The 55,855-nt window shown below is 71.3% G+C and carries 55 protein-coding genes (1 of these 55 running past the window's edge); 12 read left to right on the plus strand and 43 right to left on the minus strand.

Annotated features, from left to right (window positions below):
• Positions 1–152: 152 nt before the first annotated feature.
• From ACIA77_RS18600 to rlmN, 10 genes are all read right to left on the minus strand, one after another.
• Positions 153–743: a class F sortase gene (locus ACIA77_RS18600; RefSeq protein WP_395887122.1), complete on the minus strand. Its 591-nt coding sequence runs from the start codon at positions 741–743 to the stop codon at positions 153–155.
• Positions 740–1,552 (minus strand): choice-of-anchor P family protein, encoded by an 813-nt coding sequence (locus ACIA77_RS18605; RefSeq protein WP_395887123.1) that lies wholly within the window; start codon positions 1,550–1,552, stop codon positions 740–742. Before ACIA77_RS18605 ends, ACIA77_RS18600 begins: the two co-directional genes overlap by 4 nt.
• A 441-nt stretch (positions 1,553–1,993) precedes the next feature.
• Entirely contained in the window at positions 1,994–2,431 is a 438-nt protein-coding gene (locus tag ACIA77_RS18610; protein ID WP_395887124.1) for a hypothetical protein, read from the minus strand.
• Between the two features lie 164 nt (positions 2,432–2,595).
• On the minus strand, positions 2,596–3,327 hold the full coding sequence (locus ACIA77_RS18615) for a dienelactone hydrolase family protein (protein ID WP_395887125.1): 732 nt from the start codon (positions 3,325–3,327) through the stop codon (positions 2,596–2,598).
• A gap of 189 nt (positions 3,328–3,516) precedes the next feature.
• On the minus strand, positions 3,517–6,216 hold the full coding sequence (locus tag ACIA77_RS18620; protein WP_395887126.1) for a cation-translocating P-type ATPase: 2,700 nt from the start codon (positions 6,214–6,216) through the stop codon (positions 3,517–3,519).
• A gap of 9 nt (positions 6,217–6,225) precedes the next feature.
• Entirely contained in the window at positions 6,226–7,203 is a 978-nt protein-coding gene (locus ACIA77_RS18625; protein WP_395887127.1) for a polyphosphate kinase 2 family protein, read from the minus strand.
• 264 nt (positions 7,204–7,467) lie between these two features.
• Positions 7,468–9,585 carry a bifunctional polysaccharide deacetylase/glycosyltransferase family 2 protein gene (locus ACIA77_RS18630; protein ID WP_395887128.1) on the minus strand — a complete coding sequence of 706 codons (2,118 nt, stop codon included), beginning with the start codon at positions 9,583–9,585 and terminating at the stop codon, positions 7,468–7,470.
• Complete coding sequence (locus ACIA77_RS18635) at positions 9,585–10,061, minus strand: hypothetical protein (protein WP_395887129.1); 477 nt, start codon at positions 10,059–10,061, stop codon at positions 9,585–9,587. Before ACIA77_RS18635 ends, ACIA77_RS18630 begins: the two co-directional genes overlap by 1 nt.
• A 214-nt stretch (positions 10,062–10,275) precedes the next feature.
• Positions 10,276–10,548: a hypothetical protein gene (locus tag ACIA77_RS18640; RefSeq protein ID WP_395887130.1), complete on the minus strand. Its 273-nt coding sequence runs from the start codon at positions 10,546–10,548 to the stop codon at positions 10,276–10,278.
• A gap of 29 nt (positions 10,549–10,577) precedes the next feature.
• Positions 10,578–11,684 (minus strand): 23S rRNA (adenine(2503)-C(2))-methyltransferase RlmN, encoded by a 1,107-nt coding sequence (gene rlmN / locus ACIA77_RS18645; protein WP_395887131.1) that lies wholly within the window; start codon positions 11,682–11,684, stop codon positions 10,578–10,580.
• 529 nt (positions 11,685–12,213) lie between these two features.
• On the opposite strand from rlmN, the gene ACIA77_RS18650 reads away from it, so the two are divergent.
• Genes ACIA77_RS18650 through ACIA77_RS18665 form a run of 4 tightly spaced genes read left to right on the plus strand, consistent with a single transcriptional unit; the run spans position 12,214 to position 16,189 of the window.
• Positions 12,214–13,206: a 2-keto-3-deoxygluconate permease gene (locus ACIA77_RS18650; protein ID WP_395887132.1), complete on the plus strand. Its 993-nt coding sequence runs from the start codon at positions 12,214–12,216 to the stop codon at positions 13,204–13,206.
• Positions 13,203–14,384 (plus strand): four-carbon acid sugar kinase family protein, encoded by a 1,182-nt coding sequence (locus tag ACIA77_RS18655; protein WP_395887133.1) that lies wholly within the window; start codon positions 13,203–13,205, stop codon positions 14,382–14,384. Before ACIA77_RS18650 ends, ACIA77_RS18655 begins: the two co-directional genes overlap by 4 nt.
• Positions 14,385–14,420: 36 nt before the next feature.
• Positions 14,421–15,431 carry a 4-hydroxythreonine-4-phosphate dehydrogenase PdxA gene (gene pdxA, locus ACIA77_RS18660; RefSeq protein WP_395887134.1) on the plus strand — a complete coding sequence of 337 codons (1,011 nt, stop codon included), beginning with the start codon at positions 14,421–14,423 and terminating at the stop codon, positions 15,429–15,431.
• On the plus strand, positions 15,428–16,189 hold the full coding sequence (locus tag ACIA77_RS18665; protein ID WP_395887135.1) for a DeoR/GlpR family DNA-binding transcription regulator: 762 nt from the start codon (positions 15,428–15,430) through the stop codon (positions 16,187–16,189). The genes pdxA and ACIA77_RS18665 overlap by 4 nt, the downstream gene beginning before the upstream one ends.
• Before the next feature lie 12 nt (positions 16,190–16,201).
• Here ACIA77_RS18665 and ACIA77_RS18670 read toward each other — a convergent pair whose 3' ends face one another.
• Complete coding sequence (locus ACIA77_RS18670) at positions 16,202–17,854, minus strand: glutamate--tRNA ligase (RefSeq protein ID WP_395887136.1); 1,653 nt, start codon at positions 17,852–17,854, stop codon at positions 16,202–16,204.
• A 168-nt stretch (positions 17,855–18,022) separates the two neighbouring features.
• Between ACIA77_RS18670 and ACIA77_RS18675 the strand changes: the two genes are divergently transcribed.
• Positions 18,023–18,676, plus strand: coding sequence for a PadR family transcriptional regulator (locus ACIA77_RS18675; RefSeq protein ID WP_395887137.1), 654 nt, complete (start codon positions 18,023–18,025; stop codon positions 18,674–18,676).
• Here the strand turns inward: ACIA77_RS18675 and ACIA77_RS18680 are convergent.
• Positions 18,610–19,446: a class I SAM-dependent methyltransferase gene (locus tag ACIA77_RS18680; protein WP_395887138.1), complete on the minus strand. Its 837-nt coding sequence runs from the start codon at positions 19,444–19,446 to the stop codon at positions 18,610–18,612. The genes ACIA77_RS18675 and ACIA77_RS18680 overlap by 67 nt on opposite strands.
• Before the next feature lie 108 nt (positions 19,447–19,554).
• Here ACIA77_RS18680 and ACIA77_RS18685 point away from each other — a divergent pair, with 108 nt between their 5' ends.
• Positions 19,555–20,397, plus strand: coding sequence for a VOC family protein (locus ACIA77_RS18685; RefSeq protein ID WP_395887139.1), 843 nt, complete (start codon positions 19,555–19,557; stop codon positions 20,395–20,397).
• Here the strand turns inward: ACIA77_RS18685 and ACIA77_RS18690 are convergent.
• From ACIA77_RS18690 to rpsB, 6 genes are all read right to left on the minus strand, one after another.
• The gene (locus ACIA77_RS18690) at positions 20,385–21,731 is read right to left on the minus strand and encodes an MFS transporter (protein WP_395887140.1); all 1,347 of its coding nucleotides are present in this window, start codon (positions 21,729–21,731) and stop codon (positions 20,385–20,387) included. The two genes, ACIA77_RS18685 and ACIA77_RS18690, sit on opposite strands and share 13 nt — an antisense overlap.
• 82 nt (positions 21,732–21,813) lie before the next feature.
• Entirely contained in the window at positions 21,814–22,713 is a 900-nt protein-coding gene (locus ACIA77_RS18695; RefSeq protein ID WP_395887141.1) for a phosphatidate cytidylyltransferase, read from the minus strand.
• Positions 22,713–23,270, minus strand: coding sequence for a ribosome recycling factor (frr, locus tag ACIA77_RS18700; protein ID WP_204090658.1), 558 nt, complete (start codon positions 23,268–23,270; stop codon positions 22,713–22,715). Before frr ends, ACIA77_RS18695 begins: the two co-directional genes overlap by 1 nt.
• Positions 23,271–23,319: 49 nt before the next feature.
• Entirely contained in the window at positions 23,320–24,063 is a 744-nt protein-coding gene (gene pyrH, locus ACIA77_RS18705) for a UMP kinase (RefSeq protein WP_395887142.1), read from the minus strand.
• A gap of 132 nt (positions 24,064–24,195) precedes the next feature.
• Positions 24,196–25,011: a translation elongation factor Ts gene (gene tsf, locus ACIA77_RS18710; protein WP_395887143.1), complete on the minus strand. Its 816-nt coding sequence runs from the start codon at positions 25,009–25,011 to the stop codon at positions 24,196–24,198.
• A gap of 79 nt (positions 25,012–25,090) precedes the next feature.
• Positions 25,091–25,963 carry a 30S ribosomal protein S2 gene (gene rpsB, locus ACIA77_RS18715; RefSeq protein ID WP_395887144.1) on the minus strand — a complete coding sequence of 291 codons (873 nt, stop codon included), beginning with the start codon at positions 25,961–25,963 and terminating at the stop codon, positions 25,091–25,093.
• Between the two features lie 464 nt (positions 25,964–26,427).
• Here rpsB and ACIA77_RS18720 point away from each other — a divergent pair, with 464 nt between their 5' ends.
• Positions 26,428–27,138 (plus strand): M23 family metallopeptidase, encoded by a 711-nt coding sequence (locus ACIA77_RS18720; protein WP_395887145.1) that lies wholly within the window; start codon positions 26,428–26,430, stop codon positions 27,136–27,138.
• A gap of 9 nt (positions 27,139–27,147) precedes the next feature.
• Here ACIA77_RS18720 and ACIA77_RS18725 read toward each other — a convergent pair whose 3' ends face one another.
• The 16 genes from ACIA77_RS18725 to ffh form a co-directional block, all read right to left on the minus strand.
• Entirely contained in the window at positions 27,148–27,996 is an 849-nt protein-coding gene (locus ACIA77_RS18725) for a FliA/WhiG family RNA polymerase sigma factor (RefSeq protein ID WP_395887146.1), read from the minus strand.
• Positions 27,997–28,105: 109 nt separating this feature from the next.
• Entirely contained in the window at positions 28,106–29,125 is a 1,020-nt protein-coding gene (locus ACIA77_RS18730; RefSeq protein ID WP_395887147.1) for a tyrosine recombinase XerC, read from the minus strand.
• Between the two features lie 51 nt (positions 29,126–29,176).
• The gene (gene dprA / locus ACIA77_RS18735) at positions 29,177–30,358 is read right to left on the minus strand and encodes a DNA-processing protein DprA (protein WP_395887148.1); all 1,182 of its coding nucleotides are present in this window, start codon (positions 30,356–30,358) and stop codon (positions 29,177–29,179) included.
• Positions 30,359–31,187: 829 nt separating this feature from the next.
• Entirely contained in the window at positions 31,188–32,699 is a 1,512-nt protein-coding gene (locus ACIA77_RS18740) for a YifB family Mg chelatase-like AAA ATPase (RefSeq protein ID WP_395887149.1), read from the minus strand.
• An 82-nt stretch (positions 32,700–32,781) separates the two neighbouring features.
• Positions 32,782–33,162, minus strand: coding sequence for a YraN family protein (locus tag ACIA77_RS18745; RefSeq protein ID WP_395887150.1), 381 nt, complete (start codon positions 33,160–33,162; stop codon positions 32,782–32,784).
• Positions 33,163–33,428: 266 nt separating this feature from the next.
• Positions 33,429–33,752 (minus strand): DUF2469 domain-containing protein, encoded by a 324-nt coding sequence (locus ACIA77_RS18750; RefSeq protein WP_003096226.1) that lies wholly within the window; start codon positions 33,750–33,752, stop codon positions 33,429–33,431.
• A complete protein-coding gene (locus ACIA77_RS18755; RefSeq protein ID WP_395887151.1) occupies positions 33,749–34,636 on the minus strand; it encodes a ribonuclease HII in 888 nt (295 codons plus the stop codon). The genes ACIA77_RS18750 and ACIA77_RS18755 overlap by 4 nt, the downstream gene beginning before the upstream one ends.
• Positions 34,637–34,696: 60 nt before the next feature.
• On the minus strand, positions 34,697–35,617 hold the full coding sequence (gene lepB / locus ACIA77_RS18760; protein WP_395887152.1) for a signal peptidase I: 921 nt from the start codon (positions 35,615–35,617) through the stop codon (positions 34,697–34,699).
• 31 nt (positions 35,618–35,648) lie between these two features.
• Positions 35,649–36,017 (minus strand): 50S ribosomal protein L19, encoded by a 369-nt coding sequence (gene rplS, locus ACIA77_RS18765; RefSeq protein WP_204090669.1) that lies wholly within the window; start codon positions 36,015–36,017, stop codon positions 35,649–35,651.
• A 178-nt stretch (positions 36,018–36,195) separates the two neighbouring features.
• Positions 36,196–36,942 (minus strand): tRNA (guanosine(37)-N1)-methyltransferase TrmD, encoded by a 747-nt coding sequence (gene trmD / locus ACIA77_RS18770; RefSeq protein ID WP_395887153.1) that lies wholly within the window; start codon positions 36,940–36,942, stop codon positions 36,196–36,198.
• Positions 36,943–37,455, minus strand: a complete 513-nt coding sequence (gene rimM / locus ACIA77_RS18775; protein ID WP_395887154.1) for a ribosome maturation factor RimM — start codon at positions 37,453–37,455, stop codon at positions 36,943–36,945.
• 27 nt (positions 37,456–37,482) lie between these two features.
• A complete protein-coding gene (locus tag ACIA77_RS18780; protein ID WP_003103110.1) occupies positions 37,483–37,722 on the minus strand; it encodes an RNA-binding protein in 240 nt (79 codons plus the stop codon).
• Positions 37,719–38,162 carry a 30S ribosomal protein S16 gene (gene rpsP / locus ACIA77_RS18785; RefSeq protein WP_395887155.1) on the minus strand — a complete coding sequence of 148 codons (444 nt, stop codon included), beginning with the start codon at positions 38,160–38,162 and terminating at the stop codon, positions 37,719–37,721. The genes ACIA77_RS18780 and rpsP overlap by 4 nt, the downstream gene beginning before the upstream one ends.
• A gap of 170 nt (positions 38,163–38,332) precedes the next feature.
• Positions 38,333–39,130, minus strand: coding sequence for a lysostaphin resistance A-like protein (locus ACIA77_RS18790; protein ID WP_395887156.1), 798 nt, complete (start codon positions 39,128–39,130; stop codon positions 38,333–38,335).
• A 191-nt stretch (positions 39,131–39,321) separates the two neighbouring features.
• On the minus strand, positions 39,322–40,395 hold the full coding sequence (locus ACIA77_RS18795; protein WP_395887157.1) for an amidohydrolase family protein: 1,074 nt from the start codon (positions 40,393–40,395) through the stop codon (positions 39,322–39,324).
• The gene (gene ffh / locus ACIA77_RS18800; protein WP_395887158.1) at positions 40,392–41,939 is read right to left on the minus strand and encodes a signal recognition particle protein; all 1,548 of its coding nucleotides are present in this window, start codon (positions 41,937–41,939) and stop codon (positions 40,392–40,394) included. The genes ACIA77_RS18795 and ffh overlap by 4 nt, the downstream gene beginning before the upstream one ends.
• A gap of 218 nt (positions 41,940–42,157) precedes the next feature.
• Between ffh and ACIA77_RS18805 the strand changes: the two genes are divergently transcribed.
• Together ACIA77_RS18805 and ACIA77_RS18810 are read left to right on the plus strand one after the other, a co-directional pair.
• Positions 42,158–43,951, plus strand: coding sequence for an ABC transporter ATP-binding protein (locus ACIA77_RS18805; RefSeq protein WP_395887159.1), 1,794 nt, complete (start codon positions 42,158–42,160; stop codon positions 43,949–43,951).
• A 9-nt stretch (positions 43,952–43,960) separates the two neighbouring features.
• Positions 43,961–44,413, plus strand: coding sequence for a MarR family winged helix-turn-helix transcriptional regulator (locus ACIA77_RS18810; protein ID WP_395887160.1), 453 nt, complete (start codon positions 43,961–43,963; stop codon positions 44,411–44,413).
• A gap of 331 nt (positions 44,414–44,744) precedes the next feature.
• Here ACIA77_RS18810 and ACIA77_RS18815 read toward each other — a convergent pair whose 3' ends face one another.
• The 5 genes from ACIA77_RS18815 to ACIA77_RS18835 form a co-directional block, all read right to left on the minus strand.
• Positions 44,745–45,125: a hypothetical protein gene (locus ACIA77_RS18815; RefSeq protein WP_395887161.1), complete on the minus strand. Its 381-nt coding sequence runs from the start codon at positions 45,123–45,125 to the stop codon at positions 44,745–44,747.
• Positions 45,126–45,303: 178 nt separating this feature from the next.
• A complete protein-coding gene (locus ACIA77_RS18820) occupies positions 45,304–45,624 on the minus strand; it encodes a hypothetical protein (RefSeq protein WP_395887162.1) in 321 nt (106 codons plus the stop codon).
• A gap of 190 nt (positions 45,625–45,814) precedes the next feature.
• A complete protein-coding gene (locus ACIA77_RS18825) occupies positions 45,815–48,109 on the minus strand; it encodes a [protein-PII] uridylyltransferase (protein WP_395887163.1) in 2,295 nt (764 codons plus the stop codon).
• A 3-nt stretch (positions 48,110–48,112) separates the two neighbouring features.
• Positions 48,113–48,451: a P-II family nitrogen regulator gene (locus tag ACIA77_RS18830; RefSeq protein WP_395887164.1), complete on the minus strand. Its 339-nt coding sequence runs from the start codon at positions 48,449–48,451 to the stop codon at positions 48,113–48,115.
• Entirely contained in the window at positions 48,448–49,836 is a 1,389-nt protein-coding gene (locus tag ACIA77_RS18835) for an ammonium transporter (protein WP_395887165.1), read from the minus strand. Before ACIA77_RS18835 ends, ACIA77_RS18830 begins: the two co-directional genes overlap by 4 nt.
• A 174-nt stretch (positions 49,837–50,010) precedes the next feature.
• Here ACIA77_RS18835 and ACIA77_RS18840 point away from each other — a divergent pair, with 174 nt between their 5' ends.
• The gene (locus ACIA77_RS18840; RefSeq protein ID WP_395887166.1) at positions 50,011–50,862 is read left to right on the plus strand and encodes a putative RNA methyltransferase; all 852 of its coding nucleotides are present in this window, start codon (positions 50,011–50,013) and stop codon (positions 50,860–50,862) included.
• Positions 50,863–50,877: 15 nt separating this feature from the next.
• On the opposite strand, the gene ACIA77_RS18845 is transcribed toward ACIA77_RS18840, so the two are convergent.
• The gene (locus ACIA77_RS18845; protein ID WP_395887167.1) at positions 50,878–51,807 is read right to left on the minus strand and encodes a carboxylesterase family protein; all 930 of its coding nucleotides are present in this window, start codon (positions 51,805–51,807) and stop codon (positions 50,878–50,880) included.
• Between the two features lie 127 nt (positions 51,808–51,934).
• Between ACIA77_RS18845 and ACIA77_RS18850 the strand changes: the two genes are divergently transcribed.
• Together ACIA77_RS18850 and ACIA77_RS18855 are read left to right on the plus strand one after the other, a co-directional pair.
• The gene (locus ACIA77_RS18850; RefSeq protein WP_395887168.1) at positions 51,935–53,224 is read left to right on the plus strand and encodes an O-acetylhomoserine aminocarboxypropyltransferase/cysteine synthase family protein; all 1,290 of its coding nucleotides are present in this window, start codon (positions 51,935–51,937) and stop codon (positions 53,222–53,224) included.
• 11 nt (positions 53,225–53,235) lie between these two features.
• On the plus strand, positions 53,236–53,712 hold the full coding sequence (locus ACIA77_RS18855; protein ID WP_395887333.1) for a CoA-binding protein: 477 nt from the start codon (positions 53,236–53,238) through the stop codon (positions 53,710–53,712).
• Here the strand turns inward: ACIA77_RS18855 and ACIA77_RS18860 are convergent.
• The 3 genes in view from ACIA77_RS18860 to ACIA77_RS18870 are tightly spaced (each overlapping or abutting the next) and all read right to left on the minus strand, a layout consistent with a single transcriptional unit that may run on beyond the window.
• Positions 53,709–54,803, minus strand: a complete 1,095-nt coding sequence (locus ACIA77_RS18860) for a DUF1648 domain-containing protein (protein ID WP_395887169.1) — start codon at positions 54,801–54,803, stop codon at positions 53,709–53,711. The genes ACIA77_RS18855 and ACIA77_RS18860 overlap by 4 nt on opposite strands.
• Positions 54,800–55,177, minus strand: a complete 378-nt coding sequence (locus ACIA77_RS18865; RefSeq protein WP_395887170.1) for a GntR family transcriptional regulator — start codon at positions 55,175–55,177, stop codon at positions 54,800–54,802. The genes ACIA77_RS18860 and ACIA77_RS18865 overlap by 4 nt, the downstream gene beginning before the upstream one ends.
• On the minus strand, positions 55,174–55,855 hold the 3' portion of the coding sequence (locus tag ACIA77_RS18870) for an alpha/beta hydrolase family protein (protein WP_395887171.1). The gene runs 275 nt beyond the window's last position; 682 of the gene's 957 nt are visible here — the last part of the coding sequence; the start codon falls outside the window, past its right edge; the stop codon is at positions 55,174–55,176. Before ACIA77_RS18870 ends, ACIA77_RS18865 begins: the two co-directional genes overlap by 4 nt.

The following is a 55,855-nucleotide window of genomic DNA, read 5'->3' on the forward strand; positions in this document are numbered from 1 at the left end:
CGGCGGGGGGGCGCCACGCGGGGCCTGCTGGGCCGGGGGTTGGGCCCGGGGGGGGGCGGGCCCCTCCACACCCCGGGGCCCCCCCCCCCCCCGCGGCGGCCCCCCCCCCCCCCCCCCCCCGCCCCCCCCCCGAGGCCCTGGTCGCGGGACGCTCAGGTGTTGAGCGTGCCGTAGACGATGATGTTGTCGAGGTAGCTGTGCGCGGCGGCGTCGAACGCCCCGCCGCACGTGATGAGGCGGATCTGCGGGTCGGTCGTGTTGCCGTACACCGCTTCCGTGGGGAACGACTTCTTGGCGATCTGGTCGACCTTCGTGACGGTGAAGGTGGCCTTCGAACCGTCCTGCCTGCCGATCACGACCTGGTCGCCCTTCTTCACCTCGTGCAGCCGCCAGAAGATGCCCTTCTGGTGGTTGCCGTCGATGTGACCGAGCACCACCGCCGGGCCGACCTGGCCGGGCGTCGGGCTGTAGGAGTACCAGCCCGCCTGCAGCGGCTCGGTCACCGGCGGCACCTGCACGGTCTTGTCGGGGTTGACGCCCAGGGGAACCAGCGACGAGTGGGCGCCGATGCTCGGCACGTCGAGCGAAACCGGCACCGACCGCACCAGCCCGACGGCGGGCGCGGCCGACGTCGCGGGCGCGGCCGGCTGCTGCGCCGGCGTCGGCGAACCGCAGCCGATCAGCGCGAAGTTCGCGACGAGGGCCAGCAGCAGCCCGAAGAGCCCGAACCGGCGACGGGTCACTGAACGGTCACCGCGGCGAGCGAGCCGTCACCGGTCTCCGGCGCGCCGGCCGGGACGACCGACACCTGGCCGGGGCCTTCGGCGGGCGGCTTCGCGGGCGCGGTGGGCTGGCTCGGGCTGCTCGGCGTCGTCGTGGCGGCCACCTTCGCGCAGGTCGAGGAGGCGAGCACGATGTCGCCGCTGCCCAGCGCACCGGTGGCCTTGCCGCCGAGGAGCTTGATGTGCAGCGCGTTGACGGTGACGCTGCCGTCCTCGTGCTTGATCTGCTCGTTGACGATCACCTGCACCACCCCGGGCACGCCGATCTTCTGGTCGGGCGCGGTCCCCACGGGCAGCTTGCCGATGCGGCCGAGGTCGAGGCCGGCGAGCTCGGACGACGCCTTGATGCCGTCGGGCGTGGACGTGCACTCGGAGCTGATCACGCGCGCCTTCGGCGTCGCGCCCGCGAGCGGGGCGAGCACGGGCAGCGTGGCGTCGACGACGGCGGCCTTCGCCGTGACGTCCGGGTCGCCCTGCTTGGCCGAGCTGGTGATCGCCTTCGCGGTGACCAGGCCCTTGAGCGGCGCGTCGACCACCGACGCGGAAGTGGGTCCGTCCGTGTTCGACGGCGCGATCTTGCCCGTCTCCACCGAGATCCCCTTGTCCCCCAGCACTCCCGCCAGCAGCGAGACCGACGCGGAGGCGCCGTAGGCCGACCCCGCGGGCGCGTCGGCGGCGACCGCGGCCGGGGCGGCGGTGGCCGTGGCGAGGAGGGCGAGAGCCGGAGCGGCGACCACGAGGGTCCGTCCGCGCAGCAGGGCAGAACGCATGAATTGTCCTTTCGAACACCAAGAAATGGACCCGCCGACGGACCCCCGAATCCGCGCGTGAGGCGACGCAACTGTCGATCACCGGCGAGACCGTGACGCTATCAAGGGGGCTCGGAATGGCAAAACAAGATCCACTGCGCAACGCGTCGACCAAGCCGGGTCAGTGACCACGTTTTTCGCACTTTCACCACTAACGTGTGATGTAACGCGGTGCTGCTGCGCCGTTTTCCCTACTCAGCGCTCCAGGTTCCGACGCCCACCGGGCGGATTCCCACGCCTGCCACTCTTCAGGGTGATCCTGAAGGCGAGTGACACGCGGGTACCGACCGTGATGTGACCGCTACGAGATTCTGTTGGTTTCCCATCAGTTTTTGCAACGGGAAGCAACTTTTCCGCGATGGGCGAAATTGTCCACTATGGAGCGGGGAACGGCATTCACGATCACCGCCGCGCCACCCGCGCGGAAGCCGAGACGAGCATCGGCCGCCCGTCGGTCCGCAGCACGCACGTGGCCACCACGACGCCCCGGCGCACCGCCTCGTCGCTCACCGTGCCGTCGAGCCCCACCCGGACGGATTCGATCGCCACCACCGGCCCCCGGAACCCACCGCGCAACAGCTGGTTCGTCCACGCCGAGCCGACGAGCGCGCGGTCCGCCGAGGCCGTGGACGAGCAGGCGGCCGCGGCGTCGTCGACCCGGACACCGGCCTTGTTCCAGACCGAGAGTGTGCCCTTGACCAGAGCGCCCGGCGAGTACGCGTCCCGGTCCAGCTTCAACGACGCGCCGAGCGGCACCGCCGGGTCTTCGGCGAGCGGCGCGGCGAACGCGGCCACGAGGGCCACGGCCGCAGGCAGCCCGAACCACAGGGACTTCCGCATGACACCCCCCGAGAGTCAACCGGCCCAGGGTATCCGTTGACCGGACCACAAGGACGGCAGTCGCAGCGGTTGTGCCGCCGCCGGCCGCCGCCATCGAGGAAGACCCGATCCTGTCCTCGATGGCGGCGTCCGAGCCGGCCGCGCCTACCGCCTGCTGCCCGGCCTCACTTCAGGTGCCGCGCGAAGAACAGGTTCGCGGCGTCCCCCTCGAACTCCGGGACGCCGGTGTGCCCGCCCGTGTTGGCGTGCAACGTCTTCTCCTGGGAGCCGAACGCGTCGAACACGTTCAGGGCCAGCTGCCGGTCGTTGCCTTCGTCGTCCCACTGCAGCAGGACCAGCAGTGGAATGGTGACCCGCCGGGCCTCCTCGAACGTCGCGCGGGGCACGAAACTCCCGGCGAACAGCAGGGCGGCCGAGATGCGCGGCTCGACCACCGCGAGCCGGATGCCGATGGCGATGATCCCTCCCGAATACCCGACCGGGCCGCCGATCTCGGGGAGCGTCAGGAGGGCGTCCAGCGCGGCCCGCCATTCCGGGGCCGCCTGGTCGACCAGCGGGAGGACGAGCCGGTCGACGATCCCCTCGCCGACCGGCTCGCCGGCCTCCAGCGCCCGGTGCAGATCGGCGCGGGCCTCCTCGGCGGCGGCGGACCTCGGCCGGTCACCGCTCCCGGGGAGTTCGATGGTGGCCGCGGCGAAGCCCTGCGCCGCGCAGTGCCGGGCCCGGGCCGCCAGCCGGGGGTACATCCGGTGCAGCCCACCGGGGTGGCCGAGCAGCATCAGCGGGGCCGGTGCGGACGCGGATCCGGGCGTCCACAGGATGCCGGAGATCTCGCCGAGGGTGAACGCGCGTTCGAGGACGCCGTCTTCGAGGCGCTGTTCGGAGGTGAATCGCATGGTCGTGCCTTTCGGGAGTGCGCTTGAGCGGCGCTCCCGGACGACCTATCGCCCGGCCGTGACCCCGGAGGGGAGCACCCATGTCGCTTGGTTCACGGGTACCACCTCCTCGTTCTCTCGCACGGCCTCCGGAAAGGTAGCAGCGGTCGCCGTGGTCCGCCTACGGGTTTTCGCGGCGGCCCGGGTGCGTCACCTCGTGGTCCGGGCGATGAGTTTGCCCGCCTCCCACAACAGGAACAGCGCCACCGCCGGCACCAGCGCCCAGAAGAACTGGAACAAGTTCAGGTCCGTGGTGCCCAGCAGCTTGTTGAACACGTCCATCTTGATGACCAGCACCGCCAGCACGAACTCGCCCAGCATCGCCCAGTTCATCTGCTTGCTGTCGAACGTGGCGGTGGTGAACGCGGTGCCCGTCTCGCTGCGGCACTCGACCGCGGCGACGATCAGGCACAGCGCGAAGGCCGTGAAGGCGATCGTGGTGGCGATCTCGGCGCTGCCGTAGTGCGTCCGGCCGAACGACAGCAGCAGGAGCAGCCCGACGGTGATGGCGAGCCCGGCGAGCCCGACCGTGATGAACACCGGCAGGGTGAGCACGGACTCGCCGCGCGGCCGCGGTCTGAGGTTCATCAGGCCCGGCGTCTCGCGGTCGAAGCCGAGCGCGAAGCCGAAGGGCGCGTTGACGATGAAGTGGATCCACAGCACCTGCGCGGGCGAGAACGGTTCGCCGGCGGCGATGTTGAACAGGCTGGCGCCCAGGAACGTCAGGACGAACACGACCAGCAGCACCAGGACGAAGCGGATGTACTTGGTGAGGTTGTCGTAGATCTTGCGGCCCTGTTCGACGGCGAACACGATCGTCGCGAAGTTGTCGTCGGAGAGGATCATCCGGCCGGCGTTCTTCGCGACGTCGGTGCCGCTGCCCATCGCGATCCCGAGGTCGGCCGCCTTGATGGCGGGCGCGTCGTTGACGCCGTCGCCGGTCATGGCGACGACGTCGCCCTTCTTCTTGAGCGTGTCGGCGAGGATCACCTTGTGCTCGGGCGACACGCGGCCGACCACACCGATGTCGTCGATGCGGGCCAGCCGCTGCTCTTCGGACAGGTCGGCGAACTCCGAGCCGAGGATCGCGTCGCCCGGGATGCCGAGCTGGCGCGCGATCGCCGCGCCCGTGGTGACGTCGTCGCCGGTCACCATGCGCACGCGGATGTGCGCGGCCTGCGCGTCGGCGACGGCGCTCTTGGACTGCTCGCGCGGCGGGTCGACCATCGCCACGAGGCTCGTCATCTGCAGGCCGGTGACGCAGGCGAGCAGGTCTCCGTTCGGGTCGAACGCGGCGGCGTCGAGGTCGCGCTGGGCCGCGGCCATCACGCGCCGGCCCTGCCCTTCCATGCTCTTCATGCGCTCGTGGGCCTTACGCCGCAGCTCGTCGTTCCACGGCACCGTCTTCGCGCCCGACAAGGCGGTGGCCGCGCGGTCCATCACGGCCGGCGCCGCGCCTTTGACGAAGCAGCGCACCACGTCCCGGCCCGACGCGTCGACGGTTTTGTGGAACGTGGCCATCAGCTTGTACGACGGGTCGAAGGGCAGCGTGGCCACGCGCGGCAGGTTGTCGCGGGTCTCGTCGACGTCCAGGCCCGCCTTGTGGGCGAGCACGAGCAGCGCGCCCTCGGTCGGGTCGCCGACGACCTTCCCGTCGACGATCTTGGCGTCGCTCGCGAGCAGGTAGGGCAGGATCGCGCTCTCGAGGCTGTCGGTCGAGCCGGCGGCGTGGTGGACGCGGCCCTCCAGGCTGTAGCCGGAGCCGCTGATCGTGTAGCGGTCGGTGAGGTCCACCACCTCCACGGCCGTCATCTGGTTCATGGTGAGCGTGCCGGTCTTGTCGGAGTTGATCGCCGACGTGAAGCCGAGCGTCTCGACCGAGGGCAGGTCCTTGACGATCGCGTTGCGCTTGGCCAGGTCGACGCTGCCGAGAGACAGGATCACCTGGCTCACCGTCGGCAGCGCCTCCGGGATGGCCGCGATGGCCAGCGAAACCGCGCTGATGAACAGGGCGTCCCACGCGACGTCGCGCCCGCGGCCGAGCACGAACATCACGACCATCGTGATGCCGGCCGCCGCGGCGATCCACAGCGTGAGCGTGTTGAGCTGCTTGGTCAGCGGCGACTGCTCGCGCACGGTGGCCGACAGCATGCCGGAGATCTTGCCCAGCTCCGTGTCGGCGCCCGTGCCGGTGACGATGACGGTGGCGCTGCCGTGCGTCACCGGGCAGTCCATGAACGCCATGTTCGACTGGTCGCCCGGACCGAGCTTGCCGGCGGTCAGCGCCTCGGCTCCCTTGGCCGCGGGCGTGCTCTCGCCCGTGAGCGCCGATTCGTCGATCTGCAGCGCGCTGGCCGCGACGATGCGGCAGTCGGCGGGCACCTGGTCGCCGGCCGCGATGAGCACGACGTCGCCGACCACGAGCCGCTCGGCCGGGAGTTCCCCTTCGACGCCGTCGCGGCGCACGCGCGCGGTCGCCTTCATCATCGACTTCAGCGCGTTCATCGCGCTCTCGGCCTTGCCCTCCTGGCGCAGGCCGACGACCGCGTTGCCCACGGTCAGCACGATCAGCAGCACGGCGGTGCCCCACTGCTGGATCACCAGCGACACCACCGCGGCGGCGATGAGGATGAGCTGCATGTAGCTGCGGTACTGGTCGAGGAACCGCAACAGGGCCGGTTTCGGCTTCTCCTCGGGCAGCGCGTTGGGACCGTTGACACTCAGCCGCTCGGCGGCCGTCGCCGAGGACAGCCCGAACTCGAGGTCGACGCCGAAGGCCGAGGCCACGTCCTGCGGAGTTCGCGAGTACCAGTTGTGCTCCTTCACCGGCGCCTGGTCCTGTGCGGCCATGGCCCGCCCTCACTTCTTCCGGCGCTTCTTCTTGCGACGCTTCTTCTCGGCGGCAGCGGCCGCGTACGGGTCGGCGGGTGCGCCCTCGGGCGCCTCGGCCTCCAGCTCCGAGCGCGCGACGAGCAGGTCGCTGCGCCGTTCTTCGCTCACCGTCGGGTACTGCGGGTCGATTTCGATGAGGGTGTGCGCGAGCACCGCGGCGGCCGCGATGCGCGCGAACCACTTGCGATCGGCCGGGATCACGTACCAGGGCGCCCACTCGGTGCTCGTCGCGGAGAGCATCTTCGAGAACGCGCGCTGGTAGTCGTCCCAGTAGCGCCGCTCCCGCGCGTCGGCGGCGGAGAACTTCCAGTTGCGGTCGGGCCGGTCGATGCGCCGCAGGAACCGCGTGCGCTGCTCTTCCTTCGAGAGGTTCAGGAACAGCTTGACGACCTTGAAGCCGTTGTCCGACAGGTAGCGTTCCCAGTCGTTGATCTCCCGGAAACGGCGCGCCCACACGTGGCCCTGGCGCGCCGAATCGGGCAGCTGCTGACGCTGCAGGTGCTCCGGGTGCACGCGCACCACGAGCACCTCTTCGTAGTGCGAACGGTTGAAGATCCCGATGTCCCCCCGCGACGGCAGGCGGCAGGCGTAGCGCCACAGGTAGTCGTGGTCCAGCTCCTCGGCCGAGGGCACCTTGAACCCGCTGACCTTCACGCCCTGGGGGTTCACGCCGCTCATCACGTGGCGGATCGTGCCGTCCTTGCCGCCGGCGTCCAGTGCCTGCAGGCAGACGAGCACGCCGTACGTATTCTGCGCCGCCAGCCGCCGCTGGTAGTCCGCGAGCAGCTCGACGCCCGCCGCCAGCAGCTCCCGGCCGTCCTTCTTGTTCAGGAAGTCGGCCTTGTAACCGGGATCGAAGTCCCGCGCCAGCCGCACCCTCGACCCCGGCTGCACCCGCAACGGCTCGATGAACTCCGCGATCCGCTCCACCCGCAAGTCGGCCATCGTCTGAACCTGGCAAACGGGACGGGTGGTGCGCTCACCTCCTGGAGGTGAGATACACGTGGCCGCGGGTTACCGGTGGCGCGCCAGTCACCCGCGGCCGGCCGACGGGCGTGGATTTCCGCTGGTGGGAGGGGTGGGTGGGCTCACCCGTTTCAGGTGGTGCGTGGGTCAGTCCGGCCTGCGGTGACCGGCTGCGGCCGAGCCTTGTGGTCCAGCCCAACCGCAAGGAATTCCGCAGCCGCGGAACCAAGGTCGGTGAGCCCGCTACGACCGGTTCGCGGCATCCGCGGCGAGGCCCGTGCGCTGGAGCTTCTGCCAGGGCAGCTGCGCCCCCGCGATCGCGGTCACCACGGACTGCACGACGACGAGGTACATCAGCTGCCGGTACACGAACTGCTGCAACGGGAGCAGCAGCAGCGAACGCAGCCGCTCACCGTCGAGCCGGAACGCGATCACCGCGGGAATCGCTTGCAGCACCAGGAAAACCAGCCAGTACGCGCTCACGGTGAGCGCATCACTGGTGAGGATCCCGAAGAGCGCGGCGGCGTCGACGAGCGGTGCCAGCACGGGGAGCAGCACTTGGAACAGCAGCAGGTACGGCAGGCCACGCCGGCCCAGGTGGCCGGCAGCGCCGCGTTCGAACACGGCGTGGCGGTGCTTCCAGACCGCCTGCAGAGTGCCGTAGCACCACCGGTACCGCTGCTTCCACAGCTGGCCGAGCGTGGCCGGCGCCTCGGTCCAGGCGCGGGCCTCCTGCTCGTAGACGACCCGCCAGCCGGCGCGTTCCATGGCCATGGTCAGATCCGTGTCCTCGGCCAGCGTGTCGACCGGAATACCGCCGAGCCGCAGCACCGCGGACCGGCGGAACGCACCGATCGCGCCCGGCACGGTCGGCATGCACCGCAGGACGTCGTAGAACCGGCGGTCGAGGTTGAACCCGATCACGTATTCGATGTGCTGCCACTGCCCGAGCAGGCCACGGCGGTTGCCGACCTTCGCGTTGCCGGACACCGCCCCGATCTCGCGGTCGGCGAAGTGCTGGACCAAGGTGTGCACCGTGCCGGGTTCCAGCACCGTGTCACCGTCGACGAGCACCACGAGCTCGGTGGGCGCAGCGGCGATGCCGGTGTTGAGCGCCGCGGCCTTGCCCGCGTTCGCCTGCCGGATCAACCGGACGCGCCGGCCCACGTACTTCTCGACGAGTTCGGCGGTGCCGTCGGTCGACCCGTCATCGACGACGATCACCAAGACGCGGTGGTTGGACGCGAGGACCGAACGGATCGTGGCTTCGATCCCGGCGCGCTCGTTGTAGGCGGGGACGATGACCGTCACCGGCGCGTTGACGGCGCGGAGCCTCGTCGACCGTCGCCGCCGCACGTGCACCGCGGTGGTGATCAGCGTGACCAAGGTGCGCAACGCGGCGAGCACACTGGCGACGATCAGGAGCACGGTCAGCGAGCTCGCGACCACGCCGCTGGCCTGCACGGCTCCGATCAGCAGCCAGCCGGCCGCCCGTTGACCGATTCCGGCGGGGGCGCCGGCCGAGCCGAGCCCGACCGCGGCGCTCACCGGACCCAGCCGCCACCCCTTGGCCTGCAACTCGGGGATCAGCCGGTCCAGCGCCGCCACGGTCTGTGAACGATCACCGCCCGCGTCGTGCATGAGCAGGACGGCTCCCCGATCGTCCCTGGGGGTGGAGTTCGCGACGATCGTGGCGATCCCGGGCCGTTGCCAGTCTTCGGAGTCCGTGTCGGAGAGCACGGCGATCTTGCCGTCGGCGCCGATCCGCTGGATCGACGTCCAGGCCGGGTCGTCGATCGACGCGGGCGTGGCCGAGTACGGCGGCCGGACCAGCGCCGGCGACACCCCGGCCGCACCGGACACGGCGAGATCGGTGAAGCGCAGTTCGAGCTGTGTGCGCAGTTCGCCGGCCGACCGGAGATCGACGTGGGTGGCGGTGTGGTTGCCGATGTCGTGGCCGTGGGCCGCGATTTCCCGCACCAGGCCCGGGTACTCGGCCGCGTGCGCGCCCGTGACGAAGAACGTGGCCTTGACGTGGTACCGGTCGAGCACGGCGAGGACCGCCGGGGTCCAGGTCGGGTCGGGTCCGTCGTCGAAGGTCAGGGCGAGCGTCTTGTCCGGCGGGCGCCGCACGTCCGGCGAGCTGTTCCGCGCGTCGATCAGGGAGCCGCCGTTCCGCACCTCCGTGGGCACGCCGGAGGCGCTCGTCTGTGGCGCGGTCTCGTCGCTGGAGAACTCGCCCAGCACCACGGAGTGCAGCGCGAGCAGGCCGACGACGGCCGCCAGCACCACGATCAGCAGGAACCAGTGCGCACGCGGGGCCGGAGCGTCTCTCCGGGGCCGGTGGCGGCCGTTCGCCATCAGGGCCGCGGCTTCTTGCTGGTGTCGGCCTTGCCCGGGGGCGTGTCCGGGGCGTGGGTGCTGCGGTGGTCGACGCCCGGAGCCGTCTGGGAAGTCGTGGTGACCGGCTCCGCGGCCGTCGTGGTCACGGACCGCGCGGGGTCGTTCGCGTTGACGGGCGTCGGGTCAGCGCTGGATTCGGGCGCCGGCGGAGCCTCGGTCGTCGTGCTCTGATCGGCCGGATCCGCGGGCGTGGTCGCGACGTCGGTGTGCGCGGGGCCGAGCTGCGTGATCGGCACGAGCAGCGGCGACGGCACCGGCGCCCCGAGCAGCGCGGCGACCAGAACCACGACGTAGCCGACGGTCAGGACCCCGCCACCGATCGCCACGCGCCGGAAGATCTTCCGCCGCCGCCCCGTCGCGTCCACGAACACCGGCGGCTCCGCCGGCGCGCCTGCGGCGTCATCGGCTTCCACGAGATCAACGGGATCGGGCATGTCTCACTCCATCGGCGGGGAGGCCAACCCAACCACACCACGATCCGTGAGCGAACCCCGATCCGCTCAGTGGCAGGCAATCTCACACACCGATCAAGGCGAAACCTTGGTACAGAGCCACTTCAGCGGCGGGCACCGGCCTGCGCCGGACTCCGACGTCACTGCGTGCCGCGCCGTCCGGGCAGTTGTGGTGGCTCAGATAGTCCGCTGGGGTTCAGCGGGTGGCGAGCCAGGGTGCCAGCAGCGCTTCCAGATCCGCGTCCGAAAGCGGCCGCGGGCCTTCGCCGAACCCCTGCCAGCGCGAAGCGTCACGGGCGGCGTGGAAGTCGACGGAGTACGCGCGCATCAGCACGTACATGAACGACACCGGGTCGAACCGCTCGCCCAGCAGCGTGCGGGCCGTGCGGGCCACGTCGGTGGCCGTGCGGCCGCCGGTCAGTTTGAGTTCCTCGGCAGCCGGATCGAGCAGGCTGGGGGTCGACATCAACGCAACTTCTCCATCACTGAAACGAAAACTCAGCCCTCGGCGGCCAGCTGGCCACACGCGGCGGCGATGTCCTGACCGCGGGTGTCGCGCACGGTGCACGCGACGCCGCCCGCGTTGACCAGGCGCACGAACTCGCGCTCGACGGGCTTCGGGGAGGCGTCCCACTTCGAACCCGGCGTGGGGTTCAGCGGGATCACGTTCACGTGCACCAGCTGGCCCAGGTGCTTCCTCAAGCGCCGAGCCAGCAGCTCCGCGCGCCACGGCTGGTCGTTGATGTCCCGGATCAACGCGTACTCGATCGACACCCGCCGACCGCTCGTGTCCGCGTAGTACCGCGCCGCCGACAGCACCTCGTCCACCGACCACCGGTTGTTCACCGGCACCAGCGTGTCCCGCAGCTCGTCGTCCGGCGTGTGCAGCGACACCGCCAAGCGCACCTGCATCTTCTCGTCCGCCAGCTTGCGGATCGCCGGCGCCAGACCCACCGTCGACACCGTCACCGAACGCTGCGAAATCCCCAGACCCGACGGAGCCGGCTCCGTGATCCGCCGCACCGCCGCCACCACGCGCTTGTAGTTCGCCAGCGGTTCGCCCATGCCCATGAACACGATGTTCGACAGGCGACCGGGGCCGCCGGGCATCGCGCCGTCGCGCATGACCGCCGCGGCCGAGCGGACCTGGTCCACGATCTCGGCCGTCGACAGGTTGCGGTCGAGACCACCCTGGCCGGTGGCGCAGAACGGGCACGCCATACCGCAACCGGCCTGGCTCGAAATGCACAGCGTCGAACGGTCCGGGTAGCGCATGAGCACGCTCTCGAGCAGCGTGCCGTCGTGGGCGCGCCACAGCGTCTTGCGCGTGGCCCCGGCGTCAGCCGACAGCGCGCGGACCTCGGTGAGCAGCGGCGGCATCAGCTCGGCGACGAGCCGCTCGCGCGACGCGGCCGGGATGTCGGTCATCGCCGCCGGGTCGACGGTCAGCCGCGAGAAGTAGTGGTTCGACAACTGCTTGGCGCGGAACGCCTTCTCCCCCAGTCCGACCACCGCCTCGGCCCGCTCGGCGGACGAGAGGTCGGCGAGGTGGCGCGGCGGCAGGCCGCGCTTGGGCGCGTCGAAAACAAGGGGGAGCGCAGTCATGACCGATCCAGTATTCCACGTCCACCGGACACGCCGAGCAGCACTCCCCCGGCCGTGTGCGGCCCGTCACTCGCCCTGGCGCTCGGACGCGTCGGGGCGACGTGCGAACGGTACCGGCCGACGGCGCGGCTGGGCCGCGAGCACCGCGAAGGCCGGTTCACGAAGGAACGCTGGGCGCCGCCGCGGCGATCGGCAGCCGCTTGCGGCAGTTCGCGGCCGCAGCCCGCGCGGCCCCCCGAAACCCCGCCGAACGTGGGCGCGGCGGAACGGCGACGGCTCGGCAGTGCGCACAACGCGCGCCGGGCGGCATCACCAGCCCTCTCGTCCGCCGGCGACCTGCCGCCCAGGCCCGACCCGTGCGCCACCAGCGGTTCCCGGGGCATCGCCGAACCAGCAGCCCTCATCCGGTCACATCCACCTGCGCACAACACGCACCACACTTGCGCGTTGTGCGCAGCAAGGCCTACCGTGCGCACATAACGCAGCCCGGTCGCCCAGAACCGGGCTCCGCACGTTCAAGGAGGAGCGCGTGGCGATTCCGATCAAACGCCGGCTCGAAGCCATTCCCGGCGGGATGATGATCGTCCCGCTGCTGGTCGGCTCGGTGCTCTACACCGTGGCACCCGGCACCGGGAAGTTCTTCGGGTCCTTCACCGGGGCTCTGTTCTCCGGGTCGCTCACCATCCTCGCGGTGTTCTACGTCTGCATGGGCGCGGGCATCGAGGTGCGGGCCACTCCCTACATCCTGAAAAAGGGCGGGGTGCTGTTCGGGGCGAAGGTCCTCACCTCGGTGGTGGTGGGCGTCATCCTCGGGCGGTTGCTCGGCGAGACGCCGATCAGTTCCGGTGCCTTCGCCGGGCTGTCCACGCTGGCCGTCGTGGCCGCGATGAACGACACCAACGGCGGGCTCTACATGGCCCTGATGGGCCAGTTCGGCAAGAACAAGGACGTCGCGGCCTATTCGGTGATGACCATCGAGTCCGGGCCGTTCCTGACCATGCTCACCCTCGGCGCGGCCGGGTTGTCGGCCTTCCCGTGGCAGACGCTGGTCGGCGCGATCCTCCCGCTGCTGGTGGGAATGCTGCTGGGCAACCTCGATCCGCAGATGCGGGACTGGCTCGGCCGTGCGGTACCCGTGCTGATCCCGTTCTTCGCCTTCGCGCTCGGCTCGAGCATCGACCTCACCTCGGTGTGGCGAGCCGGCTTGCTGGGCATCGGCCTGGGGCTGTTCGTGTTCCTGCTGACCGGCGCGGTGCTGCTGCTGGCCGACAAGCTCACCGGCGGCACCGGCGTCGCGGGCATCGCCGCGGCATCCACCGCGGGCAACGCGGCAGCAGTCCCCGCGATCGTGGCCTCGGCGAACCCGGCGTACCACGACGCGGCCGCGCAGGCGACGATCCTGGTGGCCGCCTCGGTGGTGGTGACGTCGCTGCTGGTGCCCTTCGCCACCGCGTGGTTCGCCGCCCGCGCCCGCAACCGGGAGCGCGCCAAGCAGCAACCGGTGGAGGAGACCTCATCGTGAGCCGAGTGGTCATCGTCGCCGACGACCTCACCGGTGCGGCCGACTCGGCCGCCGCGTACGGCCCGTTCACCGAGGTGGCCGTCGTCCTCGACGCCTCGGCCGGGCTCCCCGCCGCCGAGGTCGTCGCGATCGACACCGACAGCAGGCACCGCAGCCCTGAATTCGCCGCGCAGGCGGTGCGTTCCGCGGTCCGCGCAGCTGCCCGCGGCGGGCGCACCCTGTACAAGAAGATCGACTCCACCCTCCGCGGTCACGTCGCCACCGAGGTCATCGCGGCGCTGGACGAACTGGGTCCCTCGGCCGGCGCGCTGCTCGCGCCATCATTTCCGGCCACCGGGCGCACCGTGACCGGCGGCGTGCTGCACGTCGGGAGCGAACCGCACCGCAACGGCGAACTGAGGGCGCTGTTCACCGGTTCCGGGGTGGGCACCGCGTTGGTCCCGTTGGAGGTGGTCCGCTCCGGCCCGAAAGCGGTGGTGCACGCCTACGACACGCACCGGGCGGCCGGCGTCCGGGTCGTGTGTGCCGACGCCGAGACCGACGAGGACCTGCGGGTGCTCGACGCCGCGCTGGCACAGCTCGGCCCGCACGTCCTGCCGGTCGGATCCGCCGGGCTGACCCGTGCCGCTGTCGGAGTGGGGTCCACACCACGCCGCGACGACGAGCAACCGCCGGACGGGCAAGTGCTGACCGTGCTGGGCAGCTACTCCGCACTCGGCCGGGAGCAGCGCGCGGTGCTCGCAGCCTCGCCGGAGGTGACCGCCGTCGAGATCGCCGCGCCGTTCGGGCTCGCGCAGCAGCGGAACGCGGCCGCCGCGTTGTCCGCCGCCGGAGGCGACCTCCTCCTCATCCCCGATCCGGACGCGCCGGTGCACCGCTCACACGCCGGCGAGGTGGCCGCCGCGCTGTCCGAGGTCACCGCCGGCCACCTGCGTGCGCACGCCAGTCCCCGCGGCCTGATCCTCGCCGGCGGCGAAACCGCCCGCGCGGTGTTGCTTTCCGCGGGTGCCAAGGGGTTCACCGTGCTCGGGGAGCTCGAACCGGGGGTGGTCCGCTCCCGGGTACCCGCGCTCGGCGGCCTCGCACTGATCACCAAGGCGGGTGCCTTCGGCGAACCGTCCACTGTAGAGCAGGCGCGGCGGTCGTTGCACGAGAACACGTTCACCGCCGCCCGTTGAACCCAGCCACCGCACCACCGAGAGAGGGGAATTCCCGTGGCACGTCCCATCGTCGCCATCACCATGGGCGACGCCGCCGGCGTCGGCCCTGAGGTCGTGGTCAAGGCCATGGCCGAACCGCAGTTGTACGAATCCTGCCGCCCGATCGTGGTCGGCGACGCCGCCCGGCTGCGCAAGGCGGTCGAGATCACCGGCACCGGCCTGCGGGTCGACGCGGTGACCGCCCCGGAGGAGGCCGGCTACCGCTCCGGCGTGCTCGACTGCCTCGACCTCGGCCTGATCCCGGCGGACCTGCCGTTCGGCAAGCTCTCGCCGGTGGCGGGGGAAGGTGCGTACCAGTTCGTCCGGACCGCCACCGAACTCGCGGTGGCCGGCCGGGTGCAGGCGATCTGCACCGCCCCGCTGAACAAGGAAGCCCTGCACGCGGCCGGGCACCGCTACCCCGGGCACACCGAGTTGCTGGCGGCCCTGACCGGCACGCCCGAGGTGTCGATGATGCTGGCCGCGCCCAAACTGCGGGTGATCCACGTGACCACGCACATCGGGCTGGTGGACGCGGTCGCGAAGATCGAGCCCGGTCTCGTCGCGCGGACCGTCCGCCGGGGCGCGGAAACCCTGCGCAAGGCCGGCGTCGCGCACCCGCGCATCGCGGTCTGCGGGATCAACCCGCACGCGGGTGAGAACGGGTTGTTCGGCCACGGCGAGGAGGGCGAGAAGATCGTGCCCGCCGTCGAACAGCTGCGGGCCGAGGGCATCGACGCCCAAGGCCCGCTGCCCGCCGACACCGTGTTCTTCCGCGCCGTCCGCGGCGACTTCGACCTCGTGGTGGCGATGTACCACGACCAGGGCCACGGGCCGGTCAAGGTCCTCGGCCTGGACGCCGGGGTGAACATTACGATCGGGCTGCCGGTGATCCGCACGAGCGTGGATCACGGCACCGCCTTCGACATCGCGGGCACCGGCGAGGCCGACCACGCCAGCATGCTGGAGGCGCTGCGCCAGGCCGTGGACCTGGCGCCCCACGTCGAGGAGGAACCACTTCCGTGAACGCCACCGCGCGGCGCGCCGCGATCAGCGACCTGCTGCGCTCCCGGCCGGTCGGGGTCGACGAGCTCGCCGCGCGGTTCGGCGTCACCGCCTCCACGATCCGGCGCGACCTGTCCGCGCTCACCGGCACGGGCGCTGTCGTGCGCACCTACGGCGGGGCGCTGGCGGCGGGCGGCGAGGAACAGTCCTTGCACGAGCGGGAAACCATCGCCGCGCCCCAGAAGGCGGCCATCGCCCGGGTGGCCGAGCAGCTGATCGAACCGGGCCAGCTCCTCCTGTTCGACGCCGGAACCACCACCGGCGCGCTCGCGAGCAGGCTCACCACGTGGTCCGGCATCAGTGTCGCGACCACCGGGCTGACCACGCTGACCACGCTCGCCGACGCCGGCGGCGTGGACCTCGTCGCGCTGGGCGGCGCGGTCCGGCACATCAGCCACGGGATGGTCGGCCCGCTCACCGAAGCCGCGCTGGCCCAGCTGACCGCCGACTGCGCGTTCCTCAGCGCGGACGGCGTCGACGCGGTCCGCGGCCTGTGCGAGTCCACCGCCGAACAGGCCTCGGTCAAGCGCCGCATGATCGAGCAGGCGCGGCGGGTGGTCGTCCTCGCCGATGCCGGCAAGCTGGGGCGCGAAGACTCGCATTGGTGGTCGGCGCTGCCCGACCAGTGGACGCTGATCACCGACGCTTCGGCGGGAGAAGCCCAGCTGGCGCCCTTCCGTGCACTCCCCGGCGTCACCGTCCTCGTCGCCGGGGAGTGACGACCACGCGCGTCAGGCCGTGAGCGCCCGGATCCTCCGCAGCGTCTCCTCCTGGCCCAGTGCCTGCGTGATCGAGTGCAGGTCGGGGCTGCGCGTGGACCCGGTGATCGCGATGCGGATGATCTGCGAGGCCTCGCGGATCGAACCCGGGAACGCGTCGGGGTCCTTCTTGAACTCCTTGGCGTTGCGGGCGAAACCGTGCTTCGCGGCGACGTCGCGGATCTGCTGGAACCACTCCTGCCCGTCGTCGAGCTGGCGGTAGTTCTCGACGAAGTCCGCGGCGACCGCGCGCACGACGTCCGGCGCCACCCCGAGCGCGGCGACGCGCTCGTCGTCCGGACCGGTCACCGCCTGATGGAGCTCCGGGAAGAAGAACCCGTAGACCGCCCGGAACTCGCTCCACTTCTTGAGGTCCTTGCGCGGGTTCTCGACCCCGACGCGCTCGACGGACAGCGCCCGCAGCGCCAGCTCCTCCGACGAGACGAGCACGGACTCCAGCTCACGGTCGAACTGCTGCGCCCACGCGCGCACCGCCGCGAGGATGTCCTCGCCCGAGAGCGTCGCGACGTGGTCGGCGGAGATGTCGTCGAGCTTCACCAGGTCCACGAGCGGTCCCGCGACGCCGCACTCGTCGAGGTTGATCGGCTCCCGCAGCGCCTGCTCGAGCGGCAGCTCCGCGAGCCGGCCGTTCGCCAGCCCGCGCAGGTAGTACAGGACGGCCTCGGTCGGGTAGCCGGCCTCGATGTAGAAGTCGACCGACGCCTCGGGGTCCTTGCGCTTCGACAGCTTGCGCTTGCTGCCGCCCTCCTGCTTCATCAGCGGGGCGATGTGCGCGTAGGTGATCGGGTCGAACCCGAGCGCCTCGAACAGCTGCTGGTGCACCGGCACCGACGAGATCCACTCGTCGCCGCGGATCACGAGGTTCACGCGCATCAGGTGGTCGTCGACGGCGTGCGCGAAGTGGTAGGTGGGCAGCCGCGGGCTCTGCTCGGAGCTCTTGAGGATCACCACGTCGTTGCGGTTGGCCTCGGCTTCGATCGTGCCGCGGATGGCGTCGGTGAAGCGCACGCGCTGACCGGTGTCGTCGGGCGCGCGGAACCGCACGACCCACGGCTCGCCGGCGTCGAGCTTCGCCTGCACGTCGGCCGGGTCGGCGTCGCGCCAGATCGCCCACGAGCCGTAGTAGCCGGTGGGCAGCTTCGTCGCCTGCTGGCGCGCGGTGATGGACGCGAGCTCGTCCTTCGTCGCGAAGTCGATGTACGCGCGGCCTTCGCGCAACAGGTGGCGCACGTAGGTGAAGTAGATCTGCTCGCGCTCCGACTGGCGGTACGGGCCGTAGTCGCCGCCGCGCAGCGAGTCCTCGTCGGCGGCAAGGTGGAAGTAGGAGAAGCCGCGCTCGAACTGCTCCAGCGCGCCGTCGACCTCGCGCGACTGGTCGGTGTCCTCCACGCGCACCAGGTAGCGGCCGGCCGAGCGGCGCGCGACGTCCTGGTCGATGGTGGCCACGTAGATGCCGCCGATGTGCACGAACCCCGTCGGGGACGGGCCGAACCGGGTCACCTTCGCGCCTTCGGGCAGCGGCCGAGCCGGATAGCGCTGTTCCCAGTGCTCCGGCTCGGGCAGATCCGCGGGGAACAGGGCGTCGATGACCGCTCGGTCCAGCATGGGGGGTCGGGTCTCCCAGGTCGTTTCAGGCGTCTTCCTACTCCTTCGAGTATCTCCGACCACCGGAAACAGTTCTCGCGCAGGTCCCCGGAGAGGCGCGGGTTGCACTACGACTGTTTCCGATATATCGTGAACGTGTCGCAACCGTTCGAGAAAGGAACACTGATCATGAGACGACACCCCTTCCCCGGTGCGCGAGGTGCGCACTTCGAGCACGGTGAACACGGCCGTCCCGCGTTCGGCCCCTGGGCCCGCGAGTTCGGCGAGTTCGGGTTCGGTCCCGGCGGTCCTCGCGGCCGGCGCGGCCACGGTCCGGGCGGGCGGCGAGGGCACGGCCCGCGTCGCGGCCGGCGCGGCGACGTCCGCGCGGCGATCCTGACCCTGCTGGCGGAGCAGCCGCGGCACGGTTACGAGATCATCCGCGAGATCGGCGAGCGCAGCGGCGGCTTCTGGAAGCCCAGCCCCGGCTCGATCTACCCGACGCTGCAGATGCTGGCCGACGAGGGCCTGGTCGTGAGCAACGACGAGAACGGCAAGAAGCTGTTCCAGCTCACCGACGAAGGCCGCGCGGCGGCCGAACAGCAGACCGGCACCCCGCCGTGGGAGCACTTCGCCGAGGACGTCGATCCCGTCGAGGTCGACCTGCGCAAGGCGGGCGCCACGCTCGCGGCGGCGGTCGTGCAGGTGATGCGCGCCGGCTCCGCGGGTCAGCAGGCCCGCGTGGTCGACGTGCTCAACGAGGCACGCCGCTCGATCTACACGATCCTCGGTGAGGTCGAAGACGACTCCGCCGAAGACGCCTCGCCGGAAACGGCCGAGTGACCCGGCAGGACGAGGCCGGTGGGCTTGCCACGCGTGTGAACGCGGTAGCCCACCGGCAGCGTCACGCCGGCGGTCAGACCATTGCCGGTGCCGCGAAGCACTTCGGCGACGGCTCGTTCGGCGACTTTCGGGCTGAACTCGATCTTCAGCACTGACTCCAGCGACGCGTGGTCGGCGAACTGCCAGCGCGTCGCGACCCGCCGGAGGCGAAAGCCCTCGGCCGCGAAGAACCGTTCCACGGCAACCGGGTCGTAGTGCGGCAGATCCGCTCGCATCCACCCGCCGTAGGGCTCGCTCGTCGCGTCGAGGTCGACGATCACGATCGACCCGCCGGGCCGCAGCACGCGGTCCGCTTCGCGAAGCCCCGGCTCGCAGCCCGGCCCGAAGAAGTACGCGGTGCGCGCGTGGACGACGTCGACGCTCGCGTCGGCGACCGGCAGCCGCTGCGCCCGGCCTTCCTTCACCGAGACGTTCGGCAGGTCCGAAACTCGCTTCGCCGCGTCGCGCGCCAGCGGTGCGTACGGCTCGACGCCGAGCACCGAACGGGCGTCGCGGGCGAAGTGCGGCAAGTGGAATCCGTCACCACAGCCGACGTCCAGGACGTCGCGACCGGTCCAGTCGCACTCCTCGCGCAGCGCGCGCCAGATCTCGCCGCCGGCGTCCTGCGCGCGGTTCTCCAGCTCGTAAGCCCGCTGGTAGTACCAGATGTTGGGGCTCGGCAGGACGTCGGCCGCGCGCGACGACGCGGCGGAGCGGGAGAACCATCGCACGAACGACTCCAACGACGTCGGCCACGACCCGGTTCCGGGTTCGCAGCTCAGAGCGAAAAAATCACGAGCAACCCATAAACTTCTCCCTCAATCGGGGAGGAGGCCACCATGTCCGTCGGTTCGGCCAGTGCGAGTGCGATTCCGGCCGGGCTGCCGTGCTGGATCGAGGTGGCCTGTCGCGATGAAGCGATGACGCAACAGTTCTACACCGGGCTGTTCGGCTGGGAGTTCGAAGTCCGCCGCGATCCCGCCACACCGACGGGGCGCTACTGGATCGCGTCGCTCGCGGGCGAGCCCACAGGCGGGCTCTACGAGGCCGGCGCCCAGACCGCCCCCGGCTGGACGTTGCACATCTCGGTGCCGCACACCGCGAGCGCGGCCGAATGGGTGGAGTACCTGGGCGGCCAGGTGACGCTCGGCCCCGTCGCGATCCCCGACCGCGGCAGCATCGTGCACGCGGTCGACGCGTCGGGTGCGCCCGTCGTGTTGTGGGAAGCGCCGCCGGACTGGCGGTTCGTCACCGGCGTCCCCAACACCTTCAGCGGCGCGGACCTCAACGCCCACGACGGCCCGGCGGCCGATCACTTCTACACGAAGCTCTTCAACTACGCGAGCCACCAGATCGGCGACGGCGAGACCCTCGACTACGCGGAGTACCTCATCGAGCACACCCCCGTGCTCTACCGGTACGTGATGGGTTCGGAGTACAGCCGCGACACTCCCCCGCACTGGCTCGTGTACTTCGAGGTCGACCCGGCGCGCGGCACCGACGCGACGGCCGGCCAGGCGCTGATGCTCGGCGGGACCGTGGTGATCCAGCCCTACGACACCGCGTACGGCCGCATGGCGATCCTCGCCGACCCCGACGGCGCGGTGTTCGCGGTGATCGACCACTCGCGCACGCTCGACGACATCGGCCGTGCCGAGGTCGACGACCCCTACGACGACTGACCCGCCGACTGACGCCGCAGCAGGCCCGTGAGCAGCACGATCCCGGCGTAACCACCGGCGACGACCCACAGCGCCGTGCCCGGCAGCAGCCCACCGACGAGCGCGACGCCCACCGCGCCGCCGGTCTGGCGCGCCGCGTTGAGCACACCCGCGGCGAGCCCCGCCTTGCCGGGCAACGCGTTCATGGCCAGTGACGTCATCGCGGGCATCGCGAGCGAGCAGCAGCCGAAGACCAGCGAGAACACGATCAGCGGCACCGGCGCCCGATCCTGCGGCAGCAGCGCCAGGCCGGCCGAACCGGCCAGCGCCGTGAGCCCGCCGGCGATGATCGGCACGCGCGAGCCGAACCGGTGGGTGAGACCGCCGCTGAAGAACGCGTTGAGCCCCACCGCGAGCGTGAGCGGCACGAGCGCCAGGCCGGCGGCGAGCGCGCCGAGGTGCCACATCCGTTGCAGGAACAGGGCGAGGCAGAACAACGTGCCGTAGAGGCAGAAGTTGAACAGGCCACCGATGGCCGTCGCGACGGCGAAGTCGCGGACCTTGAGCACCCCCAGCGGCAGCACCGGCGCGGCGATCACCTTTTCGGCGACGACGAACGCGATCCCGGCGACCACACCGGCGACGACGAGCACGAGCGTCGTCGCATCCGTCCAGCCCGCGTGGCCGGCCTCGATGAACCCCGCGACGACACAGGCCAGCGCCGCCGTGCCGAGGACTTGGCCGACGACGTCGAGGCGGGTCCGCTGGTGCGGCGTGGTCTCGGTGACGAACCGGCGCGTCAGCACGATCGCGATGAGCCCGATGGGCACGTTCACCGCGAACACGAGCCGCCAGTCGGCCAGCCCGACGGCGAGCCCGCCGAGCATCGGGCCGGCCGCGAGCCCCACACCGCTGATGCCGCCCCACACGCCGAGCGCGCGGGCGCGGGCACCCGGGTCGGGGAACTGGTGGACGATCAGCGCGAGCGAAGACGGCAGCAGCGCGGCCGCGCCGGCGCCTTGCACGGCCCGGGCGGCGACCAGCCACGGCAGCGAATCCGCTGCCGCGCAAGCGATCGAAGCGACGACGAACACCGCCGTGCCGATTTCGAAGACGCGCCGCGAACCCCACCGGTCCCCGGCCGCACCCCACGTGAGCAGGAACGCGGCGAGCGCGACGGTGTAGGAGTCGACGACCCACTGCAGCGCGGCCGTCGACGGTTCGGCGAATTCCGCGCCGATGGCCGGCAGCGCGAGGTTCACGATGGTCGCGTCGAGCGTGATCATCACGAACCCGAGGCACACCGCGGTGAGCGCGAGCCGGGCCGGAGTCCGTTCCTGAGTCGAGGCGATCATGCCTTCGAGTGAACCCCGCGGACACTTCGGTGGTCCACGAACGGTTCGCTCACCGCTGGGAGGCGTGGCCTCCCAGCGCAGGTCAGGCGGGGACGAACGCGGAGAGCAGCAGCCAGGAAACGACGGCCGAGGGCAGCAGCGAGTCGAGGCGGTCCATGATGCCGCCGTGGCCCGGCAGGAGCGTGCCCATGTCCTTGATGCCGAGGTCGCGCTTGATCAGCGACTCGACGAGGTCGCCGAGCGTCGCCGTGAGCACGATCGCGGCACCGAACACCGCGCCCTGCCAGGTGTGGCCGTGGAGCATCAGGCTGATCGTGAGGATGCCCGCGACGATGCCCGCGATCATCGACCCGGCGAAGCCCTCCCAGGACTTCTTCGGGCTGATCGTGGGCGCCATGGGGTGCTTGCCGCCGAGAACGCCGGCGATGTAGCCGCCCGTGTCGGAGGCGACGACGGCGATGAGGAACGTGAGCACCCGGCCGACGCCGTCGTCCGGCGGGACGAGCATCGCGGCGAACGCGCCGAACAGCGGCAGGTACGCGCTCGCGAACACCGACGCCGAGATGTCGCGGAGGTAGCCCTCGGCACCGCCGGGCAGCCGCCACAGCAGGCAGGCCAGCACCGTGATCACGAACGCCGTGAGAGCCCCCGCGCGGCCGAACGGCCAAGCCAGCCAGATCATCGCCTGGCCGCCGACGAGTACAGGGATCATCGCGACCTTGATGTTCGCGACGCGGCGGAGCACGCCGGCGAACTCGAACGTGCCGACCCCGATCGCGATCGCGATGACCCCGATGAAGATGAAGCGGACGGTGAGCAGGGAAACGATGATGGCCGCGCCCAGCACCAGGCCCACCCCGATGGCGGCCGGGAGGTTCCGGCCGGCCCGGGAGGCCTTCTTCGCCGGTTCCGGCTCCTTCGCCGGCTCCGGCGGCGGGGTGTGCTCCACCCGCTCGTCTCGTTCCTCGCTCACCTGGCTCATCAGACCTCGAGCAGCTCGGCTTCCTTGTGCTTCACCAGCTCGTCGACCTGGTGCACGTAGGTGTCGGTGAGGTTCTGCAGCTCCTTCTCGGCGCGCACGACCTCGTCCTCACCCGCCTCGCCGTCCTTGGCGATCCGGTCGAGCTCTTCCTTCGCCTTGCGGCGGATGCTGCGGATCGACACGCGGGCGTCCTCGCCCTTGCCCTTCGCGACCTTCACCATCTCCTTGCGCCGCTCCTCGGTGAGCTGCGGGATGACGATGCGGATGACGTTGCCGTCGTTGCTCGGGTTCACCCCGAGGTCCGACTCGCGGATCGCCTTCTCGATGGCACCGATCTGGGTCTGGTCGTAGGGCTTGATCAGCGCCATTCGCGCCTCGGGCACGTTGACGCTCGCCAGCTGGTTCAGCGGGGTCGGCGCGCCGTAGTACTCGACGACGATGCGCGAGAACATCGATGGGGTGGCCCGGCCGGTGCGCACCGACGTCAGGTCCTCCTTCGCGACGGACACCGCTTTTTCCATCTTCTCCTCGGCGTCGAGGAGGGTCTCGTCGATCACGGCTACTCCCGGTGTTGTGATTGTCGATCCGTTGCTGATCCCAGCAGGTCTACGCCGACACCCCGTCGGCGGGGGTGCTGACCAGCGTCCCGATCCTCTCACCACTCACCGCACGGGCGATGTTCCCCTCGGTGAGGAGGTTGAACACGATGATCGGCATGTTGTTGTCCATGCACAGGCTGAACGCGGTGGCGTCGGCGACCTTGAGGTCCCGTTCGAGCACCTCGCGGTGGCTGATCTCGTGGAACATCTTCGCGTCCGGGTCGGTCTTCGGGTCCGCGGTGTAGACACCGTCCACTGCCTTGGCCATCAGCACGGCCTCGCAGCCGAGCTCCAGCGCGCGCTGCGCGGCGGCGGTGTCGGTGGAGAAGTACGGCATGCCGACCCCGGCGCCAAAGATGACCACGCGGCCCTTCTCCAGGTGCCGCTCGGCGCGGCGCGGGATGTACGGCTCGGCGACCTGGCCCATCGTGATGGCGGTCTGCACGCGCGTGGGCAGGCCTTCCTTCTCCAGGAAGTCCTGCAGGGCCAGGCAGTTCATCACGGTGCCCAGCATGGCCATGTAGTCCGCGCGGTCGCGGTCCATCCCCCGCTGGGACAGCTCCGCGCCGCGGAAGTAGTTGCCGCCGCCGATCACCACCGCGATCTGGACGCCGGTGCGCGCGACTGCGGCGATCTGACGCGCGACGGAGTGGACGACATCGGGGTCGACCCCGATCGAGCCGCCACCGAACATCTCGCCGCCCAGCTTCAGCAGCACCCTCCGGTAGCCACCGTCGACCCGGTCACCCATCTGTGTGTCGCCTCCCGTGTTCGCTGGCCGCGCCGCCCCTTCGTGAGGGGTTGTGCGGCTAAACCCGACTGTGCCCCGTCCCCGCACCGCGGAGACGGGGCACAGTCGCAGAACCTAGACCCAGTACCTTCCTCAGGCCTGGCCGACCTCGAACCGGGCGAACCGGGTCAGGGTCACGCCGGCCTCGTCGAGCAGGGCCTTGACGGTCTTCTTGTTGTCCTTGACCGACGGCTGCTCGAGCAGGACGTTGTCCTTGTAGTACGCGTTGACCTTGCCTTCGATGATCTTCGGCAGGGCCTGCTCCGGCTTGCCCTCTTCGCGCGCGGTCTGCTCGGCGATGCGGCGCTCGTTCTCGACGATCTCGGCCGGCACCTCGTCGCGGGTCAGGTACTTCGCGCGCAGCGCGGCGACCTGCATGGCGGCACCGCGGGCGGCGTCGCTGTCGTCACCGGTGAACTCGACGAGCACGCCCACGGCCGGCGGCAGGTCCGAGCCGCGGCGGTGCAGGTAGGTCGCGGTCTGGCCCTCGAAGGCCACGACGCGGCGCAGCTCGAGCTTCTCGCCGATGCGGGCCGAGAGCTCCTGGATGGCCTCGCTGACCGGCTTGCCACCGAGGTCGGCGGCCTTGAGGGCCTCGACGTCGCTGGTCTTGAGGGTCTTCGCGGCCTCGACGATCTTGGCGGCGAGCTGCTGGAAGTCGTCGTTCTTGGCGACGAAGTCGGTCTCGGAGTCGAGCTCGATGAGCACGCCGCCGTCGCCGGTGACCAGGCCCTCGGCGGTGGCGCGCTCGGCGCGCTTGCCGACGTCCTTGGCACCCTTGATGCGCAGGAACTCGACGGCCTTCTCGAAGTCGCCGTCGTTCTCCTCGAGGGCCTTCTTGCAGTCCATCATGCCGGCGCCGGTCAGCTCGCGCAGGCGCTTCACGTCAGCGGCGGTGTAGTTCGCCATCGTGTTGAATCCGTCCGTTTCAGGTACGTGTGGTGAGCAGCGCCCGGGCGGCCCTGCGGACCGCCCGGGCACGGTCGAATCAGGAGTTGGCCGGGGCCTGCTCGGTGACGGCCTCGGTCGCGGCTTCCGTCGCGGCGGCAGCCTCGGAGGCGTCGGCCGCGGCGGTGTCCGAACCGGCGAGCAGCTCCTTCTCCCACTCGGCCAGCGGCTCGTCCGACGCCACACCCGGCTCCGGCTTGGCGTCGGCCGACGCGCCACCACGGCTCGAGCGCGCCATCAGACCGGCGGCGGCGGCCTCGGCCACCACCTTGGTCAGCAGCGCGGCCGAACGGATCGCGTCGTCGTTGCCCGGGATCGGGTAGTCGACCTCGTCCGGGTCGCAGTTGGTGTCGAGGATCGCGACAACCGGGATGTTCAGCTTCCGAGCCTCGCCGACGGCGATGTGCTCCTTCTTGGTGTCGACGATCCACACCGCGCTCGGCACCTTGGCCATGTCGCGGATACCGCCGAGGGTCTTCTCGAGCTTGTCCTTCTCGCGGGTCAGCGTGAGGATCTCGCGCTTGGTCAGCCCCTGGAAGCCACCGGTCTGCTCCTGGGCCTCGAGCTCCTTGAGGCGCAGGAGGCGCTTGTGCACGGTCTGGAAGTTGGTCAGCATGCCGCCGAGCCAGCGCTGGTTGACGTAGGGCATGCCCACGCGCGCGGCCTCGTTGGCGATCGCTTCCTGCGCCTGCTTCTTCGTGCCGACGAACATGATGGTGCCGCCGTGCGCGACGGTTTCCTTGATGAACTCGAACGCACGGTCGATGTACGTCAGCGTCTGCTGCAGGTCGATGATGTAGATGCCGTTGCGCTCGGTGAAGATGTAGCGCTTCATCTTCGGGTTCCACCGACGGGTCTGGTGCCCGAAGTGCACGCCGCTGTCGAGCAGCTGCTTCATGGTGACGACGGCCATTGCCGGAATCACACCTTCTCTGTGTCGCGCACCCCCGCGGTTTTCGCCGCCGCGGACGTGCTGTTCGGTTCGTCGCTCGCGGCCGGGTGACCGCTCGCCCTGGTGCCGTGCCGGTGCCCGGACCCTGATGCTTTTCCTTCGAAGAACCCCAGGGACCGCCGAGCACCGTGCGACCCTCCGTCCGGCGCTCCGCACTGCGGAACCGGCCGGGGCTGCGCGCACGAGCACGCGAAGTCAGCCCAGCTGGTGGGCTGCGGAAAAGATTCTACCTCCTGCCACCAGGGGTGGCCCCACCGGCAGCGTTCCGGGACCCGTCAGTTGTCCACAACTCGCTCGCCCTGTGGACAACTCCCCTTGTTGGCGGAGTGCTAGCCGACTGGGCCCCCACCATGGAACCCGTGACGACGACTTCGTGTTCCTCCCCGCCGCGGCTGCGGTTTTCGGTGGGGAGTGGTGTGGTTCGAGTGCCCCGGACCGCGCGGCCGGCCCAGGGCGGCCGGCATCGGCGGCCGACCGAGCCGGTGTCGGCGCGCGTGGTGGCGTTCGTCCGCCGCGCGGCGTGGCTGCGGGCGCCGGGGTGGGCGAGGTTCGTGCTGGTGGTGGCGGTGGTGCTGGTGGTGGCGCTACCGGGCGCGCTGGCCGGGCGCGCGCTGGCCGAGGAGCTGCTGTCGCCTGGCGAGCCGTCCGGACTTCCTGCGGCGTCGGGGGCACCCGCGCGCCCGCTACCGCGAGCACCCGCGGCGCAGCAGGGGCGGCTGGCGTGGCCGTTGACTCCGCGGCCGAAGGTCACGCGGTACTTCGAGCCGCCTGCGACGGAGTACGGGCCGGGGCACCGGGGCGTCGACCTGGAGGCGGCCGTGGGGCAGCAGGTGCTGGCCGCCGACGTGGGTGTGGTGGTGTTCGCGGGCGACGTCGCCGGGCACGGCGTGGTGGCGGTCGACCACGACGGCGGACTGCGGACGACGTACTTGCCGCTCACGCCGTCCGTCGCTGCCGGGGATCAGGTGTACCGCGGGCAGCCGCTGGGGACGGTGACGGCCGGGCACCCGGGCTGTCCGAGCGCGGCTTGCCTGCACTGGGGCGCGCGCCGGGGCGAGGAGTACGTCGATCCGCTGGCGCTGACCGGCACGCCGAGCCGGATGCGGCTGAAGCCGTGGGACGACGGGACGGGGTGATGAGGCCGCTCAGCTGGTGGTCTGCTCCGTGAGCTTGGCGCGCAGCCGCATCACGGCGCGGGTGTGGAGCTGGCTCACGCGCGACTCCGTGACGCCCAGGACCTTGCCGATCTCGGCGAGCGTGAGGCTTTCGAAGTAGTAGAGGCTGACCACGATCTTGTCGCGCTCGGTGAGCTGGGCGATGGCCTCCGCGAGCTGGCGGCGGTTGTCCTGGTCGACGAGGACGGCGACCGGGTCGACGGCGCCGTCGTCGGGGAGGGTGTCGACGAGGGAACCGCTGTCCTTGCCGGCCGTCACCAGGTCCTCGAGCGCGACGACGCTGGTGAGCTGGAGCTGGCCGTAGAAATCGCGCAGCTCGTCGACGCCGATGTTGAGCTCGCGGGCGAGCTCGGCGTCGGTGGGGGTGCGGTGCAGGCGCGCGCCCAGCCGTTCCAGCGCGCGCTCGGTCTCCTTCGCCTTGCTGCGCACGGCGCGGGGCACCCAGTCTTGCGAACGCAGATCGTCGAGGATGGCGCCGCGGATGCGCTGCATCGCGTAGGTCTCGAACCGCAGCCCGCGGGCGGGCTCGAACTTCTCGATGGCGTCGACGAGACCGAAGATGCCGGACTGCACGAGGTCACCCACGTCGACGTGCGTCGGCAGGCCCGTGCCCACGCGGCCGGCGACGTACTTCACCAGCGGCGCGTAGTGCAGCACGAGGCGGTCGCGCGAGGTCTGGTCCGGCTTGTCGGCGAACTGCTGCCACAACGCCTGGATGCCCGCGTCGACGTCGTGCCCGGGGCGGCCGTCTTCGCTGACGGTGTCCCGGTCGCCGGAGCCGTTCGCCCCGGCCTCCGTGACTTGCGGCGTGGAGGTCATTGCACGGTGGTTCTCGGCATGCGGCTCAGTATGGTCTCCGTGCTCGTGCGGATGCGCGTGCGCCGGCGGTTCGGCCCGGCTGTTTTCGACCGAGCCGCCACCGGCCTCGTCAGGCCCGTGGATGTGCTCGGTCATGGATCGCCTTCAGCCGATCGACGGTCACGTGAGTGTAGAGCTGGGTCGTAGCAAGCGTAGCGTGACCGAGCAGTTCCTGAACGCTCCTGAGATCGGCACCTCCTTCCAGCAGGTGGGTCGCGGCGGAGTGCCGCAGTCCGTGTGGCCCCATGTCGAGTGCTCCGGGCACCGCGGCCACCGCCTCGTGCACGATGCGCCGCGCCGCCCTAGGGTCGAGCCGGTTGCCACGAACGCCCAGGAAGAGGGCCTTTCCCAACTTCCCGCCGAGCAGTTCGGGACGCCCCGCGTCGAGCCACGTCGTGAGCGCTTCGGCCGCCGGGACGCCGAACGGCACCGTCCGCTCCTTGTCGCCCTTCCCGATCACCGACACGACACGCCGGTCGAAGTCGACGACGCCGACGTCCAGACCACACAGCTCCGACACCCGGATGCCCGTCGCGTACAGCAGCTCGACGACTGCGCGGTCACGCAGCGCGACCGGATCCCGCTGCTCGGCTCCCGCCGCGGCCGCCTGCATCAGCTCGCCGGCCTGCTCGGCGCGCAGCACCCCCGGCAGCGTCCGGTGGGCTCGCGGCGCCGCGAGCCGGCCACCGGGATCCGCCTTCAGCACGCCCTGGCGGTGCGCCCACGCCGTGAACGTTCTCGCCGCCGCGGCGCGCCGCGCCAGCGTGGTCCGGCCCGCGCCGCCGCTGCGCTGCCCGGCGAGCCACGCGCGCAGCAGCCCGACGTCCAGATCGGCGAGCGCCCGCGCCGGGCCGTCGTCCTCCGCCTCGGTCAGGAACGCCAGCAGCGAAACGACGTCGCCCACGTACGCGCGCACCGTGTGCGGCGACAGGCCGCGCTCCAACGACAGATGCCGTTCGTAGTCGGCCACCACCGCCCGTTCCGAAGCGGGCAACGCCTCGCGAAGCGCTCGTAAATCGGGACGGGGCGGGCCTTTCCGGTGCCCCGCGGGGCGCGCGGCTGCGCCCCGGCGGGCGCTCGCTGACGGCATGCCGATCACGCTGCGCGAAACACCGCCCGAGGTCAAGCATCGCCACGCCGTTCACCGCGCAGCCGACCTTACGATCCGGCGCCACCCGGTGTCGCCGCGCACCGCGAAGCCGTCGATCTCCAGTTCGGGCAGCAGCGCCCGCACCCGGTCCACCGGCACGCCCGACTCGGTCGCGACGTGGTCCGCGGAGCGTCCGGCCCGGGGTACGAGCGCTTCGTAGACGCGCAGCGCTTCGGGAGCGAGGTCATCGGTGGGCCGACGGCTCCGTGGGCGCTCCTCTTCCGGCCTCGGCCCGAACCGGCCGACGGTCTCGACCACCTCCTCGACGGACGTGACCAGCGTGGCTTTGCAGTCGCGGATCAGCGCGTGACACCCGGCGGAGTTGCCGGACTGCACCGGGCCGGGCAGCGCCATGACGACTTTGCCCAGCGCGCCCGCGGTCGTCGCGGTGTTGCGCGCGCCGCTGCGGATGCCCGCCTCGATGACGACGGTGCCGTCGGTGAGCCCGGCGATGAGCCGGTTGCGCACGAGGAACCGGTGCCTCGCCGGCGGCGTGCCGGGCGCGTACTCGCTGATGACCGCGCCCCCGTTTCCGGCGATGCGCTTCAGCAGGTCGGCGTGGCCGGCCGGGTACGCGACGTCGACACCACACCCCAACGCCGCGACAGTGACGCCGTCCGCACTGAGCGCACCGCGGTGGGCGGCGCCGTCGATGCCCATCGCGGCGCCGGAGAACACGGGCACGCCCTGGACGGCCAGGCCGTGCGCGAGCTCCGCGGCGTTGTGCACGCCGTAGTTCGTCGCCATCCGCGCCCCGACGACGGCGACCGCCCGATCGGCGGCCTCCGCGAGGCTCGCCTCGCCCCGCACCCACAACGCAAGCGGCGCGGCGACGTTCTCCACCCCCCGCCCACTCGCGACGGCCAGCGACAGCAAGGGCCACGCCGGCCACTCGTGGTCCTCGGGCACCACCAGCCGCGCCCCGGCTTTCGCTGCCGCTTCGAGATCCTCCTCGGCTTTGTCCACTTCACGGCGCGCCGCGGTCTCACGCCGGACCTTCTCCGGGCACTCGCCGCTGCGCACCCGCGCCGCCGCCTCCACCGGCCCCCGCTCCCCCACGAACGCGACCAACGCCGCCGCCGGCGGCTCGGCGACCCGCACCAGGTACGCCCGCGCGAGGCGCTCTTCGTCGGTCGCGGCGACCGGGTGCTGTTCCGCGGGCAACAACGTCACGCCGCACCTCCCGCTCTGAGCACGCGCAACCGCCGTGGCGCGAGGCAGGCGCGAACCCGCGCGGGGTCGCGCACGGGCGGGTCGTGGAGCTTCGGGACCAGCCGGAGGTGCCGCTTCGGGGATCGGGCGGTCGTTGTTCGGGTGGGGTGATTCACGGGGTTTCCTTTCTTGGGCGGGTCATGACGCGGTCCTTTCGCGGAGACGGGAATGGCAGGTACTGCTGAGGGCGCGGCGAGACCCGCCGGCGCCGGGTTTCGCGGAACCGGTTGTCCGCCCGCCTAGCCACACCCGAGTGGTTGGCGGAGAAGCGCAAGCCGCGGAGACGAGACCGACCACAGCTCCCGAACGGCACGGCGCCGCTGGTTCGGGAGATCGTGGCGGGCCGTCGGTGGAAACGACGCGGAGCAACATCTTCGGGCGTGGGTACATTCGAGCCGAAGTCGCGACGCTCGCACGGGTCGCCCCTGGTCCACCGTCGGCCCCTCGCGGAACTGGCGATAGGCCCACGGCAGCGGCAAAAGCTCGACGTTCATGCGGCGGACCATCAGCCGAAATCCGGCGCACCAGACACGTGATCCGGCATCGGTGAGAACGCAGGCGAAGCACCGTGGCCATCGGGCGAAACGTTCGTTGCGGAACGACGAACCCACGGCACCGAGCGCCCGTGACGCACAGGCAGTGCGCAGGACCCGCGGCAGACGATCAGCGGAAATCCAGAGCGACAGAGTGGTGATCCGGCGTCGGCAAGACCGCAGGCGACGTGTCCCGGCCAGCTGGGCGGGCGCTCGGCGCCGGGCGCCCGTGACGCCGCGGCGGCGCACTCGGCGGCTCACGCTGCAGACCGTTCGCGGAAGTCGAGGGCCGCGGAGACGTGGTCCGGTGTCGGGTGGGTGACTCCGGCGAGGTCGGCGAGGGTCCAGGCGATGCGGAGGCAGCGGTCGGCGCCGCGGGCGGTGAGGAGGCCGCGGTGGAGGGCGCGGTCGAGGAGGGCGGTGGTTGCCGACGGCAGGCCGAACTCGCGGCGGAGGGTGGGGCCGGGGACGTCGGAGTTGGCGCGCCAGCCGTGGGTGCGCCAGCGGTGGGCAGCGCGGTCGCGCGCGGCGAGCACGCGGGTGCGGACCACCTCGGAAGACTCGGGCGCCGTGGAGTGGTGGGCGGAGATCGCGGTGAGCGGCCGGAGGCGCACGCGAAGGTCGACGCGGTCGAGCAGCGGGCCCGACAGCCGGCCGAGGTAGCGGCGGCGGACGACCGGTGAGCAGATGCAGTCCGTTTCGCGGGCGGGAGCGCAGGGGCACGGGTTCGTCGCGAGGACGAGCTGGAACCGGGCCGGGTACTGGACGGAGCCCTTCGCTCGGGCGATGCGGACTTCGCCCTCTTCGAGGACGGTGCGCAGCGAATCGAGGCGGTGGCCGGTGAACTCGCAGACCTCGTCGAGGAACAGCACGCCGCGGTGGGCGCGGCTGATGGCGCCGGGCACGGCGATCCCCGTGCCACCCCCGATGAGGGCAGCGGTGGAGATCGAGTGGTGCGGCGCCACGAACGGCGGCACGGTGACCAGCGGCGACGCTTTGGACAGCGAGCCGTCGATGGAGTGGATGGCGGTGACCTGGAGGGATTCGTCCGGGGAGAGTGGTGGGAGGAGGCCGGGCAGGCGTTTGGCGAGCATGGTCTTGCCGACGCCCGGTGGGCCGGTCAGCAGGAGGTGGTGGCCGCCCGCGGCGGCGACTTCGAGGGCCCAGCGGGCTTCCGGCTGGCCGACGACGTCGGCGAGGTCGGGGACGTCGGGGGCCGCGGCGGTGGCCGGCTCGGGAGTGGGTTCGAGGTCGCCTTCGTTCTTGAGCCACGCGACGAGGTCGGTGAGGCGCGAGACGCCCGAGACTTCGATGCCGTCGACGAGGGCGCCTTCGAAGAGGGACTCCGTGGGGACCAGCGCGCGTTCGTAGCCGGCGGCGCGCGCGGCCAGCAGGCCGGGCAGGACACCGCGGACGGGCCGGATGCGGCCGTCGAGGGCGAGCTCGCCGAGCAGGACGGTGCGCAGCAGCTTGGTGGCCGGGACGGCACCGTTCGCGGCGAGGACCGCGGCGGCGATGCCGAGGTCGTAGCCGGAACCGACCTTGGGCAGGTTGGCGGGCGACAGACCCAGGGTGACTTTGCCGTCGGGCCAGGGTTGGCCGGAGTTGCGGACGGCCGAGCGCACGCGGTCCTTCGACTCGCGCAGTCCGGCGTCGGGCAGGCCGACGAGAGTGACCCGGCTGAGCCCGCCGCCGAGGTCGGCTTCGATCTCGATCACGCGGCCTTCGATCCCCAGGAGTGCCACTGACCAGGCTTTGGCGATCGGCATCAGAGCACCTCCGCAAGGAGCCGGCGCAAGCCGGCGCCACACACAACCGCGTACACCGCCGGGGAGCACGTTGCGGTGGGCATCAGAACGCTCCCGCGATGTGGTGGACCTCGGGATGGGCACCGGCGGGGGCGAGGATGGTGACGACGTCGTAGCGGGTGGCGCACCAGCCGACGCGGTGGGCCTGAAGCCAGCGTTGAGCGGCGCGGCGGATGCGGCCGATCTTCTCGTCCGTGACGGATTCGGCGGGTGTGCCGAAGCCGGTGCCCGTGCGGGTTTTGACCTCGCAGAAGACGACCTTGTCGCCGTCGGACAGGACGAGGTCGAGTTCGCCTTCGCGGCACAGCCAGTTGCGGCTGAGCACCACGAGGCCGGCGTTCTGCAGGTGCCGGGCCGCCAGGTCCTCGCCCCAGCGGCCGACCGCGCGGCGCCACAGCGCGCCCGGGTTCGGGCCGTCGTTCATCGCTCCCCCTCGGCCGCACCGCCGCCAGGCCCTCGCCGGCTGTCACGGTGCGTGTGCGATCAACGTTCGCAGGGTGACGGAGGTGGTGGCCAGGGGCGAAGTGGCGGGCTGTGGACAAGTGGGGTGCTGTGGATCGTTGGCACGGGAAGAGAACAGCGCGGCGCGGATATGTCAGTGGTGGGTGCTACCGCCGGTCGGCACCAAGCCCGGACAGCACGAAGACCACCCCGGCAGGACCGGGGTGGCCTTCGCAAAACGGGGGAACGTCAGCCGCTGAAGGGGCCGTCTTCCGGCAGGCGCAGGTCGGGCTTGTCGAGTTCCTCGACGTTGACGTCCTTGAACGTGATGACCCGCACGTGCTTCACGAAGCGGGCCGGGCGGTACATGTCCCAGACCCAGGCGTCGGACATGCGCACTTCGAAGTACACCTCGCCGCCCCCGTCGCGGACTTGCACGTCGACGGCGTTGGCGAGGTAGAACCGCCGCTCGGTCTCCACCACGTACGAGAACTGGCCGACGATGTCGCGGTACTCGCGGTACAGCGAGAGTTCCATCTCGGTCTCGTACTTCTCGAGATCCTCAGCGCTCATGAAATCCGCGCCCCTCCTCGCGATCGTCTGGCTGCTCCGGCGGCGGAGCGTTCATTCTTACCCACCGAGCGGGCCAGGGCACGGACCGGCACGCTCGGGTTCTCTTCGGAAACACCCTCGAGAACGTCGTCAGCGGTACCTTCGGCCAAAGCGTTCTCCAGAGCAGCGTAGGTGAGCACGACCGGGTGCGGTGGAGTGAGTCCGTGTGCGAGAGCCGCGGTGGCCACGTTCGTGTAAGACCACCGGTGCGCCGGGCTCGGCCCGTGCTCGGTGAGGGCGGCCAGGTGGTCGGCGGTGCTGTAGCCCTTGTGCACGTCGAAGCCGTAGTCCGGCAGCTCCTCGTGCAGGCCGGCCATGATCCGGTCGCGCGTCACCTTCGCGAGCACCGACGCCGCGGCGATGCTGGCGACGCTGCGGTCGCCCTTGATGACCGCGACGTTCGGTGCCGGGATGCCCGGCACGCGGAAGCCGTCGGTGAGCACGTACCCGGGGTGTTCGCGCAGCGCCGCGACCGCGCGCCGCATCCCCTCGAGGTTCATCACCCGGATGCCGAGCAGGTCGACCTGTTCGGACGGGATCACGATCACCGCGTAGTCGAGAGCGCGCTTCAGCACCAGGTCGTAGACGCGATCGCGGGCCTTGGCGGTGAGCATCTTCGAGTCTGTAAGCTCCGGCAGCCGCGCGCCGTCTCCAGGGCGCAGCACACACGAAGCGACCACGAGCGGGCCCGCGCACGCACCGGCGCCGGCCTCGTCGACGCCCGCGACGGGCCCCAGGCCACGACGTTCGAGGGCACCCTGCAAGCCCCAGAACAGCTCGCCGCGCACGACGGCGCGCGGCGGCCGCAGGGGTTCGGCCGGGGTTCGGGGAGCAGGAACGGTCACAGCTGCACTCAACCTTTTCGCAGAGCGTGCCGTCTGACGGACGTTGTCGGGCGACGCACCCTAACGTCTCCGGCCGGCCGCCTTGCGCAGGCGTGCCTTGAAACGCTTGCCGAGGAACAGTGTGGGCACGGCCGCGGCGAACCCGACGCCGAGGGGGATGCCCTCCTGCCACGCCGGGGCGCCGAGCGCCACCGGCTGGGCGTCGGCCTGCGGGTTGTGGTCCGACACGCCACCCCACCGGCTCGGCGGGAAGACGATGATGCGGGCCTTGCCGATCACGTCGCTCACGGGCACGGCGCCGTTGGCACCGCCCTGGCCCTGGTAGCGGGAGTCGGCGGAGTTGTTGCGGTTGTCGCCCATCACCCACAGGGTGCCCTGCGGCACCTTGACCGGTGCGAACGAGTCCTGCACCGCGTGGTCGGGGTTCTCCCAGTGGATGTACGGCTCGTCGAGCGCCTTGCCGTCGACGATCACGCGGTTCTGCGGATCGCAGCACGACACGGTCTGCCCGCCGACCGCGATCACCCGCTTGACGAAGTCGCGCTCGTCCGGCGGCGCGAAGCCCACCAGGGAACCGAGGCCGCGCAGGCCGCGGACGACGATGTTGCTGGACTCCTGCGGGGCGATCTCGTTCTCGGTCCAGGCCGGCGGGCCCTTGAACACGACGACGTCGCCCGGCGAGGGGTCCGTGAAGTCATACGTGACGCGGTCGACCAGGATCCGGTCGCCCGTGCAGCCGGGGCAGCCGTGAAGCGTGGCCTCCATCGACCCCGAGGGGATCATGAAGACCTTCGCCAGGAAGGCCTGGATCAGGATCGTGAGCACCAGAGCGATCGCGATCAGGATCGGCAGTTCCTTCCAGAACGACCGCTTCTGCTGAGGCTTGCCCCGCCGGTGAGAGCCCCGACGCTGCTCGGAACGAGTCTCTTCCGAGCCGTCGGGGTCATCCTCAGCGGCGTTCTGGGGCACGGGTTCGACCACGTCGCCAGGCTACCGGGAACCGCCCTGCCACTCAGGAGGCAGAGGTGGTCTCGCGGCTGTCGCGACGCTCCTTGATCTTCGCCTTCTTGCCGCGCAGGTCGCGCAGGTAGTACAGCTTGGCGCGCCGCACGTCGCCGCGCTTGAAGACCTCGATCTGCGCGACGTTCGGCGAGTGCACCGGGAAGGTGCGCTCGACGCCCACGCCGAACGAGACCTTGCGGACGGTGAAGGTCTCCCGCACGCCGCCGCCCTGACGGCGGATGACGACGCCCTGGAAGACCTGGTTGCGCTCGCGGTTGCCCTCGATGACGCGGACGTGGACCTTGAGCGTGTCGCCCGGGCGGAAGTCCGGGATGTCGGAACGCAGTGACTGCGCGTCCAGCGCGTCCAGGGTGTTCATCGTGGTCCGTCCTCGTCGATTCGTATTGCTTGCGTACTTCTCCCCCTGGGCGCACAGGCGCGCAGCAGCGCTGCTTGCGACCACACCAGGGGCTGATGGCGGGCTCGTGAACGAGGCGGTCCACTCACGCCAACCTGTCGATTATGGCAGAGGCGCACGTGCTCGCTTCGCACGGGGTCTAGCCGGGGTTCTCGCCGAGCCGGTCGAGGACCTCGTGATCTCGTCGGTCGAGACTACCTTCCGGCATCTTGGCCAGGAGATCCGGGCGGCGCCGGGCGGTGCGCTCCAGCGCCTGGTCGCGCCGCCAGCGGTCGACGAGCGCGTGGTTGCCCGAGCGCAGCACGTCCGGCACCGCCAGGTCGCGCCACACCTCCGGGCGGGTGTAGCTGGGGCCTTCGAGCAGGCCGTCGGAGAACGAGTCCTCGGCCGCCGACCGCGCGTTGCCGAGCACGCCCGGCAGCAGCCGCACGACGGCCTCGACGATCACCAGCACCGCCGCTTCGCCGCCGACCAGCACGTAGTCGCCGATCGACACCTCGTCGACGGGCATCCGGCGCGCGGCGTCGTCGACCACGCGCTGGTCGATGCCTTCGTAGCGGCCGCACGCGAAGACCAGGTGCTGCTCCTCGGCGTACTCGTGGGCCATGGCCTGCGTGAACGGCCGGCCGGCGGGCGTCGGGACCACGAGCCGGGTCTCCGGACGGCACACCTCGTCGAGGGCCGGGCCCCAGATCTGGGGTTTCATGACCATGCCGGGGCCACCGCCGTAGGGCGCGTCGTCGACGGCGCGGTGGACGTCGTGGGTCCAGTCGCGCAGGTCGTGGACGCCGACCTCGATGAGGCCGCGGTCGATCGCCCGGCCCAGCAGCGCGGCGCGCAGCGGGTCGAGGTACTCGGGGAAGATCGTGACGACGTCGATGCGCATCTAGGCGTCCAGCAGGCCTTCGGGCGGGTCCAGCACGACGCGGCCGCCCGCGACGTCGACGGTGGGCACGATCGCCTTCACGAACGGCACGAGCGCCTCACGGCCGTCGACGTCCAGCTCGAGCAGCTCACCCGCCGGCGAGTGGACGACCTCGACCACCTTGCCGACAACGGTGCCGTCGGCGAGCTCGGCCCGCAGGCCGGCCAGCTCGTGGTCGTAGAACTCGTCCGGGTCGTCCGTGGGCGGCAGTGCGCCGGTGTCGATGAGCAGGAGCGCGCCGCGCAGGGTCTCGGCGACGTCGCGGGTCAGCACCTGCTCGAAACGCACCAGCAGCCGCCCGCTGTGTTCGCGGGCGGCTGCCACGGTGAGATCCCTCTTGCTGCCGTCACGCAGCTTCGTCGTGACGACCGCGCCGACGGCGAACCGCTCTTCGGGCGAGTCCGTGCGCACGTCCACGGCGAGTTCGCCGCGGATGCCGTGCGCCTTCGCGATGCGGCCGACTACGACGTCCATCCTGACCGTCCGGGTTTCCGGTGCGGGTCAGCGATCGGTGTCGACGACGTCCACCCGGACGCCGCGGCCACCGATGCCACCCATCACGGTGCGCAGGGCGGTCGCCGTGCGGCCGCCCCGGCCGATCACCTTGCCGAGGTCGTCGGGGTGCACGTGCACCTCGAGCGTGCGGCCACGGCGCGTGGTCAGCAGCTCGACCCGGACCTCGTCCGGGTTGTCGACGATCCCGCGCACCAGGTGCTCGAGGGAGTCAGCGAGAAAACTCACTCGGACTTCTCGCCCTCGGCGGCTTCGGCCTTGTCGCCCTCAGCCTTCTTCGGGGCGGACTTCTTCTTCGGCGTGGTGGCCTCGGCGACCGGCTCCTCACCGGCCGCGGCCAGCGCCGCGTTGAACAGGTCCTGCTTGGACGGCTTCGGCTCGGCCACCTTCAGGGTGCCCTCGGCGCCCGGCAGGCCCTTGAACTTCTGCCAGTCGCCGGTGATCTCGAGCAGGCGCTGGACCGGCTCGGTCGGCTGGGCGCCGACGGACAGCCAGTGCTGCGCGCGCTCGGAGTCGACCTGGATCAGGCTCGGCTCTTCCTTCGGGTGGTACTTGCCGATCGTCTCGATGGCCTTGCCGTCCCGGCGGGTGCGCGCGTCGGCGACGATGATGCGGTAGTACGGCGCACGGATCTTGCCGAGGCGCTGCAGCTTGATCTTGACGGCCACGGGTGTGGGTACTCCTCGTTGCTCTCTGGTGCAGGTGGGCGCACCTCGGCCGCGTGGGGACACGGTCTCGGGCACCCGAAGGTCAGGAGCTCCCGAACGGTGAGAGGGTCCGGACGGAAGCGGGCAAGCGAACATTCTGCCAGACGGGCCCGAAGTCCCTGAACAGGGCCTCAGAAGGAAGCGATTCCGAGTGAGCCGAGCAGGATCGCGACCGACGGCAGGAAGTTGTTCATCGAGTGTGCCACGACGCTGCCCGCGAGCCGGCCCGTCGCGAAGCGGGCCAGGCCGATGGGCACCGCGATGACCAGCAGCAGCGTCGTGCGCAGCGGTTCGAGGTGGCTCGCGGCGAACACGGCCGTGGACAGCAGGAACGCCGCCATCCGGCCCCAGCGCTCGCTGCGCCACTGCATCCGCTCCACCGCGCCCCAGAGCAGGCCGCGGTAGATGATCTCCTCGCAGATCGGCCCGACGAGCCAGAGGTAGACGAACGTCACGATCGCCGCCGAGACCGACATCTTCCGGTCGTCCACCAGCGCGCTGATCGTCGACGTCGCGTTGGCCGAACCCACGACCTCGGTCCACACGTACGCGCTCAGCGACGTGAGGACCAGCCCGAGCAGCCCGAATTTCAAGCCCACCTTGACGTCGCCCCAGCGCCACTGCAGCCGCAGGTCGAGCTTGGGACCGTTGCCGCGCACGACGGTGGCCAGCAGCGCGACGCCCGCGGCGATCATCGCGGGCAGCATCGTGCCGAGCAGCACCGTGCGGATCGGCAGCGGCTGGCCCGGCGGTGGATCGCCGAGCACGGCGCTCACGAACGCCGCCGACGCGATGAGAACGGCCTCCACGAGCAGGAAAGCGCCGAACCCCCAGCGGTGCGGCGGGAACTCCGGCGGGGCGCTCACCAAGTCCTCCGGACTGATCGGCGTGGCACCCGGGAGGTTCTCCCGGGGCTGCGAAGTGGTCACGCCGCCCCTCCGGTGATCGCTCGGCTCACCGGACGAGCCTAACCGCCGAGAGGACTTCGCACAGTACTCGATCGATCACAGACGATGCTGTGCCGTTGATCACCCAGCTGCCCCCGTCACGGCGGAAACCCTCGCCATGCACCGCACGTCCGGTTGGTGCCCGCCTGCTCTTGGTCGAATTGGCGATGGTTTCAGGCGAAGACGACGCCGCCCAGCACGATGTGCTTCGGATGGCGCAGCACAGCGAGGTCCTCGCGCGGATCGGCCGCGTAGACGATCAAGTCGGCCGGAGCACCGTCCTCGATACCGGGGTGGCCGAGCCACTCGCGCGCCGCCCACGACGCGCTCGCGAGCGCCTGCTCGCGCGACATACCGGCGCGGTGCAGCGCGTCGACCTCGTCGGCGATGAGGCCGTGGTCGACCATGCCGCCGGCGTCCGTGCCCGCGAAGACCCGCACACCCGCCTCGACGGCGGCGGCCACCATGTCGCCGACGCCGGCGTGCAGCGCCCGCATGTGCGCCGCGTAGGTCGGGTACTTGCCGGCTTTGTCGGCGATGCCCGGGAAGTTCTCGATGTTGATCAGCGTGGGCACGAGCGCCACGTCGCGCCGGGCGAGCTCCGCGAGCTGGTCCGACGTGAGCGCGGTGCCGTGCTCGAGGCAGTCGATGCCGGCGTCGATGAGCCCCGGCAGCGCGGCCTCGCCGAAGACGTGGGCCGTCACCCGGGCACCGAGGTCGTGCGCCACGCGGATGGCCTCGGTGAGCACGTCCTGCGGCCAAAGCGGCGCGAGGTCGCCGACACCGCGGTCGATCCAGTCGCCGACGAGCTTCACCCAGCCGTCGCCGTCGCGCGCCTGCTCGGCGACCGCGTCGGGCAGCAGGCCGGGGTCGTCCAGCTCGATCGCCAGACCCGGGACGTACCGCTTGGGCAGGGCGAGGTGCCGGCCGCAGCGGATGATCGTGGGCAGGTCGGCGCGCTCCTGCAGCGGCCGGACGTCGATCGGCAGGCCGCAGTCGCGGATCAGCAGCGTGCCCGCGGCGCGGTCGGTCTCGGCCTGCTCGATCGCCACCTCGACCGGCACGGGACCGTCCGGCGCGAGGCCGGGGTGGCAGTGGGCGTCGACGAGGCCGGGCACGAGGAACCCACCGGTCGAGAGCGTTTCGGCACCCGGCACCGGCTCGACCGAGATCCGGCCGTCGACGAGCCAGAGATCACGCGGCTCACCGTCCGGCAGCACCGTGCCCCAGATGTGCAGCGCGCTCAATTCTTGCCCGGGTTCTTCGGGAGCTTGAACTTCGACGGGTCGAAGCCCGGCACGTCGTTCATGCCGCCGAGCTGCGAGAGGTCGGGCATCCCGCCTCCGCCGGGCATGCCGCCCGGGGGCAGCATCGGCATGCCGCCGGGCAGGCCGCCGCGCACCTTGGGCTGCGTGGGGCCGCGCCCCTTGCCCTTCTTCCCCTTCTTGCCCTTGCGCGTTTTGCTGCCGCCGCCCGCGCCGCCGAAACCGAAGCGCCCGGCCATCTGCGACATCATCTTGCGCGCCTCGAAGAAGCGGTTGACCAGGTCGTTGACCTCGCGGACGGTGACGCCCGAGCCGTTGGCGATGCGCAGCCGGCGCGAGCCGTTGATCATCTTCGGGTCGGCGCGCTCGGCGGGCGTCATGCCGCGGATGATCGCCTGCAGGCGGTCGAGGTGCTTGTCGTCGACCTGCGCGAGCTGGTCCTTCATCTGGCCCGCGCCGGGCAGCATGCCCAGCAGGTTGCCGATCGGGCCCATCTTGCGGACGGCGAGCATCTGCTCGAGGAAGTCTTCCAGCGTCAGCTGGCCGCTGGTCAGCTTCTCCGCGGCCTTCTCGGCCTGCTCCTGGTCGAAGTGCTGCTCGGCCTGCTCGATGAGCGTGAGCACGTCGCCCATCCCGAGGATGCGCGAGGCCATCCGGTCGGGGTGGAAGGTGTCGAAGTCCTCGAGCTTCTCGCCGTTGGACGCGAAGAGGATCGGCTGGCCGGTGACCTCGCGGACCGACAGCGCGGCACCACCGCGGGCGTCGCCGTCGAGCTTGGTGAGCACGACGCCGGTGAAGCCGACGCCGTCGCGGAACGCCTCGGCCGTGGTCACGGCGTCCTGGCCGATCATCGCGTCGACGACGAACAGGACCTCGTCGGGCTGCACGGCGTCGCGGATGTCCGCGGCCTGCTTCATCAGCTCTTCGTCGACACCCAGGCGGCCCGCGGTGTCGACCACGACCACGTCGTGCTGCGCGTGCTTGGCCTCGACGATGGCGCGGCGGGCGACGTCGACCGGGTCGCCGACGCCGTTGCCGGGCTCCGGCGCGAACGTGACCACCCCGGCGCGCTCGCCGACGACCTGCAGCTGCGTGACGGCGTTCGGGCGCTGGAGGTCACACGCGACCAGCATCGGCGCGTGGCCCTGCTTCTTCAGCCACATCGCGAGCTTGCCGGCGAGCGTCGTCTTACCGGCACCCTGCAGACCGGCGAGCATGATCACCGTCGGCGGGTTCTTGGCGAGGTTCAGCCGGCGCGTCTCGCCGCCGAGGATCGCGACGAGCTCCTCGTTGACGATCTTGATGACCTGCTGCGCGGGGTTCAGGGCCTGGGAGACCTCGGCGCCCTTCGCCCGTTCCTTGATCCGGGCGATGAACTCCTTGACCACCGGCAGCGCGACGTCGGCCTCCAGCAGCGCGATGCGGATCTCGCGCGCGGTGGCGTCGATGTCGGCGTCGGACAGCCTGCCCTTGCGCGACAGCGTCTGCAGGGCGGCGGTGAGCCGATCGGAGAGGGTGTCGAACACGGGTGTGCACGCTCCAGCTGGGTCGTCGTTCGAGTACCGGGCACCGCTCGGCGACCCCGGCAACCTCCCAGGGTAGCGGTCCGTGCCGGTCCGCCTCGCGGGTGCGCGAACCTTCGACAGAAGGTTAGTACGCACATGCGTAATAACTTGCCGACGATGCTCCTGTCAAAGCAAGAAAATCGCTCGACGGCCGTCCCGAAGTCGGTAAACATCTGCGTATGACTTCAGCGACGAGACCTCGTCCGACGCTGGCCGAGCCGACGGCCGACACCGACGAGAAAGTGCCGTTCAGGCGCATCGCGGTCCTGTTCCGGCCGCACCGCGGGGCGATGGCGGCGCTGTGCGCGCTACTGGTGCTGCAGGCCGCGCTCGGCGTCACCTCGCCGTTCCTGCTGCGGGCGATCCTCGACGACGCGCTCCCCCATCGCGACGCGCTGCTGGTGAGCGTGCTGGCGCTGGGGATGATCGGCGCGGCGCTGGGCTCGGGCGCGCTGGGCGTGGCGACGACCGGGCTGTCGAACACGATCGGGCAGCGCGTGATGAACGAACTGCGCGTGTCGGTCTACGGCCACCTGCAGCGCATGTCGCTCGGCTTCTTCACCCGCACCAAGACCGGCGAGATCCTGTCGCGGGTCTTCAACGACATCGGCGGCGTGGACAACGTGGTCACGACCACCGCCGCGTCGATCGTGCAGAACGGCACCACGGCGCTGGCGATCACCGTCGCGATCCTGATCATGGACTGGCAGCTGGCGCTGCTGACGCTCGTGGTGGTGCCGCTGTTCCTGCTGTTCACGCTGCGGCTGGGCGGCAAGCAGCGCAAGCTCGCACGCGGCCGGACCCGCCGGATGGCGCGGCTGACGACCATCGTCGAGGAATCCCTGTCGGTCACCGGCGTGCTGCTGAGCAAGACCATGGGCAACGAGCGCGCGATGCGCGAGCGCTTCGCCGAGGAGTCGCGGGAGGTCGCCGCGCTCGAGCGCAGCGCGGCGCTGGCCGGGCGCTGGCAGCGGGCGTCGCGGACGATGAGCCTGACGATCATCCCGGCGCTCGTGTACTGGGTCGCCGGGCTCGAGCTGGCGGGCGGCGCGGCGCCGGTCTCGCTGGGCACGGTCGTCGCGTTCACCAGCATGCTCAACCGCCTGCTCGCGCCGGCGACGGCCATGCAGACGGTGAGCCAGAGCGTGGCTTCGGCGAAGGCGCTGTTCGGGCGGATCTTCGAGGTGCTCGACCTGCGGGTGGAGATCGGCGACCGGCCGGGCGCCCGTGAGCTGGCCGTGCGCGAGGGTGCGGTCGCGATGCGGGGCGTGTCGTTCCGCTACGACGACGACGGCCCGTGGACCCTGCACGACATCGACCTCGACGTGCCACCGGGGACGACGACGGCGCTGGTGGGGTCGACGGGTTCGGGCAAGACGACGCTCGCGTACCTCGTGGCGCGCCTGTACGAGGTGACCGAGGGGCGCGTCTGCATCGACGAGACCGACGTCCGCGACGTCACGCTCGCGTCGCTGGCCGCCGGGGTCGGGCTGGTGTCGCAGGAGACGTACCTGTTCCACGCCACGGTGCGGGAGAACCTGCGGTTCGCGAAGCCGGACGCCACCGACGCGGAGATCGAGGAAGCCGCGAAGGCCGCGCACATCCACGACACGCTGGCGAAGCTGCCCGAGGGCTACGACACCGTCGTGGGCCAGCGCGGCTACCGGTTCTCGGGCGGGGAGAAGCAGCGGATGGCGATCGCGCGGATCCTGCTGCGCAACCCACCCGTGCTGATCCTCGACGAGGCCACGAGCGCGCTCGACACCCGCACCGAGCGTTCCGTGCAGGCGGAGCTCGACCGGCTCGCCGCGGGCCGCACCACGCTCACCATCGCGCACCGGCTGTCCACTGTGGAGAACGCGGACCAGATCGTGGTGCTCGACGAAGGACGGATCGTCGAACGGGGCACGCACGCGGAACTGCTGGCCCTCGACGGCCGGTACGCGCGGCTGGTGCGCGGGGAAACCGCCTAATGTGGCGGTATGCAGACCGAAGCCGACACCCGCCGAGCCGACGAGCTGGCCGAGCTGGCCCGCCACGTCCGGGAAGGTGTCGGCCGGCTCAACTGGCGCATGCGCTCGGAGGCGGACTCACCGTCGCCGGGGCCGACGGTGCTGGCCGTGCTGTCGCGGCTCTACCGCGCCGGGACGCACACGCCGAGCGAGCTGGCCGAGGCGGAGCGGATCCACCCGCAGTCGCTGACGCGCGTGCTGGCTTCGCTGACTTCGCGCGGGTTGATCACGCGCTCGGCGGACCCGTCGGACGGGCGGCGGTCGCTGATCGACATCACCCACGCCGGGCGGATCGTGCTGCGAGACTACTCGATCTCACGCGAACAGTGGCTCGCGGCGGCGGTGGAGCGGGCGTTGAGCCCGACCGAGCAGCAGCTGCTGCGCCTGGCGGCGGATCTGCTGCTGCGGATCGCGGATTCCTGACGGGGCGGGAAACCGGCGCCCTCCCCGACGCCGGCCCACAGTGGATCTCCCACCCCCCAGGGGTTCCGGGACGCGGCCGCTCCCCACGGCCGGCCCCGGAACCTTGGCGGAAGGGCTCACCTCCCCGGGAGCCTTCCGCCGCGTGCACGCCAGGCGGTTTCCGTCGCCCGCTCGCCAGACCCCCAGTACCGGGCGAACGGTTTCCGCCTTGCGTTGGGGAGAAGTCTGCCGGGTGCGGGGCAGGGCGGGGCAGTGTGAAGACCCCCAACCGGGGCTGCGTAGAACTACTCAAACTCGCCCGGAACCACCTCCGGCGTTCCGACAGCTGCCGCTACAAACGAGTGTCGGGCCCGGCGGATTCGGTCACGCACTCGAACGACGGCTGCGCCTCGGCCAGCGCTTCGGCCGAACAGCCCACCGCGCACGCCGCCGCCTGGAGCACTTCGGTGACCACCTCGACGTCCACCGAATGCGCGGCGGCGAGTGCGCCGTTGCGGACCTCCACGCGCCGCGCGAGGCCCGCCAGCGCGTGCGCCAGCGCGTGCTGCCCCGCGACGAGCTGCGTGACGACTTCGCTGAGCTCACCGAGCGTCGCGGCATGCCCGTCGCACCGCAGGGAACCGGACAGCTCCTCGGCGCACGCCCGCAGGTGCGACGCGACCACAGTCGGCGGCAGGGAAATCCTCGGCAGGTTGTGCTCGTGACCCAGCATCGCTCCACCCCGTCCTTCCGCACCCCACCGCCGCCGGACCAGCGCCATATTGCCACCGGGGCACGCCTCCGCTAGTCCGACACCCCGATCGTGTGATGCGGCAAATCGGTAACCGGGCAGGTCAGGCGGCGTCCGTCGGCGCGGGGCCCCGGGCGGGGTGTTTGCGGCCGGGAACAGTTCACGACGTCGTAGTCACCCGTTCGAACCAGCCGGCGAGCGTGGTGAAGTCAGCCGGGGTCAGGCCCACGCGGGGGTCGACGCGGTGGAGCAGGGCGGGGCCGGCGTGGTGGGCGGCCACCCGCGCGCGGTCCGCGGAGGAGATTTCGTCGTCGAGCCAAGCAAAAGCACGGCCGGCGGCCCACGTCACCAGTGGCCGGGTTTTCCAGTGTCCTTCGTCGGGATCAGGCCCGTCGGGCCAGTCGACGACGGGCAGGGACGGCAAGCCGAGGCGGGGGCCGAGGACGTCGTTGGCGTCGGTTCCCCACGTGGTCGCCCACACGAGGTCGAACGGGAGGGCGGCCAGCCGCCTGCCGTGGGCAGGGTCCAGCCGGGCCAGGAGCGGGTGGTCGGCCGGGCCGGGGAACGGCGGGAACCGCGGGTGGTCCGAGGCGCCGAACGGGATGAGGGCCCGTCGACGTCGAGGAAGAGGAGGGGGCGGGCCACGGGGGAACCGTAGCCCGCCCGTGGGGTCAGGAGGCGGCGGTGAGCACGGCGTCCTCCACCTTCGCGCGCCAGGCCGCGTCGACGTGGCCCGTGCGGGGGGAGACGGCGAAGGAGTCCACCACGGCGCCGCCCAGGGTGGTGGCTTTGGCCCAGTGCACGGAGGCGTCCGAGCGGCTCAGGGCGCGGGCCACGCGGAAGAGCAGGCCGATGCGGTCGGCGGCGCGCAGTTCGAGCACGACGGTGTTCGAGCCGCTCGTTTCGTCGTCGAACCACAGGACCTTGGGGGCGACGGTGAACGACGACGCGCTCGCGTAGTCGCGTTCCTTGGCGGCCAGGCGTTGCGTCAGGGGCAGCGTCCCGGCCACGGCGCGGGAGAACTGTTCGCGCAGCAGCGTCGGCTCGGGCAGGGAGCCGAACTTCGGGGAGGCGGTGAAGACGCCCACGCGGTCGCGCAGGACGGCGGCGTGGACTTCCAGCGAGTTGAGCGCCAGGACGCCCGCGGCGGGGGCCAGGAGTTCCACGCGCGCCGGGGCGGCGAGCACGACCGTGACGACCTTGCCGTGGGCGGTGATGCGGACCTCGCCGATGCCGGAGCGCACGGCGTCGGCCAGGAGTTCGCGCTCGGTGGCGTCCAGGGGTTCCGGGGCGGTGAAACCCTTGCCGTGCAACGCTTCTTCGCACGAGCTCACCAGGTCGGCCAGCAGGCGGTCCTTCCAGTCCGTCCAGACGCCCGGGCCGGTGGCCAGCGAGTCGGCCCGGGTCAGCGCGTGCAGGAGGTCGATCAGGACGACGTCGCTGTCCAGCGTTTTGACCACGCGGGCCACCGTGGCCGGGTCGGCGATGTCGCGGCGCGTCGCGGTGTGGGGCAGGAGCAGGTGGTGGCGGACCATCGCCGCGACAGTGGCGACGTCGGCCGGCGGCAGGCCGACGCGCGTGGCGACCTGGGCGGCGAGGTCGGCGCCGAGCTCGGAGTGGTCGGCGTCGCGGCCCTTGCCGATGTCGTGCAGCAGCGCGCCGAGGAGCAGCAGGTCCGGGCGGGCGACCGTGGTCGTCAGCTTGGCCGCCTCGACGCACGCCTGCACGAGGTGCCGGTCGACCGTCCACTGGTGCACGGGCGAGCGCGGTGGCAGGTCCCGCACCGCGCCCCACTCCGGGAACAGGCGGGCCCACAACCCCGTGCGGTCCAGCGCTTCGACGGCGTCGACGAGCCCCTCCCCCGCGCCGAGCAGCTCGACCAGCGCGTTGCGGGCGTCGACCGGCCACGGGGCGCGCAGTTCGGGCGCGGAGTCGGCCAGCGTGCGCAAGGTGCCGTGCGCGACGGGTTTGCCGGTGCGCGCCGAGGCAGCCGCGACGCGCAGCAGCAACGCCGGATCCTTGGCCGGCACGGCGTCGCGCGCCAGCGACACCTCGTCGCCGTGGAGCACAACGCCTTCGGCGAGCGGCGTCCGCGAAGGGCGCCGGCCGAAGCGGCTGCGCGGTGCCTCCACAGTGGACCGGAGTGCGACGTCCACGGCGTACGCGATCGTCCGGCCGGCGCCGGAGAGCTTGCGCGCCAACGTGAACCGGTCCGCGAGACCCAGCGCCGCAGCCACCACTTCGGCCTCGGGCGCGCTCAGCACATCGCGTTCCCGGCGCAGTTCACGCCGCAGCTCCGTGCGCACGTCGAGCAGCAACGCCTTGGCCGCCACCAGTTCCTCGCCCGGCCGGGCCGTGAGCTGGGCCAGCGCCAGGGCCTCCAGCACGGCGAAATCACGCAACCCGCCGCGGCCGTGTTTCAGGTCGGGCTCGGCCGACTGCGCGATCTCCCCGCTGCGCCGCCAGCGCGTGCGCACGGCGTCGGCCAGCTCGCCGAGCCGCTTGCGGGCCGTGCGCCGCCACTGCTCGCGCGCGGCGGCCGCGAGGCGCTCAGTCAGCTCGGCGTCGCCCGCGAGGTGGCGCGCGTCGAGCAACCCGAGTTGCGTACGCAGGTCTTCCGTGGCCACCTTGAGCGCTTCGCCCGGTGTCCGCACCGAGTGGTCGAGCCCGAGTTTGGCGTCCCACAACGGATACCACAGCGCGTCGGCGATCTCGCCGACGCGCGGGTTGCCGTTGTGCACCAGCACCAGGTCGAGGTCCGAGTACGGCACCAGCTCGCGCCGCCCCAGGCCGCCGACGGCGACCAGCGCGACACCGGGATCGGCGGTGTCCACGCCGGCCGCCGAAGCGCCCTTCGCGAGCCAGAACTCGAAGAGATCGACCAGTGCCGCCCGCAGCGCGGACGGTCCGTGCCGGCCCTCGAGCAGGCGCTCGAGGGCCCGGACCAGCTCACCCCCGTCGGTCATCACCTAGAGCGCATCCGCTCCGCGCTCGCCGGTGCGCACCCGGATCACGGTCTCGACCGGCGTCACCCACACCTTGCCGTCGCCGATCTTCCCGGTGTGCGCGGCGGAGGTGACGGCGTCGAGGACCTTCTCGACGTTCGCGTCGTCCGTCACGACCTCGATCTTCAGCTTGGCCACGAAATCCACGGAGTACTCGGCGCCGCGGTAGACCTCGGTGTGGCCCTTCTGGCGGCCGTAGCCCTGGACCTCGCTCACGGTCATGCCGAGCACACCCAGCTGCTCCAGCCCGGAGCGGATGTCATCGAGCGTGAACGGCTTGACGATCGCGGTGATGAGCTTCATGCCTTGGTCTCCTCGAGTTTCGTGGGGGCGATGGCGGACTTGACCGGGATGGTGGTGGGCTGGCCGAGACCGCCGCCCATACCGGTGAAGTCGTAAGCGCTCTCCGCGTGCTGGGCCTCGTCGATCCCGCTGACCTCTTGCTCGGTGCTGACCCGGAAGCCGCCCAGCTTCTTGATCACGAACCCGATGATGAAGGACAGGATGAACGAGTAGCCGAGCACGGCGCCCGCAGCAGCCGCCTGGCGACCCAGCTGCGTGAAACCGCCACCGTAGAAGAGACCGTCGGCACCCAGGGAGTTCACGCTCGTGGTGGCGAAGAACCCGATGAGCAGCGTGCCGACGAGGCCGCCGACCAGGTGGACGCCCACGACGTCGAGCGAGTCGTCGAACCCGAAGCGGTACTTGAACGACACGGCCAGCGCGCACAGCACCCCGGCGATGACCCCGATCGCGATCGACCCGAGCGGGCTCACGAAACCACACGCCGGCGTGATCGCGACCAGACCCGCGACGGCACCCGAGGCGGCGCCCAGCGTGGTCGGCTTGCCGAACTTGAGCTGCTCCACCAGCAGCCAGCCGAGCACGGCGGCCGCGGTGGCCACGGTCGTGTTGGTGAACGCGACGGCCGCGAGATCGTTGGCGGCGAGCGACGAACCGGCGTTGAAGCCGTACCAGCCGAACCACAGCAGCGAAGCGCCCAGCAGCACGAAGGGCACGTTGTGCGGACGGCCCGTGTCCTTCGGCCAGCCCTTGCGCTTGCCCAGCACGATCGCGAGCGCGAGACCCGCCGCGCCGGCGTTGATGTGCACCGCGGTGCCACCGGCGAAGTCGAGCGCCTTGAGGTTGTTGGCGATCCAGCCACCGACGGAGTTCTCACCGAGGAAACCGTTGAACGAGAACACCCAGTGGGCCACCGGGAAGTACACGATGGACACCCAGATCACCACGAACAGCGTCCAGCCCCAGAACTTCGCGCGGTCCGCGATCGCACCCGAGATCAGCGCCGGGGTGATGATCGCGAACATCAGCTGGAACATGCAGAACGCCAGCAACGGCAAGGCGTCCGGCCCCGGCCACGGCACAGCGGGCGCCGAATCCGTGGCGGCCGCGGCGAACCCGACGAGCTTGCCGGCCGCGTCGGTGAGCCCCGCCAGGTCGAAGTTGCCGACCAGGCCGCCGAACGCGTCGTTGCCGAAGGACATGGAGAAGCCGAAGGCGACCCACAGCACCCCCACCACGGCAAGCGCGATGAAGTTCATCATCAGCATGTTCAGCACGCTCTTCGCACGGACCATGCCGCCGTAGAAGAACGCCAGTCCCGGTGTCATGAGCATGACCAGCGCGGCGCCGGCCAGCACCCACGCGGTGTCTCCTGCGTTCAGCACAATCTTCCTCCCGTGCCCTGGGTTTCTGACCCGGAAGTCTTGGTTCCCGGTGTTTCGCGGGGCGGCGCCGCACGTTTCACGGGCGTGAACTGTCAGGGCTGACTTGTTACAGGGAGGTTTCCCGCCACGCGGGGTGGAGTGCCCGGTTGCGTTACGTCGTGGTCGAATAGCCCCATGACCTCGGCCGGACCCGGAAATGACCCACTGCCACGAAGGGTCGTCGACGCGCTGCGCTGTTCGGTGTGCGCTACCCCGGTCGAGCTGTCGGGGCGCACGGTGCGTTGCGGAAACCGCCACTCGTTCGACTTGGCGCGCCAGGGATACGTCAACCTTCTGCACGCGCGCGTGCAGGCCGGCACGGCGGACACGGCGCCGATGGTCGCGGCGCGGTCGGCGTTCCTCGAATCGGGCGCGTACGAGCCCTTGGCGGACGAGGTGACGCGCGCGGCTTCCGGCGCCACGGGTCTGGTGATCGACGCCGGGGCCGGGCCGGGGTACTACCTGTCGCGCGTGCTCGACGTCTGCCCTTCCGCCGCCGGCTTGGCGCTCGACGTGTCCGCCGTGGCGCTGCGCCGGGCCGCCCGCGCGCACGCGCGGCTCGGCGCGGTGGTGTGGAACCTGTGGGAGCCGTGGCCGGTGGCGGACGGCGTCGCTTCGGTGGTGCTGGACGTGTTCTCGCCGCGCAACGCCGCCGAGTTCCACCGCGTCCTCGCGCCCGGCGGTGTGCTCGTGGTCGCGGCGCCGCTGCCCGGGCACCTGGCCGAGCTGGGTGATCTCGTGCTGTCCGTGGCCGACCGCAAGGAAGAACGCCTCGAAACGACGCTCGGCGGCCGGTTCGCGCGCATCTCGCGCACGGACGTCGTCCGCACGGCCCCCTTCACGGCCCGGCAGGTGCACGACGTCGTCGCCATGGGCCCGGCCGGTTTCCACCTCGACCGCGACGACCGCCGGTCGCGGCTCGAAGCGGCGCAGGGCCGGGACGTCACGCTCGCCGTCGGGGTGAGCGTGTGGCAGAAGACCGGGTGACGCTCCTGGAGCGGATCACTGGCCGACGCTCCTCCACAGCGCGCACTTGAACGTCGTCTCCGCGTCGACCGGGCCTGGCTTGCCGGGGGCGAACCGCTGGACGCGGGCGCCGTCGGCGTACTTCGGCCAGGCGGGCAGGCCCGGGCCGTTCGGGTCGCCGGTGCGGGCGAAGCGGGTCCAGTGGCCGATCATCGTGCGGGAGAGGTCTTGCTGGGCCGCCGTGGCCGCGGCGGCGGCCACGTCCAGGCGCAGCTCGTCGCGGTTGGTGCCGAACAGCACGGGCACGCCGGCGATCCGGCGTTCGCGCATGGCCATCTCCGAAGGCGCGGGCAGCACCGGCGTGCCGTACGGCGTGGCCGTGAAGACCTCGGTGTAACCGCCGTCCAGCCACGCCTTCGCGGGCACGCGTCGCAGACAGGCGAGAACGTCGGCGCCGGTGGCGCACCCGAACTTCCCGCCGACGGCCGTCCCCGCGGCCTGCGCCTGCGCCAGCGGGGTGAAGAGCGTGTGCCGGCCCAGTCCCGGGGCCACGGTGTTCTTCGGGAAGTACGCCGAGCACGAACTGCTGTCGATGATCGCCCGCTGGACCAGCCCGACGGCATCCGGCGACGACAGCAACGCGCACGTAGCGAAGGCGCCCGACGATTCGCCGAACACCGTGACGTTGCCCGGATCCCCGCCGAACGCCGCCGCGTTCTGCTTCACCCACCACAGCGCGGCGAGCTGGTCCTGGGTGCCGAAATCGGCCGACGAGCCGAGCTGCGGCAGCGCGAAGTTGCCGAACGCGCCGAGGCGGTAGTTCACGGTCACGACGTTGACGTCCCCCTGCTCGACCATCCGCGCGGGGTCGTAGTCGGCTCCGGCTCCGGTGCCGTCGCCCCCGTGCAGCCCCACCGCGGCCAACGCCCAGCGTCTTCCGCACGTCTCGTCTCCCGTCAAGATCACCACGAACGGTAGGTGTGCGGTCGCCCTCCGGCATCATGAGGAAGGAGGACGCCGGAGTCCTCCGAAAGCCCGACCACGTCCCGGGAGGGATGGCCCGCGACGGCGGCCGTGAGTAGCGTGGCGGGCGATGAGCGAACGCACCTGGGGCTTCCGCACCCGCGCCCTGCACGCCGGTGGCACGCCCGATCCCGCGACCGGCGCCCGGGCGGTGCCGATCTACCAGACGACCAGCTTCGTGTTCGAGGACGCCGCCGACGCGGCCAACCTGTTCGCGCTGCAGAAGTACGGCAACATCTACAGCCGGATCGGGAACCCGACCGTGGCGGCGTTCGAGGAGCGCATCGCGAGCCTCGAGGGCGCCATCGGCGGCGTGGCGACGGCGAGCGGCCAGGCGGCGGAGTTCCTCACGTTCTCCGCGCTGGCCGAAGCCGGCGAGCACATCGTGTCCGCCAGCGGCCTCTACGGCGGTACGGTCACGCAGCTCACCGGCACGCTCAAGCGCTTCGGGGTCGAGACGACGTTCGTGAACGGCGGCGTCGAGGACTACGCCAAGGCCGTCACCGACCGGACGCGGCTGATCTACACCGAGGTGATCGGCAACCCGTCGGGCGCGATCGCCGACCTCGCCGGGCTCGCGGACCTCGCGCACTCGCACGACCTCCCGCTCGTGGTCGACGCGACGCTCGCCACGCCGTACCTGTGCCGGCCCATCGAGCACGGCGCGGACATCGTGCTGCACTCGGCCACGAAGTTCCTCGGCGGGCACGGCACCACGCTCGGCGGTGTGGTCGTGGAGTCGGGCCGCTTCGACTGGGGCAACGGCAAGTTCCCGCGCATGACCGAGACCGTCGAGAGCTACGGCGGCCTCAAGTACTGGGAGAACTTCGGCGAGTACGCGTTCTGCACGCGCCTGCGCGCCGAGCAGCTGCGCGACATCGGCGCGGTGCTCTCGCCGCACTCGGCTTTCCTGCTGTTGCAGGGGGTCGAGACGCTGCCGCAGCGGATGGACGCGCACGTGGCGAACGCGAAGGCCGTGGCGGAGTACCTGAGCGCCGACCCGCGCGTGGCGTGGGTGTCCTACGCCGGGCTGCCGGATCACAGCGACCACGAGCTCGCCCGCAAGTACCTGCCGGCCGGGCCGGGCGCGGTGTTCTCGTTCGGGGTCAAGGGCGGCCGGGCCGCGGGTGAGAAGTTCGTGGAGTCCGTGGAGCTGCTGTCGCACCTGGCGAACGTCGGCGACGCGCGCACGCTCGTGATCCACCCGGCGTCGACCACCCACGCGCAGCTGTCCGACGACCAGCTCGCGGCCGCCGGTGTCGGCCCGGACCTGATCCGGCTGTCGGTGGGGCTCGAAGACGTCGAGGACCTGTTGTGGGACCTCGATCAGGCGCTCGACAAGGCGGTGGCTGGGCAGTGAGCACGGCAGCGGTGAGCTACGACGTGTCCGCGGTGGAGCGCCGCCGGATCCTGGGCCGCACGCGGTCGGTGACGGTCGTCGGCGCGTCCGCCAACCCGGCGCGGCCGAGCTTCTTCGTGGCGACCTACCTGCTGTCGTCCACGCGGTACGAGATCAACTTCGTCAACCCGCGCCTCGACTCGCTGCTGGGCAAACCCGTGTACCCGTCGCTGGCCGACGTGCCGGGCGAGATCGACCTGGTCAGCGTGTTCCGCAAGCACGATGACCTCCCCGGAGTGGCCGAGGAGGTCATCGCGGCGGGGGCGCGGACACTGTGGCTGCAGCTGGGGCTGTGGCACGAGCGGGTCGCCGACCGCGGGCGCGAAGCCGGCCTCGACGTCGTGATGAACCGCTGCGTGAAGATCGAGCACGCCCGCTTCGCCGGCGGCCTGCACCTCGCCGGCTTCAACACGGGCGTGATCAGCTCGCGGCGCCAGAGCGCTCCCTAGCGGACCGCGAACGGCACCACGATCACGACGGCGAGCAGGAATGCGAAAGCGCCGAGCGCCACGGGGTTGCCGAAGTTGAGCGTCCAGCCGATGCCGAACCGCTTGGGCACGAACACCGCGCGGTCGGCTCGGTTGACGTAGACCAGGCCGCCCTTCCAGAAGCGGTCGTCGTCGCGTTCGACGGCGTCGCGGCGGGGTTCGTCCTGGGTGCCCGGAGTGGCGAGGCGGTTGCCCCCTTGGCCGGCGCGCACGGCGAACACGAGGAGCCCGGCCGCGCCCACCACCACCGGCGCGAGGATGGGCACGAGGGCCACCGAGGCCGGGCCCGACCAGACCTGCAGCGACGCCACCAGCATCGAGACGTTCACGCACGCCCCGAACAGCAGCAGCACCCGCGTCATGCTGTTCGCGAACCGCCGGTGCTGCTCAGCGCTGCTGCGGGGGCGCGAGGGGTTGAGGTCGGGCCGGAACCGCGGGGTCGCGGAGGCGATGCCGAGGAACAGCACCGTGATTCCGGCCTGCACGAACACCAGGGTGAACGCGCTGCCCACCGACTTCGCGGCCGTGCGGTCGGGCACGCCGGCGGCGTCGAAGTGCAGCGCCAGCGTCGCGGGCAGGTCCGGGTAGCGGACCACGCCGATGACAGCCGTGGCGACGAGCACCGCGAACGCCGGCAGCGCCCACAGCCACGGGAACCGCGGCCCGACGGCCCGCGAGGTGTCCGCGCTGACCGTCTGGCGCAAGCCCTGGTACCAGTCCTCGCGGTCCTTGGCCGAGCGGATCACGGCGCGGGCGCGCACGTACCCGGGCGCGACGACCCCCAGCAGCGCCACGAGGACGAGCACCGGCACCAGCACCTTCTGCACCAGCACGGACAGCACGAGCCCGGTCAGCACCAGCGTGGTCCCCGCCGCACCGACCCACCAGCGGTAGATCCGCCGCTGCTCGACGATGAGCGGGTCGTGCACGCGGGTCTCGGGCACCCGCACCCCGAACGGCACCGTCGGCTTCACCACCGACGGCATCACCCACGCCGCCACCAGCACCAGCGCCGGCCCCAGCACGTCCCGCAGGACGACCGCGGCGATCACGCCCGCACCTCCTCGAACGCCCGCACCGTCTCTTCGCACCGAGCCAGGACTTCGCGTTCGCCGAGGCCGTGCGCGATCGCCTCCGCCAGCAGCGTCTTCAGCCGGGACTGCCAGCCGGCCGCGAAACCCGCGGTCGAGACCCGTTGCACCACGGCGCCGCTTTTCCTGGTGATCAGCAGCAGCCCCTCACGCCGCAGCTGGTCGTAGGCCTTGTTCACGGTGTGGAAGTTGATGCCGAGGTCCACGGCCAGCTGCCGGGTCGAGGGCAGCGGGTCGCCATCGGCCAGCTCGCCGGCCGCGATGCCCTCGACGACGCGGTCGCGGATCTGCTGGTAGATCGGGACTTCGCTGGTGAGGTCGACGTCGAGGATCATCGGTGCTCCAGGAACTGCTTGAGGGCGGTGACGACGCTGGGGTCGAGCACCTGGTCGTTGACCGGCGTGCCGGCCGCGTGCTGGAAGTGGTCCACGGGCAGGGGTTTCGCGGTGGTCCGCAGCGCCGCGGCCAGTGGTGGCGTGGTCCGGCACGGTACCTGCGTGTCGAGGGTGCCGCAGGTCAGCAGCACCCGCCGGCCCGGACGGGCCACCGCCGGCGGGTAGACGGCGTCGTCGCTGCGCACGAACTTCACGTTGGCGGGGCTGAAGAACTCCTGCTGCAGGAAGGTCGCCACATCGGCGCTCATGCCGGTGTAGTCGAGCGGACGGCCGGCGCGGAAGTCGGTGATCACCCGAGCCAGCACCGCCTGGTCGGCCGGGGCGATCTGCGCGTCGAGCTGGAGCCGGACCAGGTCGAGCAGCCGCAGGTCCTGGGGCGCGAGCAGCACGAGGCTCGCCACGCGGACGCGGCGCGAGACCAGCAGCGCCTGCAACCCGCCTTCACTGTGCCCGACGATCGACACGGCGCGCGGGTCGACCTCCGGCTGGTCCCGGAGCGCGGTGAACGCGGCCGTCGCCTGACGCGTGAACGTCGACAGGTCCAGCGTCGCCGGATCAAGCCCGCCCAACCCGGTGCGCCCGGTGCCGTACTTGTCGAACCGCAAGGTCGCGAAGCCG

The sequence above is a fragment of the Amycolatopsis sp. NPDC051903 genome (assembly GCF_044452505.1).
Classification (GTDB): Bacteria; Actinomycetota; Actinomycetes; order Mycobacteriales; family Pseudonocardiaceae; genus Amycolatopsis.

Excerpts from the sequence above, each read along its gene's own strand:
- ACIA77_RS18610 (WP_395887124.1), bottom strand. The coding sequence starts at position 2,431 with ATGCGGAAGTCCCTGTGGTTCGGGCTGCCTGCGGCCGTGGCCCTCGTG.
- ACIA77_RS18620 (WP_395887126.1), bottom strand. The coding sequence starts at position 6,216 with ATGGCCGCACAGGACCAGGCGCCGGTGAAGGAGCACAACTGGTACTCG.
- ACIA77_RS18745 (WP_395887150.1), bottom strand. The coding sequence starts at position 33,162 with ATGAACGACGGCCCGAACCCGGGCGCGCTGTGGCGCCGCGCGGTCGGC.
- ACIA77_RS18615 (WP_395887125.1), bottom strand. The coding sequence starts at position 3,327 with ATGCGATTCACCTCCGAACAGCGCCTCGAAGACGGCGTCCTCGAACGC.
- ACIA77_RS18685 (WP_395887139.1), top strand. The coding sequence starts at position 19,555 with ATGTCCGTCGGTTCGGCCAGTGCGAGTGCGATTCCGGCCGGGCTGCCG.
- pyrH (WP_395887142.1), bottom strand. The coding sequence starts at position 24,063 with ATGGGTGACCGGGTCGACGGTGGCTACCGGAGGGTGCTGCTGAAGCTG.
- ACIA77_RS18805 (WP_395887159.1), top strand. The coding sequence starts at position 42,158 with ATGACTTCAGCGACGAGACCTCGTCCGACGCTGGCCGAGCCGACGGCC.
- ACIA77_RS18625 (WP_395887127.1), bottom strand. The coding sequence starts at position 7,203 with ATGGCCGACTTGCGGGTGGAGCGGATCGCGGAGTTCATCGAGCCGTTG.
- ACIA77_RS18850 (WP_395887168.1), top strand. The coding sequence starts at position 51,935 with ATGAGCGAACGCACCTGGGGCTTCCGCACCCGCGCCCTGCACGCCGGT.
- ACIA77_RS18825 (WP_395887163.1), bottom strand. The coding sequence starts at position 48,109 with ATGACCGACGGGGGTGAGCTGGTCCGGGCCCTCGAGCGCCTGCTCGAG.
- tsf (WP_395887143.1), bottom strand. The coding sequence starts at position 25,011 with ATGGCGAACTACACCGCCGCTGACGTGAAGCGCCTGCGCGAGCTGACC.
- rlmN (WP_395887131.1), bottom strand. The coding sequence starts at position 11,684 with ATGACTGCGCTCCCCCTTGTTTTCGACGCGCCCAAGCGCGGCCTGCCG.
- ACIA77_RS18865 (WP_395887170.1), bottom strand. The coding sequence starts at position 55,177 with ATGATCCTCGACGTCGACCTCACCAGCGAAGTCCCGATCTACCAGCAG.
- ACIA77_RS18830 (WP_395887164.1), bottom strand. The coding sequence starts at position 48,451 with ATGAAGCTCATCACCGCGATCGTCAAGCCGTTCACGCTCGATGACATC.
- rplS (WP_204090669.1), bottom strand. The coding sequence starts at position 36,017 with ATGAACACCCTGGACGCGCTGGACGCGCAGTCACTGCGTTCCGACATC.
- ACIA77_RS18695 (WP_395887141.1), bottom strand. The coding sequence starts at position 22,713 with ATGAGCCAGGTGAGCGAGGAACGAGACGAGCGGGTGGAGCACACCCCG.
- ACIA77_RS18635 (WP_395887129.1), bottom strand. The coding sequence starts at position 10,061 with ATGCCCGATCCCGTTGATCTCGTGGAAGCCGATGACGCCGCAGGCGCG.
- ACIA77_RS18750 (WP_003096226.1), bottom strand. The coding sequence starts at position 33,752 with ATGAGCGCTGAGGATCTCGAGAAGTACGAGACCGAGATGGAACTCTCG.
- ACIA77_RS18690 (WP_395887140.1), bottom strand. The coding sequence starts at position 21,731 with ATGATCGCCTCGACTCAGGAACGGACTCCGGCCCGGCTCGCGCTCACC.
- ACIA77_RS18670 (WP_395887136.1), bottom strand. The coding sequence starts at position 17,854 with ATGCTGGACCGAGCGGTCATCGACGCCCTGTTCCCCGCGGATCTGCCC.
- ACIA77_RS18675 (WP_395887137.1), top strand. The coding sequence starts at position 18,023 with ATGAGACGACACCCCTTCCCCGGTGCGCGAGGTGCGCACTTCGAGCAC.
- rimM (WP_395887154.1), bottom strand. The coding sequence starts at position 37,455 with ATGGACGTCGTAGTCGGCCGCATCGCGAAGGCGCACGGCATCCGCGGC.
- ACIA77_RS18740 (WP_395887149.1), bottom strand. The coding sequence starts at position 32,699 with ATGCCGATCGCCAAAGCCTGGTCAGTGGCACTCCTGGGGATCGAAGGC.
- ACIA77_RS18605 (WP_395887123.1), bottom strand. The coding sequence starts at position 1,552 with ATGCGTTCTGCCCTGCTGCGCGGACGGACCCTCGTGGTCGCCGCTCCG.
- ACIA77_RS18725 (WP_395887146.1), bottom strand. The coding sequence starts at position 27,996 with ATGACCTCCACGCCGCAAGTCACGGAGGCCGGGGCGAACGGCTCCGGC.
- ACIA77_RS18630 (WP_395887128.1), bottom strand. The coding sequence starts at position 9,585 with ATGGCGAACGGCCGCCACCGGCCCCGGAGAGACGCTCCGGCCCCGCGT.
- rpsB (WP_395887144.1), bottom strand. The coding sequence starts at position 25,963 with ATGGCCGTCGTCACCATGAAGCAGCTGCTCGACAGCGGCGTGCACTTC.
- ACIA77_RS18730 (WP_395887147.1), bottom strand. The coding sequence starts at position 29,125 with ATGCCGTCAGCGAGCGCCCGCCGGGGCGCAGCCGCGCGCCCCGCGGGG.
- trmD (WP_395887153.1), bottom strand. The coding sequence starts at position 36,942 with ATGCGCATCGACGTCGTCACGATCTTCCCCGAGTACCTCGACCCGCTG.
- ACIA77_RS18815 (WP_395887161.1), bottom strand. The coding sequence starts at position 45,125 with ATGCTGGGTCACGAGCACAACCTGCCGAGGATTTCCCTGCCGCCGACT.
- ACIA77_RS18810 (WP_395887160.1), top strand. The coding sequence starts at position 43,961 with ATGCAGACCGAAGCCGACACCCGCCGAGCCGACGAGCTGGCCGAGCTG.
- ACIA77_RS18840 (WP_395887166.1), top strand. The coding sequence starts at position 50,011 with ATGACCTCGGCCGGACCCGGAAATGACCCACTGCCACGAAGGGTCGTC.